The 57671-nt window shown below is 61.3% G+C and carries 43 protein-coding genes (2 of these 43 cut by a window edge); 34 read left to right on the top strand and 9 right to left on the bottom strand.

Features of this window, described 5'->3' with window-relative positions:
• The 8 genes from rutR to ACKPCU_RS00450 all read left to right on the top strand — a co-directional run.
• Positions 1 to 117, top strand: partial view of an HTH-type transcriptional regulator RutR gene (rutR, locus tag ACKPCU_RS00485; RefSeq protein ID WP_321349112.1) — the 3' portion only. Its footprint begins 612 nt before the window's first position; only the last 117 of its 729 coding nucleotides appear in the window; its start codon lies beyond the left edge, outside the window; its stop codon occupies positions 115 to 117.
• 242 nt (positions 118 to 359) lie between these two features.
• Positions 360 to 1367, top strand: coding sequence for an isopenicillin N synthase family dioxygenase (locus tag ACKPCU_RS00480; protein WP_321349111.1), 1008 nt, complete (start codon positions 360 to 362; stop codon positions 1365 to 1367).
• Between the two features lies 1 nt (position 1368).
• On the top strand, positions 1369 to 1755 hold the full coding sequence (locus tag ACKPCU_RS00475) for a VOC family protein (protein WP_088277161.1): 387 nt from the start codon (positions 1369 to 1371) through the stop codon (positions 1753 to 1755).
• A 33-nt stretch (positions 1756 to 1788) separates the two neighbouring features.
• Positions 1789 to 2880 carry a BMP family ABC transporter substrate-binding protein gene (locus ACKPCU_RS00470; protein WP_104738085.1) on the top strand — a complete coding sequence of 364 codons (1092 nt, stop codon included), beginning with the start codon at positions 1789 to 1791 and terminating at the stop codon, positions 2878 to 2880.
• On the top strand, positions 2877 to 4394 hold the full coding sequence (locus ACKPCU_RS00465; RefSeq protein ID WP_104738086.1) for an ABC transporter ATP-binding protein: 1518 nt from the start codon (positions 2877 to 2879) through the stop codon (positions 4392 to 4394). Before ACKPCU_RS00470 ends, ACKPCU_RS00465 begins: the two co-directional genes overlap by 4 nt.
• Entirely contained in the window at positions 4387 to 5481 is a 1095-nt protein-coding gene (locus ACKPCU_RS00460) for an ABC transporter permease (RefSeq protein WP_118131356.1), read from the top strand. The genes ACKPCU_RS00465 and ACKPCU_RS00460 overlap by 8 nt, the downstream gene beginning before the upstream one ends.
• Entirely contained in the window at positions 5481 to 6410 is a 930-nt protein-coding gene (locus ACKPCU_RS00455) for an ABC transporter permease (RefSeq protein ID WP_321349110.1), read from the top strand. Before ACKPCU_RS00460 ends, ACKPCU_RS00455 begins: the two co-directional genes overlap by 1 nt.
• A 164-nt stretch (positions 6411 to 6574) precedes the next feature.
• Positions 6575 to 7351, top strand: coding sequence for an SDR family NAD(P)-dependent oxidoreductase (locus ACKPCU_RS00450; protein ID WP_104738089.1), 777 nt, complete (start codon positions 6575 to 6577; stop codon positions 7349 to 7351).
• On the opposite strand, the gene ACKPCU_RS00445 is transcribed toward ACKPCU_RS00450, so the two are convergent.
• Positions 7330 to 8274: an alpha/beta hydrolase gene (locus tag ACKPCU_RS00445; RefSeq protein WP_321349109.1), complete on the bottom strand. Its 945-nt coding sequence runs from the start codon at positions 8272 to 8274 to the stop codon at positions 7330 to 7332. The genes ACKPCU_RS00450 and ACKPCU_RS00445 overlap by 22 nt on opposite strands.
• The gene (locus ACKPCU_RS00440) at positions 8258 to 9733 is read right to left on the bottom strand and encodes a flavin-containing monooxygenase (protein WP_321349108.1); all 1476 of its coding nucleotides are present in this window, start codon (positions 9731 to 9733) and stop codon (positions 8258 to 8260) included. Before ACKPCU_RS00440 ends, ACKPCU_RS00445 begins: the two co-directional genes overlap by 17 nt.
• Before the next feature lie 93 nt (positions 9734 to 9826).
• On the opposite strand from ACKPCU_RS00440, the gene ACKPCU_RS00435 reads away from it, so the two are divergent.
• From ACKPCU_RS00435 to ACKPCU_RS00425, 3 genes are all read left to right on the top strand, one after another.
• Entirely contained in the window at positions 9827 to 10861 is a 1035-nt protein-coding gene (locus ACKPCU_RS00435; RefSeq protein WP_321349107.1) for an AraC family transcriptional regulator, read from the top strand.
• 132 nt (positions 10862 to 10993) lie between these two features.
• A complete protein-coding gene (locus tag ACKPCU_RS00430; protein ID WP_118131362.1) occupies positions 10994 to 12172 on the top strand; it encodes an acyl-CoA dehydrogenase family protein in 1179 nt (392 codons plus the stop codon).
• 12 nt (positions 12173 to 12184) lie between these two features.
• A complete protein-coding gene (locus ACKPCU_RS00425; RefSeq protein WP_321349106.1) occupies positions 12185 to 13327 on the top strand; it encodes an acyl-CoA dehydrogenase family protein in 1143 nt (380 codons plus the stop codon).
• 130 nt (positions 13328 to 13457) lie between these two features.
• Here ACKPCU_RS00425 and ACKPCU_RS00420 read toward each other — a convergent pair whose 3' ends face one another.
• Together ACKPCU_RS00420 and ACKPCU_RS00415 are read right to left on the bottom strand one after the other, a co-directional pair.
• Positions 13458 to 14234 (bottom strand): outer membrane protein OmpK, encoded by a 777-nt coding sequence (locus ACKPCU_RS00420; protein ID WP_407651780.1) that lies wholly within the window; start codon positions 14232 to 14234, stop codon positions 13458 to 13460.
• A gap of 166 nt (positions 14235 to 14400) precedes the next feature.
• Positions 14401 to 16926 (bottom strand): bifunctional diguanylate cyclase/phosphodiesterase, encoded by a 2526-nt coding sequence (locus ACKPCU_RS00415; protein ID WP_321349105.1) that lies wholly within the window; start codon positions 16924 to 16926, stop codon positions 14401 to 14403.
• A 184-nt stretch (positions 16927 to 17110) separates the two neighbouring features.
• Here ACKPCU_RS00415 and ACKPCU_RS00410 point away from each other — a divergent pair, with 184 nt between their 5' ends.
• The 7 genes from ACKPCU_RS00410 to cydC all read left to right on the top strand — a co-directional run bounded on the left by ACKPCU_RS00410 (position 17111) and on the right by cydC (position 24524).
• On the top strand, positions 17111 to 17470 hold the full coding sequence (locus ACKPCU_RS00410) for a CidA/LrgA family protein (RefSeq protein ID WP_321349104.1): 360 nt from the start codon (positions 17111 to 17113) through the stop codon (positions 17468 to 17470).
• A complete protein-coding gene (locus ACKPCU_RS00405; RefSeq protein WP_104738098.1) occupies positions 17467 to 18189 on the top strand; it encodes an LrgB family protein in 723 nt (240 codons plus the stop codon). Before ACKPCU_RS00410 ends, ACKPCU_RS00405 begins: the two co-directional genes overlap by 4 nt.
• Before the next feature lie 180 nt (positions 18190 to 18369).
• Positions 18370 to 19926, top strand: a complete 1557-nt coding sequence (locus ACKPCU_RS00400) for a cytochrome ubiquinol oxidase subunit I (RefSeq protein WP_321349103.1) — start codon at positions 18370 to 18372, stop codon at positions 19924 to 19926.
• On the top strand, positions 19926 to 21065 hold the full coding sequence (gene cydB, locus ACKPCU_RS00395; protein ID WP_321351905.1) for a cytochrome d ubiquinol oxidase subunit II: 1140 nt from the start codon (positions 19926 to 19928) through the stop codon (positions 21063 to 21065). Before ACKPCU_RS00400 ends, cydB begins: the two co-directional genes overlap by 1 nt.
• Before the next feature lie 16 nt (positions 21066 to 21081).
• Positions 21082 to 21195, top strand: coding sequence for a cytochrome bd-I oxidase subunit CydX (gene cydX, locus ACKPCU_RS00390; RefSeq protein WP_096004427.1), 114 nt, complete (start codon positions 21082 to 21084; stop codon positions 21193 to 21195).
• Complete coding sequence (gene cydD / locus ACKPCU_RS00385) at positions 21173 to 22897, top strand: thiol reductant ABC exporter subunit CydD (RefSeq protein ID WP_321349102.1); 1725 nt, start codon at positions 21173 to 21175, stop codon at positions 22895 to 22897. Before cydX ends, cydD begins: the two co-directional genes overlap by 23 nt.
• Entirely contained in the window at positions 22890 to 24524 is a 1635-nt protein-coding gene (cydC, locus tag ACKPCU_RS00380) for a thiol reductant ABC exporter subunit CydC (protein ID WP_321349101.1), read from the top strand. The genes cydD and cydC overlap by 8 nt, the downstream gene beginning before the upstream one ends.
• A gap of 134 nt (positions 24525 to 24658) precedes the next feature.
• Here cydC and ACKPCU_RS00375 read toward each other — a convergent pair whose 3' ends face one another.
• Both ACKPCU_RS00375 and ACKPCU_RS00370 read right to left on the bottom strand, forming a co-directional pair.
• Positions 24659 to 27943, bottom strand: a complete 3285-nt coding sequence (locus tag ACKPCU_RS00375) for an acetyl-CoA carboxylase family protein (RefSeq protein ID WP_321349100.1) — start codon at positions 27941 to 27943, stop codon at positions 24659 to 24661.
• Between the two features lie 3 nt (positions 27944 to 27946).
• The gene (locus ACKPCU_RS00370; protein ID WP_321349099.1) at positions 27947 to 29647 is read right to left on the bottom strand and encodes an AMP-binding protein; all 1701 of its coding nucleotides are present in this window, start codon (positions 29645 to 29647) and stop codon (positions 27947 to 27949) included.
• 154 nt (positions 29648 to 29801) lie between these two features.
• Here ACKPCU_RS00370 and ACKPCU_RS00365 point away from each other — a divergent pair, with 154 nt between their 5' ends.
• Positions 29802 to 30752 carry a LysR family transcriptional regulator gene (locus ACKPCU_RS00365; protein ID WP_104738102.1) on the top strand — a complete coding sequence of 317 codons (951 nt, stop codon included), beginning with the start codon at positions 29802 to 29804 and terminating at the stop codon, positions 30750 to 30752.
• On the opposite strand, the gene ACKPCU_RS00360 is transcribed toward ACKPCU_RS00365, so the two are convergent.
• Positions 30707 to 33106: a penicillin-binding protein 1A gene (locus ACKPCU_RS00360; RefSeq protein ID WP_321349098.1), complete on the bottom strand. Its 2400-nt coding sequence runs from the start codon at positions 33104 to 33106 to the stop codon at positions 30707 to 30709. The genes ACKPCU_RS00365 and ACKPCU_RS00360 overlap by 46 nt on opposite strands.
• A 184-nt stretch (positions 33107 to 33290) precedes the next feature.
• On the opposite strand from ACKPCU_RS00360, the gene ACKPCU_RS00355 reads away from it, so the two are divergent.
• The 13 genes from ACKPCU_RS00355 to ACKPCU_RS00295 all read left to right on the top strand — a co-directional run bounded on the left by ACKPCU_RS00355 (position 33291) and on the right by ACKPCU_RS00295 (position 51066).
• Positions 33291 to 34355, top strand: a complete 1065-nt coding sequence (locus ACKPCU_RS00355; protein ID WP_104738104.1) for a pilus assembly protein PilM — start codon at positions 33291 to 33293, stop codon at positions 34353 to 34355.
• Positions 34355 to 34933 (top strand): PilN domain-containing protein, encoded by a 579-nt coding sequence (locus tag ACKPCU_RS00350; protein ID WP_321349097.1) that lies wholly within the window; start codon positions 34355 to 34357, stop codon positions 34931 to 34933. Before ACKPCU_RS00355 ends, ACKPCU_RS00350 begins: the two co-directional genes overlap by 1 nt.
• Positions 34930 to 35553 carry a type IV pilus inner membrane component PilO gene (locus ACKPCU_RS00345; protein WP_321349096.1) on the top strand — a complete coding sequence of 208 codons (624 nt, stop codon included), beginning with the start codon at positions 34930 to 34932 and terminating at the stop codon, positions 35551 to 35553. The genes ACKPCU_RS00350 and ACKPCU_RS00345 overlap by 4 nt, the downstream gene beginning before the upstream one ends.
• Before the next feature lie 14 nt (positions 35554 to 35567).
• On the top strand, positions 35568 to 36080 hold the full coding sequence (gene pilP, locus ACKPCU_RS00340) for a type 4a pilus biogenesis lipoprotein PilP (protein WP_321351903.1): 513 nt from the start codon (positions 35568 to 35570) through the stop codon (positions 36078 to 36080).
• Between the two features lie 56 nt (positions 36081 to 36136).
• Positions 36137 to 38206, top strand: a complete 2070-nt coding sequence (gene pilQ, locus ACKPCU_RS00335) for a type IV pilus secretin PilQ (RefSeq protein WP_321349095.1) — start codon at positions 36137 to 36139, stop codon at positions 38204 to 38206.
• A 5-nt stretch (positions 38207 to 38211) separates the two neighbouring features.
• The gene (aroK, locus tag ACKPCU_RS00330; RefSeq protein ID WP_321349094.1) at positions 38212 to 38721 is read left to right on the top strand and encodes a shikimate kinase AroK; all 510 of its coding nucleotides are present in this window, start codon (positions 38212 to 38214) and stop codon (positions 38719 to 38721) included.
• 90 nt (positions 38722 to 38811) lie between these two features.
• A complete protein-coding gene (gene aroB / locus ACKPCU_RS00325) occupies positions 38812 to 39891 on the top strand; it encodes a 3-dehydroquinate synthase (RefSeq protein ID WP_321349093.1) in 1080 nt (359 codons plus the stop codon).
• Positions 39888 to 41435, top strand: a complete 1548-nt coding sequence (locus tag ACKPCU_RS00320; RefSeq protein ID WP_321349092.1) for an AAA family ATPase — start codon at positions 39888 to 39890, stop codon at positions 41433 to 41435. Before aroB ends, ACKPCU_RS00320 begins: the two co-directional genes overlap by 4 nt.
• Before the next feature lie 269 nt (positions 41436 to 41704).
• Positions 41705 to 46156 (top strand): glutamate synthase large subunit, encoded by a 4452-nt coding sequence (gltB, locus tag ACKPCU_RS00315; protein WP_321349091.1) that lies wholly within the window; start codon positions 41705 to 41707, stop codon positions 46154 to 46156.
• Positions 46157 to 46264: 108 nt separating this feature from the next.
• Entirely contained in the window at positions 46265 to 47683 is a 1419-nt protein-coding gene (locus tag ACKPCU_RS00310) for an FAD-dependent oxidoreductase (RefSeq protein WP_321349090.1), read from the top strand.
• A gap of 114 nt (positions 47684 to 47797) precedes the next feature.
• Positions 47798 to 48880 (top strand): uroporphyrinogen decarboxylase, encoded by a 1083-nt coding sequence (hemE, locus tag ACKPCU_RS00305; RefSeq protein WP_104738113.1) that lies wholly within the window; start codon positions 47798 to 47800, stop codon positions 48878 to 48880.
• 55 nt (positions 48881 to 48935) lie between these two features.
• A complete protein-coding gene (locus tag ACKPCU_RS00300) occupies positions 48936 to 49706 on the top strand; it encodes a ParA family protein (protein ID WP_104738114.1) in 771 nt (256 codons plus the stop codon).
• Between the two features lie 85 nt (positions 49707 to 49791).
• Positions 49792 to 51066, top strand: coding sequence for a bifunctional O-acetylhomoserine aminocarboxypropyltransferase/cysteine synthase (locus ACKPCU_RS00295; protein ID WP_104738155.1), 1275 nt, complete (start codon positions 49792 to 49794; stop codon positions 51064 to 51066).
• 208 nt (positions 51067 to 51274) lie between these two features.
• Here the strand turns inward: ACKPCU_RS00295 and ACKPCU_RS00290 are convergent, their stop codons facing one another.
• Positions 51275 to 53062 (bottom strand): SLC13 family permease, encoded by a 1788-nt coding sequence (locus tag ACKPCU_RS00290; RefSeq protein WP_104738115.1) that lies wholly within the window; start codon positions 53060 to 53062, stop codon positions 51275 to 51277.
• 137 nt (positions 53063 to 53199) lie between these two features.
• Positions 53200 to 54624 (bottom strand): protein adenylyltransferase SelO, encoded by a 1425-nt coding sequence (gene selO / locus ACKPCU_RS00285; protein ID WP_321349089.1) that lies wholly within the window; start codon positions 54622 to 54624, stop codon positions 53200 to 53202.
• A gap of 189 nt (positions 54625 to 54813) precedes the next feature.
• Between selO and ACKPCU_RS00280 the strand changes: the two genes are divergently transcribed.
• Positions 54814 to 56601, top strand: coding sequence for an acyl-CoA dehydrogenase C-terminal domain-containing protein (locus ACKPCU_RS00280; RefSeq protein WP_104738117.1), 1788 nt, complete (start codon positions 54814 to 54816; stop codon positions 56599 to 56601).
• A gap of 216 nt (positions 56602 to 56817) precedes the next feature.
• Positions 56818 to 57671, top strand: the 5' portion of a protein-coding gene (locus ACKPCU_RS00275; RefSeq protein ID WP_104738118.1) for an acyl-CoA dehydrogenase C-terminal domain-containing protein. The gene runs 925 nt beyond the window's last position; the window shows 854 of its 1779 coding nt (coding positions 1–854); it begins with the start codon at positions 56818 to 56820; its stop codon lies off the right edge, out of view.

Here is a 57671-nt window from a genome sequence, read left to right as displayed (position 1 = left end):
TTTCGTACCCAGGTTGAGGCCGTCTCTGGTCGTACCTTGGAAGACCCGGCCTTCTTTGCCGAGACGCTGACCAATCTCAAGGCATTGGTGTTGCAGGGCGTCTGTCCGCGTTCTTGATGTAGATCAATATCTCCGCCCCTTTTTTGGGCTAAACGCACAAACCGAGTGCTCTAGATCAGACCGTTTGTTCCAAAATAAGCGGTCGGTTTTCATTATCTATCTGTTTTTTAAGAAAAAACACTTTTTGGCATAGTTGCTGCAAACGTCTCCGCTGATTGGAAAATGGCGCGTTGAATACTTCTCGCGTCGCTTCTTCTGCTCAGTGCTCTCGCTGAGCTCCATTTGGAGGAAACGGTTGTATGACGCTTCAATACGTTCCCATTATCGACCTTGGCCCCTATTTCGACGGGACTGCCGAGGGTAAAGCTGAGGTGGCCAAAGCGGTTAACCAGGCCTGTCGCGACATCGGCTTTCTGGTGATTACCGAGCACCAGATTCCCAAGGAATTGATCGAGCGGGTCTATGCCTTGACTTCACAGTTCTTTGATCTGCCGATGGCCGAAAAGCGCAAGGCGGACCGTCCGCGTCCGGACATGGTCCGCGGTTACAGCGCGGTTGCCGAAGAAAGCCTGTCCTACTCGATGGAAGAGGCGGCGCCGGGCGATCTCAAGGAATCCTTCTCGATCGGCCCGACCGATGTACCGGCCGAGCCCTACTACTCCGAAGCCATGGCCGGCCCGCACTTCGCGCCGAATGTCTGGCCCGCTGACCTGCCCGGATTTCAACAGGCCTATGCCGAGTATTTCGAGGCCATGGGCGATCTGGCCCGCACGCTGATGCGCATCTTCGCGCTGGCGCTGGAACTGCCGGAAACCTTCTTCGACGACAAGATCGACAAGCACATCAGCATGTTCCGCAGCCTGCGTTATCCGCACCTGAAAGAGGGTATCGAGGAAGGCCAGCTGCGCGCCGGTGCGCACACCGATTACGGCAGCCTGACCATCGTCAAACCCGACGGCGCGCAGGGTGGTCTGCAGGTTTGCAACCGCGACGGCGAGTGGGTCGATGTGCCTTATGTGGAAGACGGCTTCGTGGTCAACATCGGTGACCTGATGATGCAGTGGACCAACGATCAGTGGATCTCGACCCTGCACCGGGTGATCAATCCGCCGGAAGACGCTGCCGGTGATCAGCAGCGCCAGTCGCTGGTGTTCTTCCATCAGCCCAACTACGACGTGATGGTCGAGTGTCTGCCGAGCTGCCTGGCCGAGGGCGAGACGCCGCGGTATGCACCGGTCAGCTCCGGCGATCACCTTAAGTCCAAGTTCGTCCGTCAGACGACCTTTGGCGGCAGCAAGGTGGCCTGATATGAGCAAACTCTCCTACGTCAACGTATTCGCCCGCGACATCGAAGCGCTCAGCGGGTTCTACCAGCGGGTGTTCGACTTTCCGGAAGTGGAGGCGATTCGCTCGCCGATCTTTGTCGGTCTGGATGCGGGCACCTGCTGCATCGGCTTCAACGCGCCGGATGCCTACGAGCTGCTGCATCTGGCCGAGCACTCCGACACCCGCGGTTGCAAGTTTCTGCTCAACATCGACGTCGACAGCCCCGCCGAGGTCGACCGCATGGTGCCGATCGCCGTCGAGGCGGGCGCCACCCTGATCAAGCCGCCGTATACCACCTATTACAACTGGTATCAGGCGGTGCTGATGGATCCGGAAGGCAACGTGTTCCGTATCAACCACATGATGTAGTCACACCACCTGATCGCAAGAAGGACTTTGGCAATGAAAAAACTGATTGCGGGCGCCGTATGCGCCCTGGCCGCCTGCGGCCTGCCGACCCTGGCTGCTGCCGAGGAAGGCGGATTTACCCTGACCGGCCCGGCGAAGATCGCCATGCTCTACATCAGCCCGCGCAACGACGGTGGCTGGACCCAGGCGTTCGACGAGGCGCGTCAGCGTCTGGAAGGCGAGATCGGCCAGAAGATTCAGTACGTGGAAAGCGTGCCGGAAACCGCCTCGGCGATCAAACCGACCGTTGAGCGGCTGATTCAGCGTGGCGCTAACATCATCATCGGTACCGCCTTCGGTTACTCCGACACCTTCAAGGAGCTGGCCGACAAGTACCCGGAAGTGGCCTTCCTGAATGGCTCCGGCACCACCAATTCGCACAACCTGGAATCCTTCTACGGTCGCACCTACGAGAGCCAGTACCTGTGCGGCATGGCGGCAGGCGCTGCGTCTGAAACCGGCAAACTGGGCTTCGTTGCCGCCAACCCCTTCGGTCAGGTGAACTGGACCGTCAACGCTTTCGCCATGGGCGCCCAGCAGATGAATCCGGATGCGACCGTCACCGTGATCTACACCGGCGCCTGGAACGACCCGGTCAAGGAGCGCGCGGCAGCCACCGCACTGATCGACCAGGGCGCTGACGTCATCGGCCAGCACGTGGATAGCCCGACCCCGCAGATCGTTGCCCAGGAGCGCGGCGTCTATGGCACCGGTCACCACCGTGATATGAGCGAGTTCGCCCCCGAAGCCACCGTCTGTTCCTCGGTCTGGGTCTGGGATCGCTTCCTGGCACCGGAGCTGAAGAAAATCATGGCCGGCAACTGGGTACCGGCTGAACACGGTGCGCTGCTGTCGATGGAGCAGGGCGGTACCGACGTCTCCTGCTGCGGCAAGGGTATAGACGAGGAAGAGAAAGCCAAGATCATGGCTGCCCGTGAAGAGCTGCTGAACGGCGAGAAACTGATCTACGCCGGCCCGATCTCTGACCGTGACGGCAACGTCAAAGCGGCGGAAGGTGAAGCGCTGTCCGACGGTGAACTCTGGTCCATGGACTGGTTCGTCAAGGGAGTGATTACCCAGCAATGAGCAACCCGAACGCGATCCGGCTGGACAGCGTAAGCAAGTCGTTTGACGGCTTCAAGGCGCTGTCCGAGGCCTCCTTCACCGCACGCTGGGGCGAAGTGCATGCCCTGCTGGGCGAGAACGGAGCGGGCAAGTCGTCCCTGATGAACATCGCCGCAGGGCTGTATGCGCCGGAAACCGGATCGCTGTTCATCGACGACAACCCGGTTCGTCTGAAGGGGCCGCTCGATGCCGCAGCACAGGGCATCGGCATGGTGCACCAGCATTTCAAGCTGGTGAAACCCTTCACCGTGGCAGAAAACATTCTGCTCGGTCTTCGTCACCTGCAGGCCGGTACCTACCGGCAGCGGCTGGCGCAGACCGCCGAGCAGATCACCGCCATGGCCGCCAGCCTGGGGTTCAGCATCGAACCCCACGCGCGGGTGGATCAACTGTCGGTGGCCGAGCAGCAACGGGTCGAGATTCTCAAGGTGCTGCTGGCCGGTGCCCGCATTCTGATTCTCGATGAACCCACCGCGGTACTGACCGATGCGGAAGCAGAAAACCTGCTGACCACGGTCCAGAATTTCGCGCATCAGGAAGGTGCTGCCGTCATCCTGGTGACCCACAAAATGAATGATGTCATGCGCTACGCCGATCAGGTGACGGTGATGCGCACAGGCTCAACCGTTGCCAGCCTCAAGCCGCAGACCGTGTCGGTAGGTGAGCTGGTCAAATTGACCGTTGGCGATGCGCCGACTCCACCGCAGATTCCATCCAGCCGAGACGCGGGCGAGGTCAAGCTGGCGGTGCGTGATCTGCGCTCCAGCAGCGACGCGCCGGTGCTGCGCGGCGTCAATCTTGAGCTGCGCGCTGGCGAGATTTACGGCATCGCCGGGGTTGGTGGCAATGGTCAGAGTGAACTGGCCGGCGCGCTGATGGGCCTGCCCGAGCCGGTGTCCGGCGAGATGGAACTGGTCGGTGAAGGTGATCTCAACAGCCTCAGTGCGGCCCGTCGCCGCGAGCTGGGCATCGCCTGCATCCCGGCCGACCGCTACAGCTCGGCGCTCGCCGCACCGCTGTCGATCAGCGACAACTTTGCCATGGGCGATGTGCACAGCGGTCGCTACGGGCCGTTCTGGTTCCTGCGCCGCAAGCGGATCGAAGCCGACACCGCCGCCGCGGTCGCCGAGTTTGATGTGCAGGGTGTGCGCTCGCTGCAACAGAAGGCGGCGCTGCTGTCTGGCGGCAACGCGCAGAAGCTGGTGATTGCCCGCGAATTCGCCCGTGCCCCGCAACTGGTCATCGTCCACAGCCCCAGTCGCGGGCTGGATGTGCGCGCCACCCTGGCGGTGCACGAGCGGCTGCGCAGCGCGCGTGATGCCGGCGCTGCCGTGCTGCTGATCAGCGAAGACCTCGACGAAGTGATGGCGCTGGCAGACCGCATTGGCGTGATGTCGGCAGGACGTATCATCGGCGAGTTTGCCCAACCGGCAGACCGCCAGGCAATCGGGCAGGCCATGGTGAATCATGTTTGATACAACGAATTTTCAACCGCTGCTGGCGCGCCGTTACACCCTAGAAGTACGCCAGCAGATGGCCTGGTACTGGCAGGCGCTGGTCATCGCGCTGGCGCTGCTGGTCGGGATGCTGATTTCGGCAGCCATTCTGGTCGCCGCCGGGGTGCCGGCGGGTGAGCTGCTCAACGAGTTTGTGATCCTCACGCTGTTCGACAGCCAGAGCCTGCGTGCGGTGCTGTTTCAGGCCGCACCGCTGATCATGGTCGGTCTGGCCGGCTGTCTGGCCTTCCGCGCGCGCTTCTGGAACCTCGGCCTTGAGGGGCAGATGATCTGGGGAGCGATTGGCGCCACCGCGATCTCGCTGTTCGAGATCGGACCGCCGTCGCTGCGCCTGCCGCTGATGATGGCCTGTGCCATGGCCTGCGGCTTGCTCTGGGCGCTGGCGCCGGTGCTGCTCAAGCTGCACCTGAAGGTGAACGAGATCATCTCCACGCTGATGCTCAACTACATCGCGCTCAACTTCCTGCTGCATCTGGTCTACGGCAGCTGGAAGGACCCGCGTGATTCGTTCCCCTATTCGCCGCAGTACAAGGTGTTCGAGCGTCTGCCCGAGCTGTTCGATGGCGTCAGTCTGGCGGTCGTGCTGGCGCTGGTGGTCGCACTGTTCGTGCTCTGGTTCACCGGCATTTCACGCGCTGGCCTGTACCTGCGCTTTGTCGACAGTAGCCCGGGTGTGGCGCGGGCGGTCGGTGTGCCGGTCAAGCGGGTGATCCTCGGGACCGTGCTGCTATCCGGTGCGCTGGCAGGTCTGGCCGGGCTGATGATTACCGCTGGACAGGAAGGGCGGCTGACCCACTCGTTCTACGCCGGGTACGGTTTCTCCGGGATTTTGATCGCCTTCCTGGCACGCAATCAACCGATTGCCGCGACCGTGGTGGCGGTGCTGGTGGCCACGCTGTTTGTCGCCGGGCGCAGCCTGCAGGTGTTCTATCAGATCCCGTTCTCGATGGTGCAGTTGATCCAGGCGATTCTGGTGATCTGCGTGGCGTCGTCCGAGTTCTTTATCCGTCACCGTATTCGCCGCATTCAGGGAGGGCAGGTCTGATGGACATGATTGCAAGCTGGATCGGCAACATTCCCGACTTTGCCGTGCCCTTTGCGTTGGCGGCGCTCGGGTTGATCGTCATAGAGCGCTCCGGGGTGCTGGCACTGGGCGCCGAAGGCTTGATGCTGGTCGGTGCGCTAGCGGGTATCGGGGCGTCGCTGATGACCGGTGGCGCGGCTGTCTGGGCGTTGATTCTGGCTATGTGCGCGGCCGGGTTTGTCTCGCTGCTGTTTGCCCTGATGGTGCTGGTGATGCGCATCAATCAGGTGATCGCCGGTCTTGCGCTGGTGTTCTTCTGTCAGGGCCTGACCGGGTTGCTTGGCACCCTGCTGGACTGGACCAACAAGCCGGTCGCCGGGCTGCACGCGGTATCGCTCTGGCCGTTCTCGGAGCTGCCGGTGGTAGGCAAGCTGTTTGTGCAGAACCCGCTGGTATTTGTTACGCCGCTGATCTTCGTCGTGGTAGTTCTGGTGCTCAATCGCAGCGTGCTCGGCCTGCGCCTGCGTGCGGTTGGCGAGAACCCGCAGGCGGCGGATGCCGCCGGTATTCCGGTGCTGGGCTATCGCTGCGCCGCCATTGTTGCCGGCTCGATGCTGATCGGTCTGGCCGGTGCCTATATCTCGGTACTGAGCACCAAGATGTGGATCGCCGACATGGTCGGCGGGCGCGGCTGGATTGCCGTGGCGCTGGTGATTTTCGCCCGCTGGTCGCCGTGGAAGGCGCTGGCCGGTGCCGTGCTGTTTGGCTGTATCGAGGCGCTGATTCCGCAGATGGCCGCCTCCGGTATTCGTCTGCCGCAGTACTTCGTATTTATGACCCCCTACGCCGTCACCCTCGGGGTGATGATCTGGGTAGCCTTGGCCAGCCGCGATAGCAGCAGCCAGCCCGGGGCGTTGGGAGAACCCTTTATTCGAGAAGAACGCCGCTAGCGGCCCTGAAAGCAGGCTACGTGGCCATCGCGGCGCTAAGAGTCGGCTCAACATGCTCATTTACTGTTCGTAAACTGCGCTGTTTCGCCAACTTTTGCCTTGCGCTGACTGCCTCGCCGACGCTTTCAGCACCGCTAGCCCGGAACTGAAAACAGGATATACCCATGCAAGGTGCAGTATTGATTACCGGCGCGACCTCCGGGTTTGGCGCCGCCAGCGCGCGCTGTCTGGCGCGGCAGGGCTGGCCGCTGATTCTCTGTGGTCGCCGTCTGGAGCGCCTGCAGGCGCTGGCCGATGAATTGAGTGAGCTGACTACGGTGTTGCCGCTGCAGCTGGATGTGCGCGATGCCATCGCCGTGCAGCGCGCCATCGATAATTTGCCGGAGCCGTTCTCCGGGATTCAGGTGCTGGTCAACAATGCCGGGCTGGCGCTGGCGCCGGGGCCGGCACAGGCGGTCGAGCTGAGCGACCTGCACACCATGATCGACACCAACATCACCGGGCTGGTCAACATGACACACGCGGTGCTGCCCAGGCTGATTGCCTGGGGCAGCGGCGCGACCGTCATCAACATTGGTTCCACCGCCGCCGGTAACCCGTATCCGGGCAGCCATGTTTACGGTGCCAGCAAGGCGTTCGTGCAGCAGTTTTCCTACAACTTGCGCTGTGACCTGCAGGGCACCGGCGTGCGGGTGACTGATCTGGCTCCGGGTATTGCCGAGACCGAGTTCAGTCTGGTGCGCAATGCCGGGGACTCGGGTGCCGCGGACAAGGTCTATCAGGGCACAGTACCGCTCACCGCCGACGATGTAGCCGCACAGGTGGGTTACATCGCCGCGCTGCCTGCGCACATGAACATCAATCGACTGGAAGTGGTGCCGGTGCGTCAGGCCTGGGGGCCTTACGCGATTCACCGGGATCAGCTTACCGAGTCGGCCTGAGCGCTGTTCACAAAGTCAACCACCCGCTGCAGTGCCGCATCAGCGCTGTGCAGCAGCCCGGCGTGGGCCTGAAATACATGCCACAGGTCCTCGTAGCGCTCCAGCCGTACGGCGACGTCGGCTGCGCGCGCGGCTTCGGCCAGCCGCAGGCTGTCGTTCAGCAGCACCTCATCTTCACCGACCTGCAGCAGCAATGGCGGCAAGCCCTTGAGCTGGCCGAACAGCGGCGACACCATCGGATCGGCGCGGTCCAGCCCGGCCGGGCAGTAGGCGTCCCGGGCGCTGTCTAGCCAGGACGGATGCAGCAGTGGGTCGCCGGCCGCAGGCGCGTGCAGCTGCTCGGCAGTCATGTCGGTGACCGGTGAAAAGCAGACCAGCGAGGCGGGCAGCGGCAGCTTGAGCGCGGCCAGCTTTTGCGCCGTCACCAGTACCAGGTTGCCGCCTGCCGAATCGCCGATCAGGGTGATCTGCGCGGGCGTATAGCCTCGCTGCAGCAGCGCCTGATAGGCGGCGACCGCATCGTCACAGGTCGCCGGTGCCGGATACGCTGGCGCCAGTCGGTAATCGAGTGCGCAGACATCGAACTGACCACGGCTGGCGAGCGCCGAGCAGATGCCCCGATGGGTCTGCGGGGAGCCGATGACGAAGGCGCCGCCATGCAGGTACAGCAGCACTCGACCGTTGCCCCCTGCGGCCGGGCGGTGCCACATACAGGGCCGTCCGGCGATCTGCTCTGTGCTGCGGCTGACGCCTTTGGCCAGCGGCATGCCGAGGGTCAGCAGGCGCAGGATTATCGCCTGCAGGGAAAACGGAATGGGTGGCCGCACTAGACCGCGAAACAGCAGTTTCAGCATGCCGCGCAGAAAGGCGCGCAACCCGGGCTGCCCTGGATTGCGATACAGCTCATCAACGTACCTGGACATAATCGCTCCATGTCGGTTTGCGGGTCATGTATCGATAGGTGAAGGTAAAACCGGGCCAGTTGACGGTCTGTTTGCCGTCGGCGGTCAGATACCAGCTCTGGCAACCCTGAGCCCAGATTGTGCCGCGGGCGTCATCCTGCAGCTGCCGGTTGTAGCGCGCCTGCACTTCGGGCTGCAGATCAAGGTAGCGCAGGCCACGGTCGCGCACGGCCTTCACGCAGGCGATGACGTAGCGGAACTGGCTTTCCAGCATATAGATGATCGAGTTGTGGCCGAGGTTGGTATTTGGCCCGTAGAGCACGTACAGGTTGGGGAAGCCGGCGACCGAGATGCCTTTGTAAGCGTCGGCACCGTCGCGCCAGGCTTCATTCAGCTCGCTGCCGTTGAGCCCGGTGATGCGTATCGGCGCGAGGAATTCGGTGGCGGCAAAGCCGGTGCCATAGATCAGCACGTCGGCCGGGTGCAGGGTGCCGTCCTGGGTGATTACACCCTCTGGCACGACCTTCTCGATACCGTCGGTGACGACATTGACGTGAGGCTGATTCAGCGCCGGATAGTAGTTGTTGCTGATCAGGATACGCTTGCAGCCGAGTGGGTAATCCGGGGTCAGGGCCGCGCGCTTGGCTGGGTCGCTGATGTTGCGCTGCAGGTGGCGCAGCGCGGTCTTTTCGCTGCTTTTGACCAGCGCCGGGAAATGCACGAAAGCCAGCGCGCGCACTTCGTGGGTCAGGTACTGCCAGAGCCGGTCCAGCTGGTGCAGCTGCGGCAGGCGGCTTAGCCAGCGGCGGCGTGAATCGCTGTATTCGCAATCATCCTTGGGCAGCACCCAGGCGGCGTTGCGCTGGTACAGGTCAAGCTGAGCCACCTCGGGCACGATCTGCGGTACGAACTGGATCGCCGAGGCGCCGGTACCGATGACCGCGACCCGCTTGCCCTTGAGGTCAACGTCGTGCTGCCACTCGGCCGAGTGGAAGGCCGGGCCGGCAAAGCTGCAGAGGCCTTCGATGTTCGGCATCAGCGGGCGGTTGAGCTGGCCGGTGGCGGCGATCAGATTGCGCGCGACCAGGGTTTCTCCGCTGCTGGTAGTGACCTGCCAGCAGCCGCTGTCGGCGTCGAAGCGGGCTTCGCTGACTTCGCAATTGAGGCGAATGCGCTGGCGCAGGTGGTATTTGTCGGCGCAGTGGCGGATGTAGGCGTGAATTTCGTCCTGGCGGGCGTACTTGTGCGGCCAGGTGGTGCGCGGCTCAAACGAGTAGGAGTACAGGTGCGAAGGTACGTCGCAGCCGGAGCCCGGATAGTGGTTGTCGCGCCAGGTGCCGCCGATGTCAGCGGCCTTTTCCAGCAGCAGAAAGTGACTGATGCCGGCGCGGTCTAGCTGGATGGCCATGCCAAGGCCGCCAAACCCGCTGCCGATGATGATGGCGTCGAGTGGTGCGGCAGGTGAGCTTTTTGTAGTCATTGTGTGCTTCCTCCTGTGCGACTGATATTAGGCCTTGTCTATCACTGGGGGTATGGCATAGTCGGTCAAAAAATTGTGAGTTTCGGACACGTCATGACTGCTACTGCTCCTCCCTGGCCGCGCCTGCGCAACATCGGCAGCGTTCAGTTGCTGACCCAGCTCGGCACCGAGCTGGCCCTCACCGTTCCGCAGTGCCTGCAGGGCACCGGGCTGGATGTGATGGCGCTGGCCGATGGTCAGGCCCAGGTCGAGGCGGCGCAGGAGCTGCAGGTGGTCAGCAACCTGCTCGCTGGCCTGCCTGGTCAGCCGCTGCTCGGCCTGCTGGCCGGGCGTCGTTACCAGCTCAGCCGGTACGGCATCTGGGGTTATGCGCTGCTTAGCAGTGCTTCGCTGGGCGAGGCGCTGGAGATGGGGCTGCGCTATCTCGACCTGACCTTCGCCTTTTGCCGTATCCATGCCCGTGAGGACGCCAGCGGTCGTTGGCTGGTCATCGATGACCGCTGGATTGAGCCGTCTCTGCGGCGCTTTCTGTTGCTGCGTGACAGCGCCGCAACCGCGCGAATTCAGCGTGAACTGACCGGGCTGAGGCAGCCCTTCAAATCAGTTCGGCTGACCCTGCCTGCGCCGCCGGATGCTCAGTTGAATGCCTACACTGAAGCCTATGGTTGCACCCCGCAGTTCGATGCTGCCGAAACCATGCTTGAACTCGACCCGGCGCTGCTGGCCCGTGGTTTGCCTGGCGACAATCCGGCGATTCGGCAGGCCTGCGAGCAGCAGTGCCATCAACTATTGCAGCGCTACCGGGCGCGTGATGGCCTGGCCGGGCGGGTGCGGGAATTGTTGCTGGACGGTGGTGCAACCCTGCCGGACATGCCCACGGTCGCTGCCCGGCTGCATCTGACTGAGCGCACCTTGCGTCGCCGTCTTGATGGCGAGCGGACCAGCTTTCGGCAGCTACAGGAGGAAACCCGTGAGGCATTGGCAGAAGAGCTGCTGCGGGTACCGGGGTTGTCGCTCGAGGAGGTGGCGCAGCGACTGGGTTACGGCGAGGTCTCCAACTTTGTCCATGCGTTTCGGCGCTGGAAGGGAATGACTCCACGGCAGTTTTGCCGTAGCGCCCGGGTCTGACGCATCAGCCTGAATGATGGGTGACTATTCGGTCAGTCAAGAGCCGCTTCCGTGCGGCGCCGGCCGGAGTATCTTTGTGGGCTGACCGATTCAGCGTTTCCTGCAGATAAATCACAACAAAGGAGAATGCCCGTGGCCGATCTGGACGTATTTCGCCAGCAAACCCGCGCCTGGCTGGAAGAGAACTGCCCGCAGAGCATGCGCACACCGCAACGCTCGGACAACGATGCCTGCTGGGGTGGGCGTAAGTTCACGTTCGCCAGTGAAGATCAGAAACTCTGGCTCGAGCGCATGGCGGCGCGCGGCTGGACCGCGCCCGAGTGGCCGACCGAGTATGGTGGCGGTGGCCTCAGCCAGCAGGAGCATAAGGTGCTGCGCGAAGAAATGGCGCGCATCAACGCCCGTCCGCCGCTGTCCAGTTTCGGGATATGGATGATCGGCCCGGCGATTCTCAAATTCGGCTCCGAAGAGCTCAAGCGTCAACATCTGCCGCCGATTGTCCGCGGTGAAATCCGCTGGTGTCAGGGCTACAGCGAGCCGGGTGCCGGCTCCGACCTCGCCGGCCTGCAGACCCGTGCCGAAGACCACGGCGACCACTTTATCGTCAATGGCCAGAAGATCTGGACCTCCTACGCCGACAAGGCTGACTGGATGTTCTGTCTGGTGCGTACCAACCCCGATGCCAAGAAGCAGCTGGGCATCAGTCTGGTGCTGTTCGACATGACCACCCCCGGCGTGAGCACCCGCCCGATCAAGCTGATTTCCGGCAGCTCGCCGTTCTGCGAAACCTTCCTGGACAACGTCCGGGTAGAGAAAAATCAGGTGGTCGGCGAAATTAACGCCGGCTGGACCATCGCCAAGTACCTGCTGACCCACGAGCGGGAAATGATCGGTGGCATGGGCCGCACCGCGGCTGGTCAGAAGACCCTGCCGCAGATCGCGGTGGATGCCGTTGGGCTGGAAGACGGCAAGTTGGCCGATGGCATGCTGCGCGGTGAGCTGGCGACATGGGATCTGGACGCGGCTGCCTTTGCACTGACCGCCGAGCGGGTGCTGGATGAAGCCAAGGCTGGGCAGGGCGTCGGCGCGGCCTCGGCCATGCTCAAGTATTACGGTACCGAGCTGAACAAGCGGCGGCAGGAACTGATGGTCGCCCTGCATGGCAGCGATGCCATGGTCTGGGAAGGAGAGGCGTCACGCGAAGGTGTCATTCCTCGCACCTGGCTGCGCTCCAAGGGCAACTCGATCGAGGGCGGTACCACCGAGGTGCAGCTCAACGTCATCGCCCGCAACATTCTCGGCCTTCAGTAAGGGGACACTGTCATGTCAGCTTTGGTACTTAACGAAGAACAACAGATGCTCAAGGACGCGGCCAAGCGTTTCATGAGTGAAAGTGCACCGGTCAGCCAACTGCGAGCGCTGCGCGACAACCGCGACGAAACCGGCTTCTCCCGCGAACTGTTGCAGAGCATGGTCGAGATGGGTTTTGTCGGCACCCTGATCCCGGAAGCGCTGGGCGGTGCCCAGTTCGGCTACGTCGGTATGGGCCAGGTCAGCGAACAGGCCGGCCGCAACCTCAGCGCCTCACCCTTGATCTCGACCGCCATTGGCGGTGTGGCTGCGCTGCTGCTGGCCGGTTCCAGCGAACAGCAGCAGGCGCTGCTGCCGCAGGTTGCCGAGGGCGGCCTGTTGCTGGCGCTGGCCGTTGACGAAGCGCCGCGTCACGCGCCGAATCGGGTGGCAACCCGGTTGCAGGTGGCCGATGGCGGGTATCTGCTCAATGGCCGCAAGACCTTTGTGGTGGATGGCCACGTCGCCGACAAGCTGATCGTCTCCGCCCGCAGCGAGGGCACCGAAACCGATCACGCCGGTATCAGCCTGCTGCTGGTGGACCGTAACGCCCCCGGCGTGAGTGTCGAGCGCACCATCATGGCAGACAGCCGCAATGCGGCGATTGTCAGCTTTGAGGACGTCAAGGTCGCAGCCGGTGATCTGCTGGGTGAGGCGGGCAACGCCTGGGCTGCGCTAGAACTGACGCTGGATGTGGTTAATGCGCAGCTGGCTGGTGAGCTGCTGGGCATTTCGCTGGAGGTGTTCGAGCGCACCGTTGCCTACCTGCAGGAGCGTAAGCAGTTTGGGGTTGCGCTGAGCACCTTCCAGGCCCTGCAGCACCGCTGCGCGCATCTGTTCAGTGAGCTGGAACTGGTCAAGTCGGCGGTGTTGAAGGCGCAGATGGCGCTGGATGCGGGTGATGCCGAGGCGGCGCAGTGGGTCAGTCTGGCCAAGGCCAAGGCCTGCGAAGTGGCTGAACTGGCGACCAACGAAGCGGTGCAGATGCATGGCGGTATGGGCATGACCGACGAGTTTGATATCGGTCTGTTTATGAAGCGCGCGCGCAGTGTGCAGGCGTTGTTTGGTGACTACCGCTACCACGCCAACCGCTTTGCGGCGCTGCGGGGTTACTGAGGGGGAGGGCCGAGTTTCAACTCGGCCAAGGTATTGCACGGTGGCTGCTGGTCGAGCGGGAGCTCGACCCTCCCGGGTGCCACAGGCATAAAAAAACCGCAGCCTTGGCTGCGGTTTTTTTATGCCCTGATCAGAAGTGAACTTTGACGATCAGGTTGGTGGCGCTCTGGTTGGTGTCCAGACCGAAGGTACCGTTCGAGATGCCGTACTTGTGCTTCCAGTAGTCGTATTCGATGCCGGTATACAGCTGTTTCTCGGACCAGCCCAGCGCCTTGCCCAGATCGTATTTGATCTGCGGGTTGATGTGCAGGTTGGCGTGGTAGTTGTCGCCGTCGTTGTCAACAACCCAGTCGATAAAGCCGTCGATCAGGATGTCGGAGTTGCCCACCGGTACGGTGTAGGCCCAGACCGGAGTGATCTGCCAGATACCGCGGCCGCCTTCGTCGGTATCGGCATGGCGGTAGTAGGTGTTCAGCTGGAAGTAGTCGAAGCCGGGGATGTTCAAGTCGACGGCCGGGCCGAGCAGGTAGTTTTTAACGTCGTTGCGGCCGAATTCGTAGGTGCCGGCCAGCAGGACGTCGGTGATTGGGCCGAAGGCAAAGCTCTGGCCGGTGATCTTGCCCAGCGACAGGCGCGGGGAGATTTCACCGTAGTAGCTGCTGTTCTGATCTTCGCTGTTGGTGCCGCCGTTGTAGTGGATACTGTCGAAGAAGGCGAACAGGTCACCCTTGGTCCAGCCGCTGGCGTGCTCAAACGTCACGGTCTGCTGGGTGTCCGGGTCGACCTGGAAGTCGGTGCCGTACAGGTAGGTAATGCTGTTGTTCTGCCACAGCAGGGGATAGGCGTGTGCAAGGCTGCTGGCCAGCATCAGGGTGCTACCCAGTGCGGCGCGGGTCAGGCTGTTCATGGATGTTGCTCCATTTCGTATTGGCATTATGGGTGTAAAGCTGGGGGTCAGCTGACCTGATGGCCGACCTGACCGCTAATCCGGCGCGCATGGTATAGCAAAATGCGGCTGGAAGCAGCGGCTGACGCGGCCTTTGCTACATTTTGCCGCGCTGTGGGGCGCCGCGTCAGGGCAGGATGGCAGCCGAATTTTGGCTCGCCAGCAGGGTTTCGGCGCTGGCGCAGTCCAGCGGCTGCCCCCAAAGAAAGCCTTGGATTGCCTCGCACTCCAGCTGTTGCAGCAACTGGAGCTGCCTGGCAGTTTCCACCCCTTCGGCCAGGGTGCTGATGCCGAGGTTGTGTGCCATCTGAATGATGCTGCGGACCATGTCGGCGCTGCCCTGGTCGTGGTCGATGTCTTGCACGAAACTGCGGTCGATCTTCAGGGTGTCGACCGGGAAGTGGCGCAGCTGTGCCAGAGAAGAAAATCCGGTGCCAAAGTCGTCAATTGCCAGCCGCACGCCGAGCTGACGCAGGCTGCTCAACTGCAGGCGCGCCTGCGCCGGGTCTTCCATGGCCGTGCCTTCGGTCAGCTCAAGTTCCAGACACTCAGGGGGAATCTGGTAGCTTTCCAGTAGCTCAGCAATTTGTTCGGCAAGGTCGGTACTGCGGAATTGTACCGCGGACAGATTGATCGCGAGGAGGGTGTCGAGACCCTTATGGCGCCACCGCGCCAGTTGAGCCAGGCCCTGCTTGAGTACCCAATGGCCAATCTGGGCGATCTGACCGCTGCTCTCGGCAACGGGTATGAATTCCGCCGGAGAGATGCTGCCCAGAGTCGGATGCTGCCAGCGTAGCAGCACCTCAAAGCCAGTCAGGCGTTGCCCCACCAGTGCCCACTGGGGCTGGTAGTAAAGGCAGAGTTCACTGCGTTCAATCGCGGTGCGCAGCGCGTTTTCCAGCTCCATCAGACGCGACATACGTGCCTGCAGGTCGGCGGTATAGAACTGCACATTGTTGCGCCCGCGCTGTTTGGCCAGATACATGGCCGCGTCGGCATGCTGCACCAGGCTTTCCAGGTTATCGCTGTCGTTGGGGTACAAGGCGATGCCGATTGAGGCGCTGGTGGTGGTGACGTGGTTGCCAAAATGCAACGGCTTGAGCAGATCGCCGAGCAGACGCTGCGCGGCGTGCATCGCGCCCTGCGCTTCGATATCAGGCAGGGCGAGGATAAACTCGTCGCCCCCCAGGCGCGACAGGATGTCTTCGGTGCGCAGATGCGGCCGCAGTCGCTCGGCGACGGCGCAGAGCAGTTGGTCGCCAGCGCGATGTCCCAGGGTGTCGTTGATGTGCTTGAAATGATCAAGGTCGATCAACAACAACGCCACCGATTGCTGGTGGCGTCGCGCCTGGCCGAGTGCCAGCGTTACCCGCTGTCGGAATAGGGTCTGGTTGGGCAGTCCGGTCAGGGAGTCGAAGTGTGCCAGGTGAAGGATGCGCTCTTCCTGCTGTTTTAGCAGGCTGACGTCGCGCACCAGCAACACATGCCCGTTGGGGCAGCCGCCGAGCTTGCGGGCAGATACGGATAACTGCAGCCACAGCGCTTGTCCGGGCCGCTCGAGGATAAAAGGCTGGCTCTGTGCATAGCCGCGCTTGCTGGCGTTGCGCATGGTTTGCCTGCATTGCTGCAGCAGGTCGCCGCTCAACAACTCTGGCATTGACTTACCAATCATCTGTTTTGGGTCGACCTTCAGTCTGGCGTCGGCCGAGGCATGACAATTGATGATGCGCTCTCGCTCATCCAGTTCGAACAGCATGTCAGGAATGGCATCAAAGGTGGCCTGAAGCTGAGCACGAGAGCGAATCAGCTGGTCATACGGCTGCTCGATGGCTTCGACAAAGATGCCCTTGTACAACAACCAGTAGGCAATCACCTTGAACACATGGCCCAGCAGGTTGAACTGATCGGTGACGCTGGTATACAGGGTAAAACAGAGTTCGCCCAGCGCCATCGCCAGCGAGGCGCAGAATAGCGCGGTGACGTTGAACGGCTGCGGCTTGCGCATGCTGCGCCAGAAGCAGCAGGCGGTGAACAGGTGAACGGCAATCAGCAGGTATTCGAGGCTGACTTTGTAGGCGGTCAGCCCCTGCCCACCGACAAAGGTGCGTGGCAGCAGGTACGGATGCCTGAACACCATGAGGTATACCATCGTCACCGCAAACAGGCTGAGGCCGAGGATCGCCCAGCGTTCGAAGCTATGACCGGACGCTTTCCATGGTCGCAGTGCAACCCAGAGCATGGTTCCGGCGGCCATGCCGCGTGCCGCCAGCCAGAAGTTGATGGCCTTTTCCGGGTCCGCCGGGGTGATAAAGACGGGCATGCCTTGAAACGACAGCATATGGCTGAAATCGAGCAGTGCGACCCCGGCAAAGCCGCAGGCCAGGCTCAGCAGGGTGTCGGTCTTGAGACGCCGGTAGCAGGCCCAACTGATGGCAAACACTAGCGATGCAGCGATGATGGCCAGTGTTTCCAATAGCATGTGCAGAGGCAGATAACTGGCCGGATCGTGCAGCCATTGGATGGGCGGCAGCCATGCCACCGCGACCAGTGCCAGGCACATTGCGCCAAGCAGCAGAACGGCCCGGCGCAGGCCGATTCTGTGGCTGGAGTCGCGGCTGGAGAACAGCCACAGGTGGCGCAACGGGATTGGCATGAACTCGGTACAACACCTGATTCGGGTATACGTAACGGGGGGCTACCTTATCAGTGCTTTGTCGATTGTCCATTGACCTAGGTCGGTATTTGCCCGAAAGATGCGTTTTTGGTTGTCTGGCACTAGGCACTGGGAGGCCGAGTGTTTACCCTTTCAGGGTCTCTATCCTGCTGGATTCAAATCAATGCTCTTACGCGGAATGACCTGGCTGGTGTTCTTCCAGTTGCTGGGCACTGGACTCAATGTCCTGCTGTTGCCGTTTCTCCCTGGGCCGATCATCGGCATGCTGCTGATGGTGGTGTATTTGAGCGTGCGCGGCGGTGTGAGTGAGTCGATCAGCCTGGCCGCCAGCGGGCTGCTGACCTATCTGCCGCTGATTCTGGTGCCACCGGCTGTGGGCGTCATGGCTTATGGTACCCAGATCATGGCTGACGCTACCGCAATCTTGGTGACGCTTGGCGTGTCACTGGCCGTCAGTCTGCCGTTCTGTGGCTGGCTGATGCAAAAAATGATTGAGCGGCAGGATCGGAGGAAGGGTCAATGAGCGGCACACTGTCCGATGCCTGGCAGGCGATTGTTGCCCATCCGTTGTTTTGGGTAGGCGCGACGCTGGCGGCTTATCAGTTCGGGCTGGCGCTGTACCAGCGTACCCGGCTGGCGGTGTTTCATCCGGTGCTGGTATCGACTCCGGTTCTGGTGCTGGCCATCTGGCTGGCCGGTGAGGACTACCCGCACTACCGCGACGCAGTGCAGCCGCTGCTGGTGTTACTGGGTCCGGCGACTGTTGCGTTGGCTGTGCCCCTATACATGAACCTCAGACGTATTCGCAGCTATCTGGTGCCAGTGCTGACTTGCCTGCTGGTAGGGGGCACGGTTGCGACCGTGCTGACGATCCTGCTGGCCTGGGCGCTGGGTGCCGAGAATATGATCATGATGACGCTGGCGCCCAAGTCGGTAACCTCGCCAATCGCGATGCTGGTAGCCGAGCAGATTGGCGGTGTTGCCGCGCTGGCGGCAGTGTTCGTGATGTTCACCGGCGTGTTGGGGGCTATCTTCGGGCCGATGTTGCTGCGCGTTTGCGGGGTAGATCACCCGGCGGCTTGGGGCATGGCGATGGGCCTTACCGCGCATGCAGTCGGCACCTCGCGAGCGCTGGAGCAGGGCGAAGAGGCCGGGGCCTTTGCGGCACTGGCGATGAGTCTGATGGGTACGGCAACGGCGTTGTTGTTGCCGCTGGCGGTATCCATCTGGATGATGTGGTAGGCAAACCGTCGGCCGGACGCAGTTTTCTGGACTAATCTGCGTTCTGCTTGCTGTGCGTCAATTCGCCCAATCGCCGCAGGAGCGATGATTGCGGCACACTGTAGCGGCAGTCTTGGGTAACCGGGCCTGTCTGCAGTGCCGAATTGACCTGATGATGACTTCTCCGAGCGGAGTACGCAGATGGATATCGTAGAGCTCTCCCGAATGCAGTTCGCCTTGACGGCGATGATTCACTTCTTGTTTGTCCCCCTGACGCTAGGTATGGCTTTCCTGCTGGCGATCATGGAGTCGGTCTATGTGATGACCGGCAAAACCATTTACCGCGACATGACCCAGTTCTGGGGCAAGTTGTTCGGTATCAACTTCGCGCTGGGGGTTACCACTGGCCTTGCGATGGAGTTCCAGTTTGGTACCAACTGGTCCTACTACTCGCATTACGTCGGGGATATCTTCGGTGCGCCGCTGGCGATCGAGGCCCTGATGGCCTTCTTCCTCGAGTCCACTCTGTTCGGTCTGTTCTTCTTTGGCTGGGAGCGCATGAGCAAGGTCAAGCACTTGGCGGTGACTTGGCTGATGGCCCTGGGGACCAACTTGTCGGCGCTGTGGATTTTGGTTGCCAACGGCTGGATGCAGCATCCGGTGGGCTCGGAGTTCAATATCGAGACCATGCGCATGGAGTTGACCGACTTCGCTGAGGTACTGCTCAACCCGGTCGCCCAGGTTAAGTTCGTCCACACCGTTTCTGCAGGCTATGTGACTGGCTCCATTTTCATGTTGGCGATTTCCAGTTACTACCTGCTCAAGGGCCGCGATCTGGCCTTTGCCCGCCGCAGCTTTGCCATTGCCTCAGCTTTCGGGTTGGCTAGCGCGCTGTCGGTCATCGTGCTGGGCGACGAGTCCGGTTACGAAGTTGGCGAGGTACAGCAGGTCAAGCTGGCGGCCGTTGAGGCCGAGTGGGAAACCCAGGTTCCGCCTGCCTCCTTTACGCTGTTCGGCATTCCCAACGAGCAAACGCAGCGCACCGACTATGCGCTGAAAATTCCGGCGGTACTCGGCCTGATCGCGACCCGCTCGCTGGACGAAGAGGTCAAGGGTCTGCAGCAGATCAAAGAAGAGAACCTGCAGCGCATTATCCGCGGGCAGGAAGCTTACGACCTGATGCAGCGCATTCGCGCTGGCGACAAGTCCTCTGCCACGGTTGATCGCTTCAACGAGGTGCGTGTTGATCTCGGCTTCGGTCTGCTGCTGAGCGGCTACACCGATGATGTACTGAACGCAACTCCGGAAGAAATCGCCAACGCGGTTGAGGCGACCGTGCCGAAGGTCTGGCCGCTGTTCTGGAGCTTCCGGGTCATGGTTGCCTGCGGCTTCCTGATGCTGCTGCTGTTTGCCTGCGCCTTCTGGCACAGCGCACGCCGCACTGTCGACAAGCCGAAGTGGCTGCTCAAGTTTGCCGTGTTCAGCCTGCCGCTGCCGTGGATCGCGAGTGAAATGGGCTGGTTCGTCGCCGAGTACGGCCGTCAGCCGTGGGCCATCGGTGAGATCCTGCCGACCCACCTGGCTGTGTCGCAACTGAGTCCCGGCGATGTGCTGTTTACCCTGATTTCGATCGCCGTGCTCTACAGCATCTTCGTGATCATCGAGATCTGGCTGATGACCAAGTACGCGCGCAAGGGGCCGTCGAGCCTGCACACCGGTCGCTATGACCTGGAAACTGCCGAAGCACAGGAGGCCTGATCATGGATTATGAAGCATTACGGTTTATCTGGTGGCTGCTGATCGGGGTTCTGCTGATTGGCTTTGTGGTAACCGATGGTTTTGACATGGGTGTTGCTGCGCTGCTGAAGGTTATCGGCAAGAACAACGACGAGCGCCGGGTGATGATCAACTCGATTGCGCCGCACTGGGACGGTAACCAGGTCTGGCTTGTTACCGCTGGTGGCGCGTTGTTCGCAGCCTGGCCAACGGTCTACGCCGCCTCATTCAGTGGCTTTTATATCGCCATGATGTTGACCTTGTTTGCGTTGTTCCTGCGCCCGCTGGCGTTTGAATACCGCTCCAAGATTGATAACGAGCAATGGCGCAGCCGCTGGGACTGGGCTCTGACCGCCGGTTCAGCCGTTCCTGCACTGATCTTTGGTGTGGCGTTTGGCAACCTGCTGCAAGGCGTACCGTTTCACTTTGATGATTTGCTTCGGTTGAAATACACCGGCAGCTTCTGGGCACTGCTCAACCCGTTTGCGCTGCTGGCCGGCGTGCTGAGTCTGCTGATGATCGTCAACCACGGTGCGACCTACCTGCAGCTCAAGACCGAAGGGCAGATCAAGGCCCGCGCTGAGGCGATCTCGTCACTGATGGCACTGGCCTGTGCGGTGGTGTTCGTCATGGCCGGGATCTGGCTGTGGCTGGGTGTTGATGGTTACATCGTCACCAGCGTGATCGACACCAATGGCGGTAACCGCACCATTGAGAAGACAGTGGAAGTGGCTTCTGGTGCCTGGTTCACCAACTATGGCAAGGTGCCGCTGCTCTGGGCCGTACCGGCGCTTGGCGTGATCTGCTTCGTGCTCTGTGCGCTGTTCAGCAAGGCGCGGGCGCACGCCATGGCGTTTGTCAGCTCCGGGCTGGCGATGGCGATGGTGCTGGTCACTACCGGCATCAGCATGTTCCCCTTCGTCATGCCGTCCTCAAGCATGCCTAACCACAGTCTGACTATGTGGGACGCAACCGCCAGTGAAAGCACGCTGTTCATCATGTTCTGGGTGGCCTGTGTGTTTGTTCCGCTGATTCTTGGCTACACCGCTTGGGGCTACTTCGTGATGCGCGGCCGTTTGAACGAGCAGCATATTCGCGACAACACTCACAGCCTGTACTGAAGGGAAGGACAATACTATGTGGTATTTCACCTGGATTCTCGGCGTACTGCTGGCCTCTGCGTTTGGCATCGTCAACGCGATGTGGCTGGAACTCAATGGCTACGTAGGTGAAGAAGATCAAGTCGACTGAGATTGATCCGCGTACCGCCAGCGGCTGGTTGACCCAGCTGCTGGCACCGCAGGCTTCCCTACTCAATCTGGCCCTGCTGTTCGCGTTGGCGGCGGCGGGGCTTTTTGTCTGGCAGTGCTGGCTGCTGGCCCGGCTGTTTTCCGGCTGGCTGGTAGCCTGGCAACAAGGTGGGTTGGGCGAGACGCAGGCGCAGTTGCTGGCCGCGTTGCTGCCCTGGCTGGCGCTCTGCCTGATTGTGCGTCCGCTGCTGCAGTACGGCCGCGAGCAGGCCAGTCAATTGGCCAGCCTGCGCGCCCGCGGCGAGCTGCGCCGCACATTGTTGCAGCGTCTGGCGGCGCTGGGGCCTGCGCGGGCGCAACTGGGCGCTGACGCAGAGCTCGGCAGCCGCTTGTTGGAGCAGGTTGAAGCGCTGGATGGCTATATCAGCCGCTACCGGGTGCAGCGCCAGCTGGTGTTGTTGGTCCCCGTGTTGTTGGTCATCTGCACCGCTGTATTTAGCCCCTTGGCGGCGGTGCTGTTGCTGCTGACGGCACCGCTTGTTCCGGTGTTCATGATTTTGCTGGGCAAGGCCGCGGCATCTGCCAGTCAGCGCCAGTTCGTCGCGCTCGCGCGGATGAGCGGGCGCTTCAGCGATCTGCTGCGTGGCAGCTGGACGCTGCGCCATCTGGGCGCACTGCCTGCGGCCGAGGCGGAAGTGGAAACCGCCGCCGAGCACTATCGTGCCGGCACCATGCGGGTGCTGCGCATGGCATTTCTCTCAGGCGCTGTCCTAGAGTTGTTTTCCTCGCTGGCGATCGCGCTGGTGGCACTTTACCTGGGTCTTGGGCTGCTCGGCATTTTGCCCTGGGCCAAGGGTGAGATTCCGGTTCCCTATCTGGGCGCGTTGTTCATTCTGCTGCTGGCGCCGGAGTTTTATGCGCCGTTGCGTCAACTCGGCGCGGATTACCACGCCAAGGCGGAAGCCGAAGGCGCGATGACCGAGCTGCTGCCGCTGCTCAATCAACAGGTGTGGGCGCATCCGGGGCGTGAGCCGGTGACGCTCAGCGCCGCGCCGCGTATCGACTGTCATCAACTGGCAATTGAGGGGCGCTTGGCCCCACTTGAGCTGAGCTTGCGGCCCGCCGAGAGGGTGGTTTTGCAGGGCGCCAGTGGCAGCGGCAAGTCTAGCCTGCTGGAGGCGCTGTTGGGGTTTGTGCCTTGGCAGGGTGAGTTGCTGGTCAATGGTCACTCGCTGCTGGATCTGTCGCGACCCGACTGGCTGAGGCACGTTGGTTATCTGGCCCAGCAGGTACCGATACTGCACGGCAGCATTGCCGATAACTTGCGCCTTGCCGCGCCCACGGCCACTGACGCAGAGCTGATCGCAGTGCTGGAGCAGGTCGCTCTCTGGCCGTTGATTCGCCAACTGCCGAAGGGGCTGGAGACCGAGCTGGGCGAGCGCGGGCTGGGGCTGTCGGGCGGGCAGCTGAGCCGGCTGGCGCTGGCGCGGTTGCTGCTGCGCGATACCCCGGTCTGGCTGCTGGATGAGCCGACGGCCCATCTGGATGCGGATACCGCCGAGTTGATCCATGCGCTACTGGAGCGCCTGAGTCAGGGGCGCACACTGCTGCTGGTCAGCCACGATTTGCAGGGACTGGACTGGGCTGACCGGGTGGTGACGCTCGGCCAGCCTGAGCAACGCCGGGAGGCTGCCGATGTCTGAGCAACCCATTCGTCTGCGGACTCTGCTGCGCAGTCGCCTCGGGCAGTGGAATTTGGCGCTGTTTCTCGGCGCGGTGACGCTGTTGTCAGCAATTGGCCTGTTGGCCACCTCCGGCTGGTTTATCAGCGCGGCGGCGCTGGCCGGGCTGGCCACGGTAGCGGCCTACGGCTTCGATTACTTCCGCCCGGCAGCCATCATCCGCTTCTTCGCCATTGCTCGTACCGCAGGGCGTTACGCCGAACGGCTGGCTTCACACAACGCCGCACTGGCCCTGCTCAAGGATCTGCGTGCGCGCCTGTTCGCCCGAGTTGCAGGGCAGCGCCGGCTCACACCGGCGGCGCGCTCGGCGATTGCCATGCACCGGCTGGTAGCCGATATCGATCTGCTCGATTTTTTCCCGCTACGCTTTGTTGCCCCCTGGTTCTGGGCATCGGTGCTGACGCTGCTGGTGCTTGGTTGGTTGGCTCTGCTCGACACCTCGCTGGCGGTTGCCGCGCTGCCGGGGCTGCTGCTGGCCTGGCTGGTGGTGCCGATGCTCGGTGGCCGACTGGCTGCCCGCCTGGCCCGCCGTGATGCCGAACTGGCCGAACAGCGCCGCGAGTTTCTGCTCGACCGTCTGCAGCTGCTGACCTCCTTGCTGCTGTGGCAGCGCTGGGACGATCAGCAGGCGGCGTTTCTGCAGCAGGATGATGCCTGGCTGCAGCAGCGCCTGCGACAGCAGAAATTGGTCAGTTTGACGGCGCTGGGGCAGCAACTGGGCCTGGCGCTGGCGTTGCTCGCGGTGCTCTGGCAGGGCCATGCGCTGTTGCAGCAGGGGGCGTTGTCGGTGCCCTGGCTGCTGGCCGCGCTGCTGTCGGTAATGGGGCTGGCCGAAGCCCTGCTGCCGCTGGCGGCGAGTTTTATTTCGCTGGGCTTCAGCCAGGCGGCGCGAGATCGGTTGAATCAGCTGACCGCCGCCGAGACCGACCTTGCCGGCACCGCAACCGCGTTGCCTGAGCAGTCACTTAGCCTGGTGCTGTCTGGCCTTAGCGCCAGAATGCCCGGCGCGCTGAACGGCCCGGAAAACGTGTCCATCGCCCTGCAACAGGGCGACGTGCTGCTGATCGAGGGGCCGTCCGGCGGCGGCAAGAGCACCCTGCTGCAGGTGCTGGCGGGTGAGCCGCTGGCGTTCACTGGTGAACGGTTGATTAACGGGCAGGGCTTTGAGCATTGGAATCTGCGTGAGCTTATCGGCTACCTGCCGCAGCAGCTGGATATCTTCGACATGACACTGGCGCAGAATCTGCGCTTGGCTGATCCCAAGGCCAGTGACGAGGCCCTCTGGCAGGTGTTGGATGATGTCGCGCTGGCTGATTGGGTGCGCGGGCGCAAGCATGGCCTGAACACCACGCTGGGCGAGTTTGGTGCCAAGGTATCCGGTGGGCAGGCGCGGCGTATCGCCTCGGCCCGTCTGCTACTGACCAAGCGACCTTTGCTGCTGCTGGATGAACCCTTTGCCGGGCTGGATGCCGAGACCCGCGAGCGAGTGCTGGCATCCCTGCTGCGTCGGCGCGAGCAGGGCATTATCGTGATTGTCAGCCACCAGCAGGTGGCGGTCCCGGAGGCTCGCCACCTGCTGATTGGCTAGAGGGCCGGGGCCATTTTTCGGCCATGCTGCGTCGTCGGGCGCTTATGTGGCATGACCACACTGCACTCCCTCCGCCTTGCCGGCCGGAAAATAGCCTCCGGCAGGCAGGCGAACGAAACAGCAACAGTCCCTAGTTACCAGGTATCAACGAACGGACGGGTGCCCTTCTTCAGCGCTTCGTCCGGGGCCGAGTGCAGGCCACGCATCAGCCAGTCGCGGGTTTCCAGCGGGTCGATCACGGCGTCGATCTCAAGGAAACTGGCCATGCTGATGCCCTTGCCGCGCTGGTACAGCTCGGCGACCAGTTTCTCGAAGGTCGCCTGACGTTCGCCCTCGTCCTCGATGGCGGCCAGCTCCTTCGAGTAGCCGAGGCGCACCGCGCCTTCCAGGCCCATCGCACCAAACTCGCTGCTCGGCCAGCCGATGGTGAACATCGGTGCGTGGAAGCTGCCCGCGGCCATTGCCTGCGCGCCCAGGCCGTAGCCCTTGCGCAGCACCACGGTGAAGAACGGGATGCTCAGGCTGGCGGCGGTGACGAACATGCGCGAGACGTGGCGCACGGTGCCCTGCTGCTCGGCATCCGGGCCGACCATAAAGCCGGGGGTGTCGCACAGCGAGACCATGGGCAGGCCGTGGGCCTGACACAGCTGCATGAAGCGCGCCGCCTTGTCACCAGAGACGGCATCAATGGCGCCGCCCAGATGCATCGGGTTGTTGGCGATCAGGCCGAAGGCGCGGCCCTCGATACGAATCAGCGCGGTGATCAGCCCCGGCGCAAACTCGCGGCGCAGCTCCAGCACAGAATCTCGGTCGGCCAGTGTCTCGATCACCTTGCGGATGTCGTACACGCGCAGGCGGTTTTCCGGAATCAGGTGGCGCAGCTCGCGCTGGTCCGCCGCTTCCCAGTCCGTCAGATCGCCCTGGAAGTAGGACAGGTACTGCTTGGCCACCGCGGTGGCCTCGGCTTCGTCCTGCACCCGCACGTCGATCACCCCGTTCGGGCCGTGCATGCTGGTCGGGCCAACCTGCTCCGGGGTAAAGCGGCCGAGGCCGCCGCCCTCGATCATCGCCGGCCCGGCCATGCCGATGGTGGCGTTCTCGGTGGCGATGATTACGTCGCAGCAGCCGAGCAGCGCGGCGTTACCGGCGAAGCAGCGGCCGGAAACGATGCCGACGGTGGGTACCATGCCGGACAGCCGCGCCATGCGCATGAAGGTGGTGCAGTCCAGTCCGGCCACGCCAACCTTGTCGATGTCGCCCGGGCGACCGCCGCCGCCTTCGGTGAAGAACACCAGCGGCAGCTTCCACTGCTCGGCCAGCTCGAGCATGCGGTCGGTCTTCTTGTGGTTGGTGACGCCCTGGGTGCCGGCGAACACCGTGTAGTCGTAGGACAGCGCCATGCAGCGGGCGGCGTGTTCGCCGAACTTGTCGGCATTGATGGTACCGATGCCGTTGATCAGGCCATCCGCCGGGCTCATCTTCAGCAGCTCTTCGTGCGTGCGGCGCGAGCGCTGGGCGGCGAGGGCAAAGCCGCCGTACTCGATAAAACTGCCGTCGTCGAGCAGGTCGGCGAGGTTCTCGCGGGCGGTGCGCTGGCCGGTCTTGCGGCGCTTGGCGACGGCCTCCGGGCGGCGCTCGTCGGTCAGCTCGGCGCGGCGCTCCAGCACTTCCTGCAGGTCGGCGCGGATATGGTCGATGGCGACGGTCTCTTCGTCCTGCTGGGCATTACCTGCGACTTCGGCGGGCTCCAGATAGAGCAGGGCGCTACCCTCGAACAGGCTGTCGCCGGGATTGGCTGCCAGTGCGCGGACGATGCCGCTCTGGGGTGCCTTGACCACGAATTCCATCTTCATGGCTTCCATGATCGCGACCTGCTGGCCAACGGCGACGCTGTCGCCAACCTGTACATCCAGACTGACCAGCACGCCCTGTACCGGCGCGTTCAGTGGCTCGGTGCCGACCGGAGCGTCGGTCTGCGCGCTGCTGGTAGCTGCGCTACTTGCGCTGCCTTGGAAGAAACGGTGCGGGTGGGCGCTGGCGTGGGCGGCGGTCAGGCTGGCGGCTTCGGCTTCGATAAAGGCGGTGGATACGTCGTTGCTCTGCACCTGCGGGTGCTGTAACAGGTTCTGCAGCAGATGCAGGTTGCTGGCGGCGCCCTCCAGACGGAATTCGCACAGCGCACGGTAGGCGCGGCGCAGGGTGTTCGGATAGTCACCGCCCGCGTGCACGATCAGCTTGGCCAGCAGGGAGTCGTAGCGCGGGCTGGTGGTGTAGCCGGCGTAGCCGTAGCCATCGACGCGGATGCCCGGCCCACTGGGCGGCTGATAGGCGCTGAGCGTGCCACCGGCCGGGCGGGTGCTGCCGTCGGCGGCCATGCTTTCCAGATTGATGCGCAGCTGCACGGCAAAGCCGCGGGCGGCGGGGATGCCGGCCTGGGTCAGGCCCAGTTCCGCCAGCGTCTTGCCGGCGGCGAGCTGAATCTGCGTTACCGCCAGATCCAGACCGGTCACCGCCTCGGTTACCGTATGTTCAACCTGAATGCGCGGGTTGGCTTCCATAAACACGAAGTCGCCGCGCTCCTCGTCGAGCAGAAACTCGACGGTACACAGGCCGCGGTAGCCAACCGCGCGGGTCAGGGTGCAGGCGGCGGCGTGCAGTTGCTCGCGCACAGCCGGATCAAGGCTCGGCGCCGGGGCCACTTCCAGCAGCTTCTGGTTGCGGCGTTGCAGCGTGCAGTCGCGCTCCCAGACATGGGCAACTTCAGTTCCGTCGCCAATGATCTGCACTTCGATATGACGGGCGCGGCGGATCAGCCGTTCGACATACAGATCGCCACGGCCAAAGGCGGCGGTGGCCTCGGAGCTGCAGCGGGCGAAGGCGTCGTCCAGCTCGGCAAGGTCGTGCACCGCGCGCATGCCGCGCCCGCCGCCGCCAGCCAAGGCTTTCAGCATCACCGCTGCGCCGTCGCCGAGCGACTGCATAAAGTCGCGGGCCTGCTCCAGCGTGGTCGGCTCGTTGGTGCCCTGGGTCAGGGGCACACCCTGCTGCTGCGCCAGTCGACGCGCGCTGGCCTTGTCGCCGAAGGTATCGAGCACTTCCGGGGCTGGGCCAATAAAGGTGATACCGGCCTGCTCACAGGCGCGGGCGAAGTCGGCGTTCTCGCTGAGAAAACCGTAGCCGGGGTGGATCGCATCGCAATTTTGCTCCTTGGCGATGCGGATCAGCTGGGCTGCGTCCAGATAGGCGGCAACGCCCTGGCCCCGCAAGGCGATGGCCTGATCGGCGCTGCGTACATGCAGCGACTGGGCGTCATCTTCGGCGTACATGGCGACGCTCTCGGCGCCGCAGTCAGCGATGGCGCGAGCGAGGCGAATGGCGATTTCGCCACGGTTGGCGATGAGAATGCGGTTGAATGCCATGGGTTAGTTGATCCAGTCCTGTAGTTCCTGTTTTTTGACCTTGCCGGTCGCGGTCATCGGCAGTGTATCGACCAGCCGAATCTCCGGCACCTTGTAGATCGCCATTGCCTGTTTGCACCAGTCGCGCAGCGACTCGGCATCGGCGTGGCTGCCGGGCTTGGTGATGATGAAGGCAAGGGGCGTTTGGCCGCGCTGCGGATCGGGCTTGCCGATGACCGCTGAGGCGAGAATGTCCGGGTGCTGGCCGAGCATGGCTTCCAGTTCGCTGGGAAACACACTCATGCCGTTGACCTTGAGCATTTCCTTGCGCCGGCCGAGGTAGCGGATAAAGCCCTGCTCGGTGATCACGCCGCTGTCGCCGGTATGTAGCCAGCCGCCGTCGCGCAGTGCTTCGGCGCTGGCGTCGGGTTTGTTCCAGTAGCCCTTGAGCAGCGACGGACTGCGCAGACACAGCTCACCTTCGCTACCCAGCGGCAGCAGCGCACCGGTCTCGAAGTCGCAGACCTTGAACTCGGTACCGGGCACCGGCAGGCCGACAAAGGTGGGCTCGGATTTCAGATCGAAGTCGTCATTCTGCAGGCCGGCGGTAAAGGTGTCGCAGGTGTGGGTTTCGGTCATGCCGAAGCTGGTTTCGAACAGGGTGCAGCCGGTCAGCTCACGCCAGCGGCGGCGGTATTCCGGGGTCAGCTTCTTGATGAAGGAGACGCAACTGGTGGTCTCGAGCGAGCTGAAGTCAAACTCGCCGACCTGCGGGTGATCGAGCACCTCGGAGGCGCTGTCGACCAGCAGACCGGTCTGGGTAACCCGATAGTGTTGCACGGCGCTCATAAAGGTCAGCGCGTTCCAGCGGGCCAGCAACACCAGCGTGGTGCCGGCGAACACGGGAAACAGCAGGCCGGAGTTCTCGCCGGCGATCCAGAACTCCGGCATGAAGTTCAGGCCGATGCGCTCTTCGTCGAAGCCCATAGCGGCGGGCATGAAGCTGGCACAGGTGTAGAGCATGTCACCGTGGGTATGAATGCAGCCCTTCGGCAGGCCGGTGGTGCCGCCGGTGTAGTTGAGCGCGGCGGTGTCGTCCAGACTCAGCCTGGGCAGGTTCTGCGGTGCGGGATCTGTGGCGGCCAGTGCGGACATCAGGTCGATGCTGTCAGTGACCGGCAGTTTGGGGGCCTGTAGCAGGTCCGGTACCGGGATCGGCGGCTGCGCCGGGCAGAGTTCGGACAGGCTGGTGGAAAACACCTGCTCCAGCGCGGTCTGCTCGCGAATCTCGCGTACCACCGGTAGCAGCTGGTCGAAGCAGATGATGGCGCGGGCGCCACAATCGTCGAGCTGGTAGCTCAGCTCCATGCCCTTGGCCATCGGGCTGACCGGGGCGTGGATCGCGCCCATCTTGAGGATGCCGTAGAAAGCGATATGCAGCTGCGGGCAGTTGGGCATGAACACCGCTACTCGATCGCCGGGACGAATACCTTGGGCCTGCAGCAGGGCGGCGCAGCGGTTGCTCAGGTCATCCAGCTCCGCGTAGGTCAGTTGGTGGCCATAGAAATGCACGGCAACCCGGTCCGGTGTGGTGCGCGCCCAGTGGGAGAGGTATTCGGTCAGCGGACGTTCGCCCTGCGGGTAGACCGTTGTGGTCGGTTTGCCTGCCGGCCAGACCTTGGCCTGAATCGCCTTGAGGGTGTCGAGATAGTCCTGCTCGTGCATGTCCGTGCCTCTTGCTGTTGTTATCGCTCAAGCTTAGGAGCTGTCGAGGCGGATAAGAAGCGATCAATATTCATTCAGAACCATGATTGCTATTCATGGTTTGGCTGCAAGCGCGTAACCTCGGGCCTATAGCCCATGGTGTAGGTGTTTGTTGATGAGTGAAAAGAATGATTCCCCATCATTGGCCCGGATTGACCTCAATCTGTTTCGGGTATTTGAGGTGGTTTACCGCGAGCGTAACCTGACCCGTGCGGCGGCGGTGCTGCATGTCAGCCAGTCCGCGGTCAGCCACTCGCTGGCACGGCTGCGTGAGCACTTTTCCGATCCGCTGTTCGTACGCGAAGGCCGCGGCGTAACCCCGACCGCCGCGGCAATGCGGCTGGCGCCCGGGATTATCGACAGTCTGAGTCGACTGCAGCAAAGCCTGGGCTATCTGCAGCAGTTTGATCCGCAGGAGGATGCCCGTACCTTTACTATTAGCCTGCCGGAACAGCTTGAACCAGTTTTGATCCCGCCACTGATGACCCGGCTACGTGAACTGGCGCCGCGCAGCCGGGTACGCACCGTGGGTGTGCGCTGGTCTGAGCTGAAGCTGGAATTGGCGGCTGGAAGAATTGATCTGGCGGTGCAGATCGCGCGGCCTGCCGATGCCAGTCTGCGGCAGATGCAGCTGGTCAAGGAGCCGCTCTGTGTGGTGGCGGGGCCGCAGTTTGAGGGCGAGCTGACGGCCGACAGTTACATGGCTGCCGAGCACATTGCGGTGGCGTCCTGGCGGCGAGGGCTGTCCTATGAGGATCTGGCGCTGGGGCATTTGGGCCTGATGCGCAATGTGGTGCAGCAGTGCCAGAGTTATCAGGCGGCGAGTCTGGTGGTAGCGCAGACGCCATTGCTGCTGACCATGTCGCGGCGTCACGCAGAGCTGATCAATAGACCGCTGGGTAATCGGCTGCTGGACATGCCATTGCCGCTACCGGAGATTGGTCTGACGCTTTACTGGCACAAGGGCATGGAGCATGACCCGGTCAACCGCTGGTTGCGGCGCCAGGTCCATGCGTTGGCTCAGAACAACTCGAGTGGCGAGACGCTGCCGTCGCCATTGCTGTAGCTACCCATCTCCAGCTCGCTATAGGGCGGCGGCGCTTCTTCCTGCTTGAAGATTTCCATGAAAGCGCCGTCGGTACCGGGCGGCGCGCTGCGGCCGGTGGTCGGGTCTATGCGCGCGGTGACAAGGCCTCTCGGCATGCGGGGTAAGTTTTCAGGAACCCCCTCCAGCGCCGGGCCCATGAACCGCATCCAGATTGGCAGCGCAGCGGTGCCACCGTACTCGCGGCGACCAAGGGTGGCCGGTTGGTCGAAGCCCACCCAGACCGTGGCTACCAGGTCCGGATTGAATCCGGAGAACCAGGCGTCCTTCTGGTCGTTGGTGGTGCCGGTTTTTCCGGCCAGGTCGTTACGTCCCAGCGCGCGGGCGCGGACGGCGGTACCACGCCGCACGACATCCCGCAGCATGCTGTCGAGCTGATAGATGGTGCGCGCATCGACGATACGCTCTGCGGCAGAGGGCTCGTCTGATTGCTCTGCCTCCATTCGCTCGGCGTAGGCTTGCAGGCGCGCGGTCTGTTCTTCCGTCAGCTCGGGTGTTACCGCCGGCCGGGCGTAGTCGATCAGCTTGCCGTAGCGGTCTTCGATGCGTTCGATCAGGTAGGGTTTGACCGCATAGCCGCCGTTGGCGAAAGCGGTGTAGCCCTGAGCAATCTGGAGCGGTGTCAGCTCGGGGGTGCCGAGCGAAGCGGACAGGTTGCGGGGTAGCTCCTGGCGGCTGAAGCCAAATCGTTCGATATAGCTCAGCGCCTTATCGACACCTAGGTCCTGCATCAGACGGATAGATACCAGGTTGCGTGAGCGGTACAACGCTTCGCGCAGGCGGATTGGGCCGAGGAAGTCACCGCCCGAGTTTTGCGGGCGCCAGATCGAATCAAGGTAGTCGTCGACGAAAATCAGTGGTGCGTCGTTGACCATGCTGGCCGGGTTGTAGCCGTTGTCCAGCGCTGCGCAGTACAGGAAGGGCTTGAAGCTGGAGCCTGGCTGGCGGCGTGCCTGGGTAACCCGGTTGTAATTGCTTTGCAGGAACGAGAAACCCCCAATCAATGCCTTGATTGCGCCGTCATGCGGGCCAAGCACGACCAGCGCGCTCTGTGCCTCTGGTATCTGCGCCAGACCGAAATTATCGCCTTCGAGGCGGGTCACGCGAATGATGTCACCTGGCTGGAGCACATCCGAGGGCTTGCTTGGGCGCGGTCCCATGCCGTTCGCGCTAAGATAGGGGCGAGCCCACCTCATATCGTCCCAGGCAATGATGCCGGCCTGCTCGCGCCGCAGGCGTATCTCGACATTGTCGTCGTTCACTGCAGCGACGAGGGCGGGCTCAAGCCCGCCAGTGCTGCGGTAGCCGTTCAGCAGAGACAGGCCCTGCTCCAGCGTGATGTCGGGGTTGCGTGACTCCGGGCCCCGGTAGCCATGACGGCGATCGTATTCCTGCAGGCCGTCGCGCAAGGCGCTGTTGGCCATTTCTTGCAAGCGGCTGTCGACAGTTGTGTAGACGTTGAACCCCTGAGTGTAGGCGTCGTTACCGTAGCGCTCGACCATTTCCAGACGCGCCATTTCAGCGATGTAGGGCGCCTCCATCTCCGGGTTGGCGCCGTGGTTGCGTGCGGTAATTGGGGTGGCGACAGCATCGCGATAGCTGGCTTCATCTATGTAGCCAAGCGTCAGCATGCGATCAAGAATCCAGTCGCGACGTACCTTGGTGCGTTCGGGGTTGGCAATCGGATTGTAGCGTGAGGGGGCCTTGGGCAGGCCGGCGATCATTGCCAGGTCCGCGAGCGGCAGCTCGTTGATCGACTTGCCGTAATAGACCTGGGCCGCGGCCTCAATGCCATAGGCGCGATTGCCGAGATAGATTTTGTTCACATACAGTTCGAAGATTTCCTGCTTACTGAGGTTGCGTTCGATCTGAAGAGCGAGCAGGATTTCGTTCAGCTTGCGTGAGAACACGCGTTTGCTGGACAGGAAATAGTTTTTTGCGACCTGCATGGTGATGGTGCTGCCGCCGGTCTGAATGTGGCCGGTCTGAACCAGCTCTGCTGCAGCCCGCAACAGCCCCATCGGGTCAACGCCGTGGTGATTCAGGAAGTTGTCATCTTCCGCGGCAAGCAGTGCATGGACGAAGTCCGGCGGAATCTGTTCGTAATTGATTGGGAACCGGCGCATTTCGCCGAACTCTGCAATCAGTCGGTTATCTGTGCTATATATCCGCAACGGAGTCTGCAGTTCGACGTCACGGAGGGACTCGACGTCAGGAAGCGATGGGCTCAAATAGAGCGCAACGCCGCTGAGAACCATGGCTGGGGCGCATGCCAGCGCTAGGGCTGACCAAAATAAAAACTTCAGCAGTCGCATAAGGGATGCGGAATTCCCTGATTAATTAGAACGTTAGCAGGATTGCTAAACGAGAACGGGATAACAGTCTGCATTATAAGCGTATTTTTTTTGTTTTAGCCATTTGCGCTTGTACAAGTCCTGTTATTTAATGTAGGAAAACATAAACCGTCCGTAAGTGTCGGATGCTGATAGGAAATTGGCTGTGCTAGGGCTCTTCAAGAAAAAAGCGAATACGCTGCTGGGCATCGACATCAGCTCCACCACCGTGAAGCTGCTCGAACTCAGCCGCTCCGGTGGCCGCTACAAGGTCGAGGCCTATGCGGTCGAACCTCTCCCCGCCGGGTCGGTGGTTGAGAAAAATATCGTCGAACTGGAAGGCGTCGGACAGGCGCTGGAAAAGGTTCTCGCGCGATCAAAGTCATCTCTCAGACAGGGCGCCGTTGCGGTAGCCGGGTCCGCGGTCATCACCAAGGTGATCGAAATGGATGCCGGGCTTGATCCTGATGAGATGGAAGAACAGATCAAGATCGAAGCCGACCAGTACATTCCCTACCCGCTCGATGAAGTGGCAATTGACTTCGAGGTTCAGGGTGTCTCTCCCCGAAATCCTGCCAGAGAAGAAGTGCTGCTAGCGGCCTGTCGTCGTGAGAATGTCGATATTCGCGAAGCGGCTCTGGCGTTGGCCGGGCTGACCGCCAAGATCGTTGAAGTTGAAGCCTACTCGATGGAAAGGGCGTGTGAGTTGGTAATCGGTCAGTTGGATGGCGGCGATGATGGCCTGACCATCGCGGTGATCGATATCGGCGCCACGATGATGACGCTAAGCGTGCTTAGCGGTGGGCGCACCATTTATAGTCGCGAGCAGCTGTTCGGCGGCAAGCAACTGACAGATGAGATCCAGCGCCGTTACGGCCTGTCCCAGGAGGAAGCTGGGCTGGCCAAGAAGCAGGGCGGCCTGCCGGACGACTATGAAGTCGAAGTGTTGGGCCCCTTCAAGGATGCGGTGGTTCAGCAAGTTTCGCGCTCGCTTCAGTTCTTTTTCGCGGGTGGCCAGTACAACGATGTTGATTACATACTGCTGGCCGGTGGTACCGCTTCGATTCCAGGGCTGGATCAGCTGGTACAGCAGAAAATTGGTACCACCACTCTGGTTGCCAACCCCTTTGCAAATATGACCCTGTCCAACAAGGTTGACGCGGTTGCCCTGAGCAACGATGCGCCGGCCCTGATGATTGCGTGTGGTCTGGCAATGAGGAGTTTTGACTGATGGCTCGCATTAACCTGTTGCCCTGGCGCGAGCAGCTAAGGGAAGAAAGAAAAAAGGAATTTCTGACGATTTTGGCGCTGGTGGTTCTGTTTGCCGGTGCGCTGGTGTTTCTGGGAGACCGGTACGTCAACGGGCAGATCGAAAATCAGAACGCGCGTAACGCCTTCATCAAGAGTGAAATTGCTCAGCTTGAGCGGCGTATCAGGGAGATTGAGCAGCTTCAGGCTCGTCGTGCCCAGTTGCTGGATCGGATGAAGATTATTCAGGATCTGCAGGGCAAGCGGCCAATCATTGTTCGAGTCTTTGACGAGCTGGCGCGCACGCTGCCCGACGGAGTCTACTTCACTGACGTTGGAATGAAGGGCAGTTCCATCTCTATCAAGGGGGGGGCTGAGTCCAACAGTCGTGTGTCTAATCTGATGCGTCAGCTGGATGCGTCTGACTGGCTGGCCGCTCCGAACCTGACTGCCGTCAAGGCGGTTACCTCGGGTGCTCTGGATCAGGCCAACGTGTTTGAGTTGACCGTAAAACAAACCGAGCCCAGAGCCGGTGCCGCTGAGGGAGAGCAGCAGCAATGAGTTTCGCTCAATCTATGGAGAGCTTGAAGAAGGTCGATTTTAATGACCTGGACTTCAACAATATCGGCTCGTGGCCGGGCGCGCTCAAGGTCATCGTCTGTATCGTGGTCTTTGTCGCTCTGTTGGCTGCGGGTTACCAATTTCACCTCAAGGACCTCAAAGCGGGCCTGGAAAGGGTGCAGGCGCAAGAGGTCACGCTGCGCAAGGAGTTTGAGGACAAGTCCTTCAGGGCGGCCAACCTCGAAGCCTACAAGGAGCAGTTGGCTGAAATTGAAGAGCGATTCAGCGGGTTGCTCAAGCAGTTGCCTAAAGACAGCGAAGTGCCGGGGCTGCTGGAGGATATCACCCAGATGGGCTTGAACAGCGGTCTGGAGTTCGAGTCGATTACCTTGCGTCCCGAGGTGGCCAAGCAGTTTTATGTCGAGCTGCCAATCAATATCGTGGTCCGGGGCAGTTACCATGACCTCGCTACCTTCGTCAGCGGTGTCGCGGGTTTGCCGCGAATCGTGACCCTTGGGGACTTCAACATCAAGCCGGTCAGTGCGGGTAACCCGGATCTGCTGGTAATGAATATTGTCGCGAAGACCTACCGCTATAACGAAGCCGGAGGTCAGCAATGAAAATGACCAAGCGAATGACCGGTTTGGCCGTGCTGGCGGCGCTGTCGCTCAGCGGTTGTGGCGGTAACGATTTCTCTGACCTGCAGCGTTTCATGGATGAGGTGCGGGCGCGGCCAGCAGGCAAGATCGATCCTCTGCCGCGGTTTGAGCCCTACGAGGCATTTACCTACAGTGCGGCGTCGTTGCGCAGCCCGTTCCAGCCGCCGATCAAAATTGATCTGTCGCAGCGGCAGAAAGGGTCGCAAGACATCAAGCCTGATGAGAATCGCGTCAAGCAGTTCCTTGAAGGGTTCAATATTGAGAGTTTCCGGATGGTCGGCACCATCAGCAATGCCGACGGTATGCAGGCGCTGATCACGGGCGCAGGTAGTGTTCACCGGGTGAAGGTGGGGGACTATCTGGGGCGTAATCATGGGCGTGTCACCGGGATTGAAGAAAATCGCGTTGATGTAGTGGAAATCGTGCCGGACGGAGAAGGCGGGTGGTTGGAACGACCGCGCACCCTCAGCCTTGCTGAGCGCGGGTAGGACAACCAGGGAGAGAAAACATGAACTGCAAACAGTCACGCGTGGAACGCAAGCAAATGTCTCTGACCAGAATTATGCCGCTCGCAGCATTGATAACACTGTTGAGTCCGCTGGCCCTTGCGGCCGACCTGCAAAGCATGGATGTCGCGTCCCTGCCGGGCGATAGGGTTGAGCTGAAATTGAGTTTTGATGAACCGGTTACCGGTTCGCCCAAGGGCTATACCATTGATCAACCTGCCCGGATTGCACTTGACCTGCCCGGGGTCAAGAACAAGCTCGGTGAGCGCGGTCGCGAGTTGGGTCTTGGTAATGCCCGGAGCGTTGCGGTTGTCGAAGCGGGCGATCGAACTCGTCTGATTATCAACCTGACCAGTCTCGCGCCTTACACCACACGTGCTGAAGGTAATGACCTCTACGTAGTGGTGGGTGCTTCCGCAGCAGCTCAGTCATCGGCGGCTAGCTCTCCGGTCGTCACCAACAGCAATTGGCGAACCGACAGCGAGCCGGCAGTGTCCAGCCCTGCTACGGTTAGCGGCCGGGCTATCAGTAGTCTGGATTTTCAACGTGGCAGCGACGGTTCTGGCAACGTCATTATTGATCTGACTGATCCGACCATCAAGGTGGATGTGGAAGAGCAGGGGGGGCGCGTTAGGCTCAACTTCCCGAACACCCGTCTGCCTGATGAGCTGCGCGTTCAGCTTGATGTCAAGGATTTCGCGACACCGGTCAACTTTGTCAATGCCAGCGGCAGTGGCAACAATGCGACCATCGTGATTGAACCGACCGGCTACTATGAGCATCTTGTCTATCAGGCAGATAACCGCCTGACGGTTAGTTTCAAACCGCTGACCCGCGCCGAGGTCGAGCAGCGTCGTGCTGATGCCTTCACCTACACCGGCGAAAAGTTGTCCCTTAACTTCCAGGATATTGAAGTGCGCTCGGTATTGCAGTTGATCGCCGACTTCACGGACCTCAACCTGGTCGCCAGTGACACGGTTCAGGGCAGTATCACCCTGCGTTTGCAGAACGTGCCCTGGGATCAGGCGCTCGATCTGGTCTTGAAGACCAAAGGATTGGACAAGCGTCAGGTAGGCAACGTGCTGCTGGTGGCGCCTGCCGACGAGATTGCTGCACGCGAGCGTCAGGAGCTGGAGGCACAGAAGCAGATTGCCGAGTTGGCTCCGTTACGCCGTGAGCTGATTCAGGTCAATTACGCCAAGGCGGCAGATATTGCCAAGCTGTTCGCCTCTGTCACGGCGGCTGATGCGGACTCGCAACGTGGTTCGCTCACGGTTGATGAGCGCACCAACAGCATTATTGCACTTGAGACTCAGCAGAAGCTCGATGAGCTGCGTCGCATCGTGACCCAGCTCGATATCCCGGTTCGTCAGGTCATGATCGAGGCGCGGATTGTTGAGGCCAACGTTGGCTTTGACAAGGCACTGGGGGTGAACTGGAGCGGCGAGCTGAGCCTTGGCAACAGTGACAAGTACCGGCTGTACGGTGACGACGGCCTTGCTTCAACCGCTAATTCCCCGTTTGTTGATCTTGGTGTAAGTGGTGCTACGTCTGGTATCGGTATTGGCTTCGTAACGGACAATACTGTTCTCGACTTGCAACTATCCGCCATGGAAAGCACTGGTAATGGTGAGGTTATATCCCAGCCGAAGGTGGTAACTTCGGACAAAGAAACCGCTAAGATCCTCAAGGGTGCAGAGATTCCTTATCAGGAAGCAAGCTCCAGCGGCGCAACCAGTACGTCGTTTGCCGACGCTGTGCTCTCGCTGGAGGTGACTCCGCAGATTACGCCTGACAATCAGGTGATCATGGAGGTCATCGTTACCAAGGATGAGCCAGACTTTTCCCAGGTGGTCAACGGTGTGCCGATCATTCGCAAAAATGAGGTCAATGCGAATATTCTGGTCGCTGATGGCGAAACGATAGTGATTGGCGGCGTATTCCAGAGTGAAACCTCGACTTCTCAGGAAAAGGTACCTTTCCTTGGTGACCTGCCCCTGCTGGGCAAGATGTTCCGCCGGGATATCAGTGCCGAAAGCAAAACTGAGCTGTTGATCTTCCTGACGCCGCGTATTATCAATAACGGTGCAATCACGCTGGCCAGGTAAATTCCTTGCGTAACGTCTTTCTTATTGGCCCGATGGGTGCTGGAAAAAGCACCATCGGGCGTCTTCTTGCCAAGGAATTGAAATATCCCTTCAAGGACTCTGATCGCGAGATTGAGGAGCGCACTGGCGCCGATATTCCGTGGATTTTCGACGTCGAAGGCGAGGACGGGTTTCGTCAGCGAGAAGAGGCGATGATCGCAGAGCTCGTTCACGAAGATGGAATTGTGCTGGCGACCGGTGGTGGCGTTGTGATGCGCCCCGCCAATCGTGCGGCGTTGAAATCCGGCGGTCTGGTTGTTTATCTGCGTACCAGTGTTGAGCAGCAGTTGCAGCGCACAGCCAAGGATCGCCAGCGCCCGCTTTTGCAAACTGCGGACCCTGAAGCGGTTTTGCGTGATTTGATGGCCAAGCGCGACCCTCTCTACCGGGAGATTGCGGACCTGATCATTGAGACGGATCAGCGTGGCCCTAAGGTTGTGGTTAACGCGATTCTTGCTCGTCTTCAAGAAGACTGAGTTTGCACGCCTCTGCTCGCTAGCTCCCCCTCCCGTATCGCTGCTTCCCGCGACTGTTGTATGCTGTGCCCGCTGAATGGGAGTGCTTTGATGCAGTGTCTGAATGTCGATTTAGCTGATCGCAGTTATCCAATTTATATCGGTGCGGGCCTGATGGCCCAGGCCGAGCTGTTCGCGCGTCATATTAGCGGTCGGCAAGTATGCATCGTGACTGATGATACCGTCGCGCCGCTTTATCTTGAGTCCTTGCAGCAAGTGCTCAGTGGCTACAAGGTAACCTCGGTTATCCTGCCGACGGGCGAGGCCTATAAGACCTGGGCTACCCTGCAGCAGATATTTGATGCCCTGCTGGCGGCGCGTCACGATCGCAGGACGACCTTAATCGCTCTGGGTGGTGGTGTTATCGGCGATATGACTGGCTTCGCCGCGGCGTCTTACCAGCGGGGGGTTGACTTCATTCAGGTGCCCACGACGCTGCTGTCCCAGGTGGATTCCTCGGTCGGCGGCAAGACCGGCATCAATCATCCGGCTGGCAAGAACATGATCGGCGCGTTTTATCAGCCCAAGGCGGTGCTTATTGACACGGATAGTCTGAACACGCTGCCTGAGCGGGAGGTGAGTGCCGGGCTCGCCGAGATCATCAAGTATGGCCTTATTCGTGATGAAGCCTTCCTTGGTTGGCTTGAGCAGAATATGGCGGGGTTGCGCCAGTTAGACGCCGGGTTGGTCACCCAGGCTATCCTGCGTTCGTGCGCTATCAAGGCTGAAGTCGTTGCGGAAGATGAACGTGAAGGCGGGGTGCGGGCGATCCTGAATCTGGGGCATACCTTTGGTCATGCGATCGAGGCTCACCAGGGGTATGGCAGTTGGTTGCACGGCGAGGCGGTTGGTGCCGGAATGGTTATGGCGCTGGACCTGTCGGCCCGGCTGGGCTGGATCAGCGCGCAGGGTCGTGCGCGCGGGGAGGCTGTTATCGCGGCCGCAGGCCTGCCTACATTGGCTCCGGTTGGAATGCGGGCAAGTGATTTCGAGCGGTTGATGGCTGTCGACAAGAAGGTGCTGGATGGCCAGCTGCGGCTGGTGCTGTTGCGTCAGATCGGTGCCGCTGAGGTCACTGCCGATTATGGCGTCGAAGCGCTTCGGGCCTGTTTGCAGGAAAGCGAGCAATGAGCAACGGATTTGATGAGGTATTCAGCGCGGTAAACAACTCTGATGAGCTGCTGGAGCACTACCAGCTCAATCATGACCCCTTTTCGGCGCGCACCCCTGGGTTTAAATTTTTCACCCCCAAGAGAAAGCCGGTTCTGGCCGAGCTGCATCACCTTGCCCGCTATGGCGAGCAGATGCTGGTCGTTGCTGGTCCGCTTGGGGCGGGCAAGACATTGTTGCGCCAGGCGTTGGTCGCCAGCAGCAACAAGGATGCGGTGCAGTGCGTTGTTCTGTCGGCGCGAGAGCATGCGTCTGAAGCGGCGTTGCTGGCACAAATCTGCCAGGCTCTTAATACCGAGCAGCGCGATGTGGCGAGCCTGCTGGCGAAAGCACAGCAGAGTGAGTTGGTCGGTATTCAGCTTTATATTGTTATTGATGACGCCGAGTTGCTGGAGTCCTCGGCGATTAGCATGCTGAGCGAAATAGCTGAAGCAGGTAGCTTCGCGCCACGGGTCTTCTTGTTTGTCGACAGCGAAGGGCTCGAGCGATATTCCAGCGTCCTCAATGCGGAGGAAGGTTCCAGCATCCATGTGGTAGAGCTCGCCGCGCTGGGGCTGGACGAAACGAGAGAGTATCTCGCGCAGCGCCTGGAAGGCGCGGGTCAGGGTATTGAGCTGCTTACTGATCAGCAGGTTGACGAGATTCATCAACGCAGTGCTGGATGGCCTGGGGCTATCAACCAGGTCGGTCGCCAGGTGATGGTTCAGGCAATGCATGAAGGGCCCGTCGCGTTGGGCAGTGGTGGCAGTGGCGGACTGTCTTCAAAATTGCTTCTTGCGGCAGGGCTGGTAGCTGTTGGTATCGGGGTCGCATGGTATCTGGGTGACAAGGCGCCAGCCGAGCCCGAGCGCACGGTGCTGCAGTTGCCCGAGCCGGTGGTTGAGGCTCAGGTCGGGGCTCCGGAGCCGGTTGCGCCGCCAGCACCTGCTCACAATGCAGGGCAGAGCGGTGTGCAGTCTGATGCGGCTGCGCCGGTGGCGGCTGTGGACAGCGTACCTGTTGTGGCCGCGCCTGAATCGTCGCCGGAAGTGGCGGTTGCTGAAGAAGTGGCGGCTGTTGAAGTTGCACCACAACCAGCACCGCAACCAGTGCCAGCACCACAATCACAGCCAGCCCCAGAGCCAGCACCAACGCAAGCTACGGTGCCAGCTCCCGCACCGCCCGTCAGTCGGGCTGGAGCTGGTGAGCCGGCTACAGTTTCTGCTGCCGGAGGTCCCCACCGCAGTGACTGGTACCGCGCGCGCTCAGGGTCGGAATACGTAGTACAGTTGCTTGGGACTCGTTCAGAGCAGGCGGCCCGAAGCTTCGTCAGCAAGCACCCTGGCGTACAGGATGTGGGGTATTTTGAAACGACGCATCAGGGCGCGCCCTGGTTTGTGGTGACGCAAGGGATCTATAGCTCGCGACAGGCAGCTCAGGCTGGTGTCGCTTCCTTGCCAGCAGCGCTTCGAGACAGCAAACCCTGGCCGCGCAGCATTGCAGATATCCAGGCGGGTCTGCGTTAACTCGAGTGCCCGCCGGTGCAAGGCTGGCGGGGTACTTTCGGGCGGCACGAATGCTGTTGGAAGGGTGGTTTTCTAGCCCGGAGTCAGGCGGTAAAGTTTCCTATTTACGACATTTGAATACGCTTAAGCGGCATTTTTCCCCCAAAAAAAATTGTGGGGGCGCATGCCGCTGTGTACAATTACTCCCCTTTTGTCCGGCGCCGCGCCAGATTTTTCCGTGGTCTGGAGCCGCACGCGCCCGAATTTACTAGCTTGTTGAGAGAGTGCCTATGAAAGCAGGTCTATACCAGCCTGATCAGTTCAAGGATAACTGTGGTTTCGGCTTGATTGCCCACATGGAAGGCCAGCCCAGTCATCACCTGCTGCAGACGGCGATCGAAGCACTGACATGCATGACTCACCGTGGTGGCATCAACGCCGACGGTAAGACCGGCGACGGTTGTGGTTTGCTCATTCAAAAGCCGGATCGTTTCCTGCGTGAAGTTGCCCGCGAAGCGCTGGCAGTCGAGCTGCCCGAGCAGTACGCCGTCGGCATGGTGTTCATGGGCGCTGATGAGGCCGCCAGCACCGCTGCCAAGCAGGCCTTTGCCGATGCGTTGAGTGATCAGCGGTTGACCGGCCTGGGCTGGCGCGAAGTGCCGGTTGATCCGTCTGTTCTTGGTCCGCTGGCGCTGAGCAGCATGCCGCGCATTGAACAAGTGTTCGTATCAGGCGAAGGGCTGGACGAGCAGCAGTTTGCCGTCAAACTGTTTTATGTTCGCCGCAAGGCCGAGATTGCCATGCAGGCCGACAGCAGCTTCTACGTCTGTAGTCTGTCGCACAAGGTCGTTTCCTATAAAGGCCTGATGATGCCGGCCGATCTGGACAAATTCTATCCCGATCTGGGTGATGCCCGCATGGAAACCGCGATCAGCGTTTTCCACCAGCGTTTCTCCACCAATACCCTGCCGAAGTGGCCGTTGGCACAGCCGTTCCGTCTGGTTGCCCACAATGGTGAAATCAACACCATCACTGCCAACCGTAACTGGGCCCAGGCGCGTCGCCACAAGTTCACCAATGATCTGATGCCCGATCTGGATAGTCTGGCGCCGCTGGTTAACACCACCGGTTCCGACTCCTCCAGCATGGACAACATGCTCGAACTGCTGATTTGTGGTGGTATGGACCTGTTCCGTGCCATTCGCATGGTCGTACCGCCGGCGTGGCAGAACGTCGAGACCATGGACGCCGATCTGCGCGCGTTCTACGAATACAACTCCATGCATATGGAGGCTTGGGACGGCCCGGCCGGTATCGTACTGACCGAGGGTCGCTACGCGGTCTGTCTGCTGGACCGTAATGGCCTGCGTCCGGCGCGTTATGTCATCACCAAGAACGGCTACATCACCCTGGCCTCCGAAATCGGTGTCTGGGATTACCAGCCCGAGGATGTGATCAGCAAGGGCCGTGTTGGCCCGGGTCAGATTTTGGCCGTCGATACCCAGACCGGCGAAGTGCTGCACACCGACGACGTCGCCAACAGGCTGAAGTCCCGTCACCCGTATCGCAAGTGGCTGAAGGAAAATGCTGTGCGCATCCAGGCGCATCTGGATGACCGCGACCACGGCTCTGACTTCCTGTCTGCCGAACGTCTGAAGCAGTACATGAAGATGTTCCAGGTCACCTTCGAAGAGCGTGATCAGGTGCTGCGTCCGCTGGCCGAGAACGGTCAGGAAGCAGTCGGCTCGATGGGTGACGACACGCCGATGGCTGTCCTGTCCGGCCGAGTGCGTTCGGTCTACGACTACTTCCGTCAGCAGTTTGCCCAGGTGACCAACCCGGCGATTGACCCGCTGCGTGAAGCTATCGTTATGTCGCTGGAAACCTGTCTGGGGGCCGAGCGCAACGTCTTTGAAGAGACGGCTGATCACGCCAACCGGGCGATCCTCAGCTCGCCGGTGATCTCGCCGGCCAAGTGGCGCGCGATCATGAACCTGGAGTCTCGTCCCGGTTTCGCCCGTCACACGATTGACCTGAACGTCGCTGAAGGCACGCTGTTGGGCGCTGCGGTGAATGATATCGCCGCTCAGGCTGAAGCTGCCGTGCGTGAAGGCAAGACCCTGATCGTGCTGAGCGACCGCTCGATCGAACAGGGCAAGCTGCCGGTTCACGCCGCGCTGGCTGTCGGAGCCGTGCACCATCACCTGACCGCCATCGGCTTGCGCTGCGAATGCAACATTCTGGTTGAGACCGCTACCACCCGTGACCCGCACCATTACGCGGTACTGATCGGCTTCGGTGCGACCGCGGTGTACCCGTACCTGGCCTACGAAGTGCTGGGCGACCTGATCCGCACTGGTGAGGTCATCGGCGACCTGTACGAGACCTTCAAGTACTACCGCAAGGGCATTTCCAAGGGCCTGCTGAAGATCCTGTCGAAGATGGGTATCTCCACCATCGCGTCCTATCGTGGCGCCCAGCTGTTTGAAGCGGTGGGTCTGGCCGACGAAGTCGTTGATGTCTGCTTCAAGGGCGTTGCCAGCCGCATTCAGGGTGCCCGCTTCCAGGATCTGCAGGCCGAACAGGCGCTGCTGGCCAAGGAAGCCTGGAATCCGCGCAAGTCGATCCAGCAGGGTGGTTTGCTCAAGTTCGTGTTTGGTGGCGAATACCATGCCTACAACCCGGACGTGGTTCGCGCGCTTCAGGACGCGGTACAGGGCGACAGCTACGACAAGTATCAGGAGTACGCCGCGCTGGTGAACAGCCGTCCGGTTGCGGCGCTGCGTGACCTGCTCAAGGTGCGCGATGACCAGCAGGCGATTGCGCTGGATGACGTCGAGCCGCTGGAGTCGATCTTCAAACGCTTTGACTCCGCCGGTATCTCTCTGGGCGCACTGTCTCCCGAGGCGCACGAGGCGATCGCCGAGGCGATGAACCGTCTGGGTGCGCGCTCCAACTCCGGGGAAGGCGGGGAAGATCCTGAGCGTTACGGTACCGAGCGTACCTCCAAGATCAAGCAGATCGCCTCCGGTCGTTTCGGTGTTACGCCTGAGTATCTGGTCAACGCGGAAGTGCTACAGATCAAGGTTGCCCAGGGTGCCAAGCCCGGTGAAGGCGGCCAGCTGCCGGGCGGTAAGGTCAACGAACTGATTGCCCGCCTGCGCTACGCGGTGCCGGGTGTGACCCTGATTTCGCCGCCGCCGCACCACGACATCTACTCGATTGAAGATCTGTCGCAGCTGATTTTTGACCTCAAGCAGGTCAACCCGCAGGCGCTGGTCTCGGTCAAGCTGGTATCCGAACCGGGCGTTGGCACCATCGCTGCTGGTGTGGCCAAGGCCTATGCGGACCTGATCACCATTTCCGGTTACGACGGTGGTACCGGCGCCTCGCCGCTGACCTCCATCCGCTACGCCGGCTCCCCATGGGAGCTAGGCCTGTCCGAAGCCCATCAGACCCTGCGCGGCAACGACCTGCGTGGCAAGGTCCGGGTACAGACCGACGGTGGTCTGAAGACCGGTCTGGACGTGGTCAAAGCGGCGATCCTCGGTGCCGAGAGCTTCGGCTTTGGTACCGCGCCGATGATCGCCCTGGGCTGCAAATACCTGCGTATCTGCCACCTGAACAACTGCGCGACCGGTGTTGCGACCCAGAACCAGCATCTGCGCGACAACCACTACATTGGCACAGTGCAGATGGTAATGAACTTCTTCACCTACGTGGCTATGGAAACTCGCGAGTGGCTGGCTAAGCTGGGCGTGCGTAGTCTGGAAGAGCTGATCGGCCGTACCGATCTGTTGGAGATCTTGCCGGGCACGACTGCCAAGCAGCAAAACCTGGATCTCGAGCCGCTGCTGTTCAGCAAGGACGTGTCTGCCGACAAGCCGCAGTTCTGCGAATCGCCGCGTAACGAGCCGTTCGACAAGGGCCTGACTGCCGAGAAGATGGTTGAAATGGCGCGCGCTGCCATCGATGGCCGCACCGGTGGCGAGTTCGAGCTGTCACTGACCAACTGTGACCGTTCCATCGGTGCTCGTGTATCCGGCGAGATTGCCAAGGTGCACGGCAACCAGGGCATGGTCACTGCGCCGATCACCTTCCGTATGACTGGCACCGCCGGTCAGAGCTTCGGCGTCTGGAACGCCGGTGGTCTGCACATGTATCTGGAAGGCGATGCCAACGACTACGTCGGTAAGGGCATGACCGGCGGCAAGCTGACCATTGTGCCGCCGAAGGGTAGTCCGTTCCGCTCGGAGCAGACCTCGATTATCGGTAACACCTGTCTGTACGGTGCCACCGGTGGCAAGCTGTTCGCAGCCGGTGTGGCTGGCGAGCGCTTCGCAGTGCGCAACTCCGGCGCCCACGCGGTTATCGAAGGCGCTGGCGACCACTGCTGCGAGTACATGACTGGCGGTATGGTTTGCGTACTCGGCGGCACCGGCCACAACTTCGGTGCCGGTATGACTGGCGGCTTTGCCTACGTGCTGGACATGGATAATGCGTTCTTCGACAAGCTGAACCATGAGCTGGTCGAGATGCACCGCATCAGCAATGAGTCGATGGAAATGTACCGCAGCCACCTGACCCAGGTGCTGACCGAGTATGTTGCCGAGACCGCTAGTGCATGGGGTGCCGAGGTACTCGACAACCTGGACGACTACATCCGCCGCTTCTGGCTGGTCAAGCCAAAGGCCGCAAGTCTGCGTGCCCTGCTGACTACCACGCGTGCGAACCCACAATAAAGCCGCCGCAGGCAGGCTGCCGCGCCGCTGAGCGCCCAGCCTGTTGCTGGCCCTGATGAGTCTTGCAGTGGCGTGATCAAACCGCCGTTGCAGTTTAGAGGTTGAGATATGGCAGACCGTTTGAACAACGACTTCCAGTTTATCGATGTAGGTCGTGAAGATCCCAAGAAGCGCCCGCTGCGCGCGCGCAAGACCCAGTTCGTCGAGATTCACGAGCAGTTCAAGCCGGAAGCGGCGTCCGAGCAGGCGCATCGCTGCCTCGGCTGCGGTAATCCGTACTGCGAATGGAAGTGCCCCGTGCACAACTTTATTCCGAACTGGCTGAAGCTGGTGTCCGAGGGCAACATCCTCGAAGCCGCCGAACTGTCGCACCAGACCAACACCTTGCCGGAAGTCTGCGGCCGCGTTTGCCCGCAGGATCGCCTGTGTGAAGGCGCCTGTACCCTGAACGACGGCTTTGGCGCGGTTACCATCGGCTCGGTCGAGAAATACATCACCGACACCGCCTTCGCCATGGGCTGGCGTCCTGACATGTCGGGCGTGGTGCCGACCGGTAAGCGTGTCGCCATCATCGGTGCCGGCCCGGCCGGTCTCGGCTGTGCTGACGTGCTGGCCCGTGCCGGTGTCAGCCCGGTGGTATTCGACCGCTATCCGGAAATCGGTGGCCTGCTGACCTTCGGTATCCCGGAGTTCAAGCTGGAGAAGAGTGTGCTGTCACGCCGCCGTGAAGTGTTCGAAGGCATGGGTATCGAGTTCCGCCTGAGCACCGAGATCGGCAAGGACGTCATGATCGACGATCTGCTGGCCGAGTACGACGCGGTGTTCATGGGCATGGGTACCTACACCTACATGAAGGGCGGCTTCCCGGGTGAAGACCTGCCGGGCGTCTACGATGCGCTGGACTTCCTCATTGCCAACGTTAACCGCAATCTCGGGTTCGAGAAATCGGCTGATGACTTCATCGACATGAAGGGCAAGAAGGTGGTTGTCCTCGGTGGTGGTGATACCGCTATGGACTGTAACCGCACGTCCATTCGCCAGGGTGCGACCGCCGTGACCTGCGCCTACCGTCGTGACGAAGCCAACATGCCGGGTTCGCGCAAGGAAGTGAAGAACGCCAAGGATGAGGGCGTGAAGTTCCTGTTCAACCGTCAGCCGATTGCGATTGTCGGCGAAGACAAGGTTGAAGGCGTCAAGGTGGTGGAAACCCGTCTGGGTGAGCCGGACGCCCGCGGTCGCCGCAGTCCCGAGCCGATTCCGGGTTCCGAAGAAGTGCTGCCGGCAGACGCCGTGGTTATTGCCTTCGGTTTCCGTCCGAGCCCGGCAGACTGGTTTGCTGACAAGAACGTCGAGACTGACAGCCAGGGCCGCGTGATTGCGCCTGAGCAAGGTCAGTACAAGTTCCAGACCAGCAACCCGAAGATCTTTGCCGGCGGCGATATGGTGCGCGGCTCTGATCTGGTGGTAACGGCGATCTTTGAAGGCCGTCAGGCTGCCGAGGGTATCCTCGACTTCCTCGAGGTGTGACAACCAGTCACACATGCAAGGGCGCCTCCGGGCGCCCTTGTTGTTTCACTCGCTGATCTTTGCCTGCAATTGCCGCTACAATGGCCGCTGACTTTTTCGACTGGATGTGCCCCCATGACCGAACTCAAGAATGATCGTTTCCTGCGCGCGCTGATGCGTCAGCCGGTAGATGTCACCCCTGTGTGGATGATGCGTCAGGCTGGCCGCTATCTGCCGGAGTATCGCGCCTCGCGTGCACGGGCGGGTGACTTTATGGGGCTGTGCATGAATCCGGAGATGGCCTGCGAGGTCACCCTGCAGCCGCTGGATCGCTACCCGCTGGACGCAGCCATTCTGTTCTCCGATATCCTGACCATCCCAGATGCCATGGGCCAAGGGCTGTACTTTGAGACCGGCGAAGGCCCGCGCTTTCGCAAGGTGATTAACAGCCTGGCCGATATTGAAGCCCTGCCGGTTCCCGATCCGGAGCAGGACCTTGGGTACGTCATGGACGCAGTGCGCACCATTCGCCGTGAACTGAACGGCCGGGTGCCGCTGATTGGCTTTTCCGGCAGCCCCTGGACGCTGGCGACCTACATGGTCGAGGGCGGCTCCTCCAAGGATTTCCGCAAGACCAAGGCCATGCTGTACGACCAGCCGGAAGCCATGCACCTGCTGCTGGACAAGCTCGCCCAGTCTGTTACCAGTTACCTCAACGGCCAGATTCTCGCTGGAGCCCAGGCGGTGCAGATTTTTGATACCTGGGGCGGCAACCTGTCTGCCGATGCCTACCAGAAGTTCTCGCTGGCCTACATGCGCAAGATCGTTGCCGGCCTGATTCGTGAGCATGAGGGTCGCAAGATTCCGGTTATCCTGTTTACCAAGAACGGCGGCCTGTGGCTGGAAAGCATCGCCGATGCTGGTGCCGACGCGCTGGGTCTGGACTGGACCATGGACATTGGCGTTGCCCGTTCGCGGGTTGGTGCAAAGGTTGCATTGCAGGGCAACATGGACCCGACTGTGCTGTACGCCAAGCCGGCGGCGATTCGCGCTGAGGTTGCGCGCATCCTGGCCAGTTACGGTAAGGGCAGCGGTCATGTGTTCAACCTGGGCCACGGCATTACACCCGAGGTCGATCCGGCTCACGCCGGTGCCTTCATCGAAGCGGTACACGAATTGTCAGCGATCTATCACGATCCGAATGCTATCGTGGTCTGACGATTCCTGCGCCAAGATGGCGCACGGCGGGAGCGACTGAACAAGGAGAAGGCGTATGCGCAGGGTAGTTTTCAACCAGAAGGGCGGTGTCGGTAAGTCCAGCATCGCCTGCAACCTCGCCGCGGTCAGCGCTGCGGCGGGCTACAAGACCCTGGTGATTGATCTGGATCCGCAGGCTAACTCTAGTCACTACCTGCTGGGTGAACGGATGGCGGACATCGATACCACCATCGCCGACTTCTTCGCCCAGACCCTGTCCAGCGGACTGTTCAGCAAGAAGGCCGAGAACTTCGTCACCGAGACGCCGTTCGAGAACTTATGGTTGATGCCGGCCAGCCCCGAGCTGGCTGAGCTGCAGCACAAGCTGGAGTCGCGCTACAAGATCCAGAAGCTGCGCAAGTTGCTGAACGACCTCAAGGACAACTACGAGCGGATCTACATCGACACCGCCCCGGCGTTCAACTTCTACACCATGTCGGCGCTGATTGCCTCGGACCGCGTGCTGATCCCGTTCGACTGCGACAGCTTCTCCCGGCAGGCGCTCTACGGTCTGCTGAGCGAGTTGGAAGACGTGCGTGAAGAGCATAACGAGGATCTGGCGGTTGAAGGTATTGTCGTCAACCAGTTCCAGCCGCGTGCGGCGCTGCCGCAGAAGATGCTTGATGAACTGATCGCCGAGGGGTTGCCGGTGCTGCCTGTGCACCTGAACAGCTCGGTACGCATGCGCGAGTCGCATGAAGCAGCCACTCCGCTGATCTTCCTTGACGGTCGGCACAAGCTGACTCAGCAGTTCATGGCGTTGCACGATCACATCGAGAGTCAATAAGTCACGCCTGTCCGGATTGACCGTTCGGACTTCCTTCTGCATGCTCGGCGCTGGGCTTGAACAACTCGACAACAAGGACAGCGCAATGAAGCTTGAAACGCTCGCCATTCACGCCGGCTACACCCCAGACCCGAACACCCACGCGGTGGCCGTGCCGATCTACCAGACCACCTCGTACTCCTTTGACAATACCCAGCACGGTGCCGACCTGTTCGACCTGAAGGTGCCGGGCAACATCTACAGCCGCATCATGAACCCGACCAACGATGTGCTGGAGCAGCGGGTTGCCGCGCTCGAGGGCGGTGTCGGTGCGCTGGCCGTTGCCTCCGGCATGGCCGCGATTACCTACGCGATCCAGACGCTGGCTGAAGCCGGCGACAATATCGTGTCGGTGGCCAAGCTGTATGGCGGCACCTACAACCTGTTTGCCCACACCCTGCCGCGTCAGGGCATCGAGACCCGCTTTGCTTCCCACGACGACATCGCCGCGCTGGAAAGCCTGATTGATGCACGCACCAAGGCGGTGTTCTGCGAATCCATCGGCAACCCGTCCGGTAACGTCATCGACATTCAGGCGCTGGCCGACGCGGCTCACCGCCACGGCGTCCCGCTGATCGTCGATAACACCGTGGCCACACCGGCGCTGTGCCGCCCGTTTGAGCACGGCGCGGACATCGTGGTCCACTCGCTGACCAAATATATGGGCGGTCACGGTACCACTCTGGGCGGCATCGTTGTCGATGGTGGCTGCTTCCCGTGGGCCGAGAACGCGGAACGTTTCCCGCTGCTCAATACCGCCGACCCGTCCTATCACGGCGTGGTCTACACCGAGGCCTTCGGCCCGGCCGCCTTTATTGGTCGCTGTCGCGTTGTGCCGCTGCGCAACATGGGCGCGGCACTGTCGCCGTTCAACGCCTTCATGATCCTGCAGGGGCTGGAAACGCTGGCGCTGCGCATGGAGCGCCACTGCGACAACGCGATGGCGGTGGCGGCATTCCTGAAGAACCACCCGCAGGTCGCCTGGGTGCAGTACGCCGGACTGGAAGATCACCCCGAGCACGCCCTGGCCAAGCGCTATATGGGCGGCAAGCCGGCGTCGGTACTGTCGTTCGGGATCAAGGGCGGCCAGGAAGCCGGTGCGCGCTTTATCGACGCGCTCAACCTGGTGGTGCGACTGGTCAACATCGGCGACGCCAAGTCACTGGCCTGCCACCCGGCATCCACTACCCACCGTCAGCTGAACGACGAGGAGCTGGCCAAGGCCGGTGTGCCGCGTGACATGGTGCGCCTGTCGATCGGTATCGAACATATCGACGATATCCTCGCCGATCTGTCGCAGGCGCTCGACGCTTCGCTTTAGTCACCTCCCGCTTTGCGGGAGCTGAGCCACAAGCCACAAGCAAAACCCGCGCGGTGTTGAATCGCGCGGGTTTTCTTGTGGTTGGGATAGCACCCTGAATGCTAAAAAGCGTTTGACTGCCTGTAGGCCAATTCATCCTGACTGCGCTTGCAGCTTGCAGCTTGCAGCTTGCAGCTTGCAGCTTGCAGCTCGCGCGCGCCAGCGCGCGCTAGGGAAACAGCGGCCAGACGAGCGGAATGATCAGCGAGCCGGCTGCCCACATGATCAGGTTCAGCGGCACGCCGATACGCATGAAGTCGGCGAAACGGTAGCCGCCAGCGCTGTAGACGAAGGTGTTGGTCTGGTAGCCGATCGGGGTGGCGAAACTGGCGCTGGCAGCGAACATGACGGCGACGACGAATGGGCGAGGGTCGGCGCCCAGCTGCTGGGCAACGCCGATGGCAATCGGGGTGACCAATACCGCTACCGCGTTGTTACTGACCACCTCGGTGAGAACCGAGGTCAGCAGGTAGATGAACGACAGCATGAACAGCGGGCCGAGCAGCGGTGACAGGGTCATCACGTGGCTAACCACGGTGTCGACCAGGCCGACCTTGTTCATCGCGATGCTGATCGCCAACATGCCGAAGATCAGCGTCAGGATGCGCCAGTCGATGGCCTTGTAGGCGTCTTCGGTATCCAGACAGCCGGTGGCGACGACCAGCGCGGCGGCGATCATCGCCAGCCCCTCAATCGGCATGACCTTGAATGCGGCCAGCACCATCACGGCCAGCACGGCAGCAATGGCAATCGGCGCCTTGTCGCGGCGGTAGGCGCGTTCCTGTACCGAGTTGAGGCTGATCAGTTCGCCATTGTCGGCAAACTTCTTGATCTGCGCGGGCGTGCCCTCGACCAGCATCACGTCGCCGAATTGCAGCTCGAAGTCGTCCAGGTTGTCCTGAATATTCTCGTTATGGCGATGCACTGCCAGTACGTGAATACCGTAGCGTGCCGTCAGGTTGAGGTCGCGCATCGGGCGGTGGCTGTAGCGCGAGTTGCGGCCGACGATGGCCTCGGCCAGCATCACGTCGCGGGTCGAAATGGTCTCGAAGCTGTCCGGGCGGTTGATCGCCAACAGGCCGTTCTGACGCAGCTCGACGAAGTCGCGCATGCCGGCGTGCAGCACCAGCCGGTCGCCGGCCAGCAGCCGAGTGTCGTTGAGCGGGGTCGACAGCTCGTCGTCGCCACGGAAGATTTTCAGCACCCGGATGCCGCTGTTGCCATTCAGGTTGGCCTGACTGATGGTCTGGCCAATCACCGGCGAGTCGTGCGGCACCAGCAACTCGGTCATAAAGGTACGGGACTGATCCGGGCGCAGCTGGCGCGACAGGCTTTCGCGCTCCGGCAGCAGGCGGTGACCAATCAGCAACACGAAGGCCATGCCGATGCCGGCCAGTATCAGCCCGGGCAGGGTGATCTCGAACATGCCGAAGGGCTCCATGCCCATCTGCCGGGCCACGCCGTCGACCAGGATGTTGGTCGAGGTGCCGATCATGGTCATGGTGCCGCCAAAGATGGTGGCGTAGGACAGCGGGATCAGCATTTTCGATGGCTTGCTGCCGACGCCCGTTGCCAGGGCGATGGCGACCGGCGTGAGAATCGCGACCACCGGGGTGTTGTTGATAAAGGTCGACAGCAGCAGGGCGGTCATCATCAGGCTGAACAGGGTGCGCCACTGACTGCCGCCGCCCATGCGTGACAGCCAGTTACCCAGCGTCTCCACGCAGCCAGTGCGTTCCAGTGCGGCAGACAGGATGAACATGCAGGCGATGGTGATGGGGGCGCTGTTGGACAGTACGCCAAGCACTTCGGAGGGCGTCAGCAGTTGGCTGACCAGCAGGACGGCCACGGCGATACCGACCACCACGTCGGGGCTGAACTTTTCCCGCGCGAAGGCGTAGAAAACCCAGCACAGCAGCAGTGCCACGCCAATCAGTGGCAGCGAATCCCAGCTCATCGGTTACCGAACTCTCTCGTGAGGGTCCGGACGCGGACCCAGGCTGGGCGTCACATTAAGAGGCGGAGCTATATTTGTCCAAGTACAAAAACTGATTTTTATATGCTTGTGAGGAATAAGCGTTGCAACAATCAGGATCAGGAGGAGCAGCTGATTTCCAAGTGTTTGCCCCAGTCTGGTGGCATGGCTGCGTACGCATCGGCTCCTGCTTGCGTTTCGAATGGCCGGCGCAGGATATGGTGCAGGCGGCGCACCTCATCAAAATCGTCCTGCTCGGCTGCGGCGATGGCGTTTTGCGCCAGGTAGTTGCGCAATACGTAGAGCGGGTTGGCGGCCTGGCGCTCGCGCGTGCTGGCCTGGCAACGCGCTTGATGCTCTCGCAGCCAGCTGTCGAAGGCGCTGCGGTCGATGAAGTGGTCGCGTACCAGCGGGTTGTCTTCGGCCAGCTTGCGCAGGCTCAGGTGGTAATCGGCGCCGCTGGTCTGCATCAGTTGCAGCAGCGCGTCCAGCTGCTCTGCGTCTTCTGCACGGGCGTCGCCCCAGCCCAGGCGGCGGCGCATCAGTGCCAGATAGTGCTGCTCAAATGTTGGTATGAATTGAGCCAGCTCGGCTTTCAGCGTATCGACGGCGATGAACGGGGTTAGCGCTTGCGCCAGGCAGGCGACATTCCACTGTGCGATCAATGGCTGGCGGTGGAAGGCATAACGCCCTTCGTGATCAGAGTGGTTGCAGACGTGGCGGGCATCGAAGGCGTCGAGGAAGGCATAGGGGCCGAAGTCGAAGGTGATTCCCAGAATCGACATGTTGTCGGTGTTCATCACCCCGTGACAGAAGCCCGAGGCCTGCCAGTGGGCGATCATTCTGGCGGTGCGCTTGAGTACGGCGCGAAACATCGCCAGCTCGGGTTCCGGCTGGTTGCGGCAGTCGTGGTAGCAGGTGTCGAGGGTGAAATCGAGCAGTTGGCGCAGTTCGTCGTGCTTGCGGGTGTAATAGAAGTATTCGAAGTGGCCGAAGCGAATGTGCGAGCGCGCCAAGCGCAGCAGCATAGCGCCACGCTCCTCGCGTTCGCGGTAGACCGGGTTGTCGCCGACGGTCACGCACAGGGCGCGGCTGGTTGGGATGCCGAGCGCATGCAGCGCTTCGCTGGCGAGGAACTCGCGGATCGACGAGCGCAGCACCGCACGGCCGTCACCCATGCGCGAGTAGGGCGTACTGCCGGCCCCCTTGAGGTGCAGATCCCAGTGTTCACCAGCCTGGTTCACCACTTCGCCCAGCAACAGGCCGCGACCATCGCCGAGTTGCGGGTTGTAGGCGCCGAACTGATGGCCGGAGTAAACCATCGCCCGCGGCTCAGCAGTGCTCCATAGCTTGTGGCCGGAAAACAGCTCGGTGAATAGCGGGTCGCTGGCCTCCGTCGGATCCAGATCTAGTAGTTGCAAGGCGTCCTCGCTGCATACCACCAGTCGTGGATTGTGCAGCGGATCAGGCATGACCTTGCTGGAGAACGTATCGCCCAGCGCAGCGAAGCGGTTGTCGAAGTGCAGATCGGCCAGAGTGGACACGGCGGGTTCCCGGGGGCAATGGATGCAGTGCCTATGCTACCGCAGGATGCTTCCGGTGTTATGGTCCTCCATCAGGCGGGGTAATGGACTGGCCAAAACCTTGACCGCAAGGGCGTGCATCCCTAGTGTTCAAACACCTGTATGAAATCATGCTGCCAGCAGTGACTGGCTGCCCTTTGGAGAGTCGACATGCCTGAATATAACGCCCCTTTGCGCGATATGCGCTTCGTCATGGACGAGCTGCTGGACATGACCGGCAGCTACGCTGCATACGGTCTGGAAGACGCCACCCCGGATCTGGTCAGCGCCATTCTCGAAGAGGGTGCCAAGTTTACCAATCAGGTGCTGTCTCCGCTGAACCGCACTGGTGACGAAGAAGGCTGCCACATCGAAAATGGTGTGGTCACCACGCCGAAGGGCTTCAAGGAAGCCTATCAGGCCTACTGCGAAAACGGCTGGGGTTCCATGACCGCTTCGCCGGAATACGGCGGGCAGGGTCTGCCGTCTTCGCTTGGTCTGATCATCGCCGAGATGGTTGCCTCCGCAAACTACTCCTTCAGCATGTACCCGGGGCTGTCCCACGGCTGTGCTGCGGCGATCGCTGCACACGGTACCCAGGAGCAGAAAGACCTGTACCTGAGCAAACTGACCCCCGGCACCTGGACCGGCACCATGTGTCTGACGGAGCCGCATTGCGGTACCGATCTCGGTCTGGTCAAGACCCGCGCAGTACCGCAGGCAGACGGCACCTACAAGGTCACCGGCACCAAGATCTTCATCTCGTGCGGTGAGCACGACATGTCTGAAAACATCGTCCACCTGGTGCTGGCCAAGCTGCCCGACGCGCCAGCTGGCACCAAGGGTATCTCCCTGTTCATCGTTCCCAAGTTCCTGCCGGATGCGAACGGTGAAGTGGGCGAGCGCAACAGCCTGGTCTGCGGCTCCATCGAGCACAAAATGGGCATCAAGGCTTCCGCAACCTGTGTGATGAACTTTGACGATGCTACCGGCTTCCTGATCGGTGACATCAACAAGGGTCTGAACTGCATGTTCACCATGATGAACCACGCCCGTCTGGGTACCGGCATGCAGGGCCTGTGTCACGGTGAAGCGTCCTATCAGTCAGCTCTGGCGTATGCCAAGGACCGTCTGCAGATGCGTTCGCTGAAAGGCCCGGCTGCTCCTGAGAAGGCGGCTGATCCGATCATCGTTCACCCTGACGTGCGTCGCATGCTGCTGACCATGAAGGCGTTCAACGAAGGTAACCGCGCGCTGGCCTACTATACTGCCAGCCTGCTGGATCAGGCCCACTACGCGAGCGAAGAAGCCCGCGCCGACGCCGAGGCCCAGCTGGCCTTCCTGACGCCGATCTGCAAGGCCTTCATGACCGATACCGGTCTGGAAGCGACCCTGCTGGGTCAGCAAGTGTTTGGCGGTCACGGCTTCATCCGTGAGTGGGGCCAGGAGCAGCAGGTACGCGACTGCCGTATCGCGCCGATCTACGAAGGCACCAACGGCATTCAGGCGCTCGACCTCCTGGGTCGCAAGGTGCTGGGTAGCCAGGGCAAGCTGCTGAAGGCGTTCACCAAGCAGGTTCACCTGCTGTGCAAGGAAGTCGAAGGCAATGCTGCGTTCGGCGAGTACGCCAAGAAACTGGCCCAGCTGAATGCCCAGTGGGGCGAGCTGACCACGTCCGTAGGCATGAAAGCCATGCAGAACCCGGAAGAAGTGGGCGCTGCAGCGGTTGATTACCTGGCGTTCTCCGGCTACGTCGTGCACGCGTACTTCTGGCTGAAGATGGCACTGGTTGCCCAGGCCAAACTGGAGGCCGGCAGCACCGAAGTGGACTTCTACAAAGGCAAGCTGGCGACTCAGGCGTTCTTCTATCAACGTCTGCTGCCGCGCGCTCAGGCCCACGCCGAAGCGCTGACCGCCGGTGCATCCAGTCTGATGGATATCGCCGTCGAGCAGTTCTGATCGGTTCGCTGATCTGAATAAAGAACCCCGGCCATGCCGGGGTTTTTTATTGCGCGTCAGGCGGCGGCTAGCCTGACCCTGCCTTAAGTAATGTTGTTTATGGTGACCAATCAATAATGAAAAGTCATAAAAAGACGCTATAGGTTTTTTTGTTGTCGATATACAATCTCCCGCCTGCGCCGGTCTGAACCGGCACCGAACCACGAGGAGATATCCATGGCTGACTATAAAGCTCCCCTGCGCGACATGCGCTTCGTTCTCAATGAAGTTTTTGAGGTTTCCAAGCTCTGGGCACAATTGCCGGGCCTGGCTGAAGTGGTGGACGAAGAGACCGCTGTAGCCATCCTGGAAGAAGCCGGCAAGGTAACCGGCGGTGTCGTTGCACCGCTGAACCGCTCTGGCGACGAAGAGGGCTGCTCCTGGAACGACGGCGTCGTGACTACACCGGCCGGTTTCCCGGAAGCCTATCGCACCTACGCCGAAGGTGGCTGGGTGGGCGTGGGCGGTGCTCCCGAGTTCGGCGGCATGGGCATGCCGAAGGTGATCGGTGCTCAGGTCGAAGAAATGGTCAACTCCGCCAACCTGTCCTTCGGTCTGTATCCGATGCTGACCTCCGGCGCCTGCCTCTCGATCCTCAATCACGCCAGCCAAGAGCTTAAGGAAAAGTACCTGCCGAACATGTACTCCGGTACCTGGGCGGGCTCCATGTGTCTGACCGAGCCGCACGCCGGTACTGATCTGGGCATCATCCGTACCAAGGCCGAGCCGCAGGCTGACGGCAGCTACAAGATCAGCGGTACCAAGATCTTTATCACCGGTGGTGAGCACGACCTGACCGAGAACATCATCCACCTGGTACTGGCCAAGCTGCCTGATGCACCGGCCGGTCCGAAGGGGATTTCCCTGTTCCTGGTGCCCAAGGTCATGGTCAATGACGATGGTTCGCTGGGTGAGAAGAACTCCCTGTCCTGCGGCTCCATCGAGCACAAGATGGGTATCAAGGCCTCGGCTACCTGTGTGATGAACTTCGACGGTGCTACCGGTTGGATCGTTGATGAGCCGAACAAGGG

Source organism: Halopseudomonas oceani, from assembly GCF_963677335.1.
GTDB classification, from domain to species: Bacteria; Pseudomonadota; Gammaproteobacteria; order Pseudomonadales; family Pseudomonadaceae; genus Halopseudomonas; species Halopseudomonas oceani.
Note: the sequence above shows the minus strand (reverse complement) of the source record. Positions and strands in the feature narration are given on the sequence as shown.

What these genes read in the sequence shown, in the direction of transcription:
- ACKPCU_RS00440 (WP_321349108.1), bottom strand. Translation starts at nt 9,733, where the DNA reads ATGACTACAAAAAGCTCACCTGCCGCACCACTCGACGCCATCATCATC.
- ACKPCU_RS00460 (WP_118131356.1), top strand. Translation starts at nt 4,387, where the DNA reads ATGTTTGATACAACGAATTTTCAACCGCTGCTGGCGCGCCGTTACACC.
- ACKPCU_RS00470 (WP_104738085.1), top strand. Translation starts at nt 1,789, where the DNA reads ATGAAAAAACTGATTGCGGGCGCCGTATGCGCCCTGGCCGCCTGCGGC.
- cydX (WP_096004427.1), top strand. Translation starts at nt 21,082, where the DNA reads ATGTGGTATTTCACCTGGATTCTCGGCGTACTGCTGGCCTCTGCGTTT.
- ACKPCU_RS00455 (WP_321349110.1), top strand. Translation starts at nt 5,481, where the DNA reads ATGGACATGATTGCAAGCTGGATCGGCAACATTCCCGACTTTGCCGTG.
- ACKPCU_RS00475 (WP_088277161.1), top strand. Translation starts at nt 1,369, where the DNA reads ATGAGCAAACTCTCCTACGTCAACGTATTCGCCCGCGACATCGAAGCG.
- ACKPCU_RS00345 (WP_321349096.1), top strand. Translation starts at nt 34,930, where the DNA reads ATGAGTTTCGCTCAATCTATGGAGAGCTTGAAGAAGGTCGATTTTAAT.
- ACKPCU_RS00280 (WP_104738117.1), top strand. Translation starts at nt 54,814, where the DNA reads ATGCCTGAATATAACGCCCCTTTGCGCGATATGCGCTTCGTCATGGAC.
- ACKPCU_RS00445 (WP_321349109.1), bottom strand. Translation starts at nt 8,274, where the DNA reads ATGTCCAGGTACGTTGATGAGCTGTATCGCAATCCAGGGCAGCCCGGG.
- ACKPCU_RS00290 (WP_104738115.1), bottom strand. Translation starts at nt 53,062, where the DNA reads ATGAGCTGGGATTCGCTGCCACTGATTGGCGTGGCACTGCTGCTGTGC.
- ACKPCU_RS00300 (WP_104738114.1), top strand. Translation starts at nt 48,936, where the DNA reads ATGCGCAGGGTAGTTTTCAACCAGAAGGGCGGTGTCGGTAAGTCCAGC.
- ACKPCU_RS00465 (WP_104738086.1), top strand. Translation starts at nt 2,877, where the DNA reads ATGAGCAACCCGAACGCGATCCGGCTGGACAGCGTAAGCAAGTCGTTT.
- ACKPCU_RS00480 (WP_321349111.1), top strand. Translation starts at nt 360, where the DNA reads ATGACGCTTCAATACGTTCCCATTATCGACCTTGGCCCCTATTTCGAC.
- ACKPCU_RS00310 (WP_321349090.1), top strand. Translation starts at nt 46,265, where the DNA reads ATGGCAGACCGTTTGAACAACGACTTCCAGTTTATCGATGTAGGTCGT.
- ACKPCU_RS00370 (WP_321349099.1), bottom strand. Translation starts at nt 29,647, where the DNA reads ATGCACGAGCAGGACTATCTCGACACCCTCAAGGCGATTCAGGCCAAG.
- aroB (WP_321349093.1), top strand. Translation starts at nt 38,812, where the DNA reads ATGCAGTGTCTGAATGTCGATTTAGCTGATCGCAGTTATCCAATTTAT.
- ACKPCU_RS00410 (WP_321349104.1), top strand. Translation starts at nt 17,111, where the DNA reads ATGCTCTTACGCGGAATGACCTGGCTGGTGTTCTTCCAGTTGCTGGGC.
- ACKPCU_RS00425 (WP_321349106.1), top strand. Translation starts at nt 12,185, where the DNA reads ATGTCAGCTTTGGTACTTAACGAAGAACAACAGATGCTCAAGGACGCG.
- ACKPCU_RS00320 (WP_321349092.1), top strand. Translation starts at nt 39,888, where the DNA reads ATGAGCAACGGATTTGATGAGGTATTCAGCGCGGTAAACAACTCTGAT.
- ACKPCU_RS00365 (WP_104738102.1), top strand. Translation starts at nt 29,802, where the DNA reads ATGAGTGAAAAGAATGATTCCCCATCATTGGCCCGGATTGACCTCAAT.
- ACKPCU_RS00400 (WP_321349103.1), top strand. Translation starts at nt 18,370, where the DNA reads ATGGATATCGTAGAGCTCTCCCGAATGCAGTTCGCCTTGACGGCGATG.
- ACKPCU_RS00405 (WP_104738098.1), top strand. Translation starts at nt 17,467, where the DNA reads ATGAGCGGCACACTGTCCGATGCCTGGCAGGCGATTGTTGCCCATCCG.
- gltB (WP_321349091.1), top strand. Translation starts at nt 41,705, where the DNA reads ATGAAAGCAGGTCTATACCAGCCTGATCAGTTCAAGGATAACTGTGGT.
- ACKPCU_RS00415 (WP_321349105.1), bottom strand. Translation starts at nt 16,926, where the DNA reads ATGCCAATCCCGTTGCGCCACCTGTGGCTGTTCTCCAGCCGCGACTCC.
- pilQ (WP_321349095.1), top strand. Translation starts at nt 36,137, where the DNA reads ATGTCTCTGACCAGAATTATGCCGCTCGCAGCATTGATAACACTGTTG.
- ACKPCU_RS00375 (WP_321349100.1), bottom strand. Translation starts at nt 27,943, where the DNA reads ATGGCATTCAACCGCATTCTCATCGCCAACCGTGGCGAAATCGCCATT.
- pilP (WP_321351903.1), top strand. Translation starts at nt 35,568, where the DNA reads ATGACCGGTTTGGCCGTGCTGGCGGCGCTGTCGCTCAGCGGTTGTGGC.
- ACKPCU_RS00360 (WP_321349098.1), bottom strand. Translation starts at nt 33,106, where the DNA reads ATGCGACTGCTGAAGTTTTTATTTTGGTCAGCCCTAGCGCTGGCATGC.
- ACKPCU_RS00450 (WP_104738089.1), top strand. Translation starts at nt 6,575, where the DNA reads ATGCAAGGTGCAGTATTGATTACCGGCGCGACCTCCGGGTTTGGCGCC.
- ACKPCU_RS00435 (WP_321349107.1), top strand. Translation starts at nt 9,827, where the DNA reads ATGACTGCTACTGCTCCTCCCTGGCCGCGCCTGCGCAACATCGGCAGC.
- ACKPCU_RS00295 (WP_104738155.1), top strand. Translation starts at nt 49,792, where the DNA reads ATGAAGCTTGAAACGCTCGCCATTCACGCCGGCTACACCCCAGACCCG.
- hemE (WP_104738113.1), top strand. Translation starts at nt 47,798, where the DNA reads ATGACCGAACTCAAGAATGATCGTTTCCTGCGCGCGCTGATGCGTCAG.
- ACKPCU_RS00420 (WP_407651780.1), bottom strand. Translation starts at nt 14,234, where the DNA reads ATGAACAGCCTGACCCGCGCCGCACTGGGTAGCACCCTGATGCTGGCC.
- cydC (WP_321349101.1), top strand. Translation starts at nt 22,890, where the DNA reads ATGTCTGAGCAACCCATTCGTCTGCGGACTCTGCTGCGCAGTCGCCTC.
- ACKPCU_RS00350 (WP_321349097.1), top strand. Translation starts at nt 34,355, where the DNA reads ATGGCTCGCATTAACCTGTTGCCCTGGCGCGAGCAGCTAAGGGAAGAA.